This window comes from Bacillus sp. FSL K6-0972, assembly GCF_037976035.1.
GTDB lineage: Bacteria > Bacillota > Bacilli > Bacillales > Bacillaceae > Bacillus > Bacillus haynesii.
In genome coordinates, this window is the sequence record NZ_CP150260.1 from 3237111 (window position 1) to 3293053 (window position 55943).

Genomic DNA, 55943 nt, shown 5'->3' on the forward strand with positions numbered 1-55943 from the left:
CAGGTCATTCACTTTTAAAAAAACACGTATCCCAAATTTTCTTGAATTATAAAGCCCAGCTTCGCAAGTACAAACAAGAACGAACAGGCAATGATAAACGCCACGACCACCATTGGCGTTACTTTTTTATGTTTATCACTCATGAGTATTGCTCCTTTACATGTGTGTGTTAATTGTATTACTCGATATAGTACACCTAATACATTAAATACATCGTCTTTTTTTGTCAATCACTTTTTTCAAAAAAAATGAACCCTTTCAAAAAGGGTTCATCTTTCATACGATCTCTGCAGAATCATATTGTTTTGAAGGGTTTGCAGCTGAAGCCTTTTGCGGTGAATTTCCTCCCTTTGCTGCTCATTGGCAAACAGCGAAAGTTTGTTTAATTCATTGACCGCGTTTTCAAGCATCAGCTGCGCATCGCTGTACTCTGTCTCATTGTAATGCTCCTGCCTGCTTGCAGTTTCAAATTGAGATAAAGCATAATCATAAGCATCCTCGCTTCTTTGGATATGCTCTCCGACGGATTGTCTTGTAGCCAAAGAAAACCCCTCCTTAATGGAAAAATCCATCGTGATTAGTTTGACCATCACAGCCGTGATCATTGAAGAAAATAATTGGGAATCGGTTTGTTCTTATCGTGTTTATTTGCTACAATTTTAGGATGCGTGATACTAAAAGGAGGTCCTTTTGTTTGCATCAAAACAACCCTTTTCCATATACGAACAGTGAAAAACGATATCATACATGGAATTATCATTTGAGAAATCATTTCGGTCATAAAGTGTTTAAAGTCGCCCTTGACGGAGGCTTTGACTGCCCGAACCGCGACGGTACGGTCGCACACGGCGGCTGCACATTTTGCAGCGCCGCAGGGAGCGGAGACTTTGCGGGAAACCGGGCCGACGATCTTATTACCCAATTTAATGAAGTGCGCGACAGAATGCATGAAAAATGGAAAGACGGCAAATACATGGCGTACTTTCAAGCATTTACGAATACGCATGCTCCTGTCAGCGTTCTTCGCGAAAAATACGAAACGGTCCTCGGCCTTGACGGCGTAGTCGGCCTATCAATCGCAACCCGGCCGGACTGTCTTCCTGACGATGTTGTCGAATATCTTGCCGAGCTTAATGAACGCACATACCTCTGGGTGGAGCTCGGCCTTCAGACCGTTCATGAACGGACGGCTGATTTGATCAATCGCGCCCACGATTTCGACTGCTATGTGGAAGGCGTGAACAAGCTGAGGAAGCACGGCATCCGCGTCTGCTCCCACATCATTAACGGGCTGCCTCTCGAAGACCGCGGCATGATGATGGAAACCGCAAAAGCCGTCGCCGATTTGGACGTGCAGGGGATTAAAATCCATCTGCTGCACCTGTTAAAGGGAACGCCAATGGTGAAGCAGTATGAAAAAGGAAAATTAACGTTCCTTTCTCAAGATGAATATGTCCAGCTTGTTTGCGATCAGCTTGAAATTCTTCCGCCGGAAATGATCATTCACCGGATTACTGGTGATGGACCGATCGAATTGATGGTCGGACCGATGTGGAGCGTCAATAAATGGGAAGTCTTAAACGCCATCAACGGAGAACTGGAAAGGCGCGGCAGCTATCAGGGGAAATGGTTCAACAAGGCGAAAGAAGGCATGGCCACATGAAACTTAAAAAAATCCTCCCGTATGCGAAAGATCTGCTGAAAACAGCCGCAGGCGAAGGAGACATCGTCATTGATGCGACAATGGGAAACGGACATGATACGTATTTTTTAGCAGAACTTGTCGGTGAAAGCGGACATGTCTATGCCTTTGATATCCAGGAAGAGGCGCTGATCCATACCGCGGAAAGGCTTGGAGAAAAGCATCGCGGCAACGTCACCCTGATTCAAAAAAGCCACGATAAGGTGATTGAATCGCTTCCGTCTGAAGTGATTGGACGTGTGTCAGCAGCCGTCTTTAATCTCGGGTATCTGCCGGGCGGAGACAAAGCGGTAACAACAAGAAGCGAGTCGACCATTTCGAGCATCGAGCAGCTGCTGCACATCCTGAAAGACGAAGGGCTGATCGTGCTTGTCGTCTATCACGGCCATCCTGAAGGAAAAAGGGAGAAGGAAGACCTTCTTGAATTTTGCTCTAAGCTTGACCAGGATAAAGCCCGCGTCCTCTGCTATCAGTATTTAAACCAGCGGAATGATCCTCCGTTTATTATCGCCATTGAAAAAAAAGCTCAAATCAGCAAATGATTTGAGCTTTCTTTATGAACTTTTCATCCACGGCATTTTTTGAATTTTGCGGTATGCCCTTCCGTTAATATAGAAAAAGAAAGACGTTTTGCCGCTCGCTTTAATCAGCTTCTTCGCAAGCCGGCCGATTTCCTTCTGGCCCGCTACTTTGTCATCCGACAAATAAACGCCTAACAGACCTCTGTTGATCAAACGGTGAAAGTTTTCGTGCGGGATCCCGCGCAAATGTTCATCCGCCATTTCGATGAAATATTCGAGCCTTTCCATCATATCTGAATGTGACGGGTAATACGTGCAGAAATTCAAATCTCCGCCGATTAAGTCTTCCTCCTGGTCAATTAAATAATCGAGCAGAATGTGCAGTCCCTGTATGTACGGAAAATAGCTGTCGCGGATCTTTCCGGCCATCGATTCAGTAAAATCGGAACGGACGGAATACGATACGAGGCAGAAGATGCCGAGCGTTGAACCCGCACAGGCTGAGAACTCATACCATTCCATTTTCGGCAGAGCCGATTTATAATTCTCAAACCACGCTTCGAGCCGGGGAACGCGCTCATGCTCCACGACGTGTTTATGAACTTGCAGGTCGCAGTAGTAGCTGCAAAGCTCAAGCAGATGCTCCTTGATCAGATCATAGTTCTCAATTTCCGCAAGCACGCCTTGGCATGTTTTCACTAAGTCGTGCAGATAGCCTTGATCATCCTGGTCTTCCCTGAACCGGTAATAGTTTTTCAATTCAGCCCCGACTGTCAGCGCGTCTTTCATCGACTGGTGAAGCATGGTAAAATCATCCGGATCAAGCGAGGTGCTCCGGTCGCATAGATTGTCGAGATAGTCGCTTATCGTCTGATACGCCGTAATAAACCGGATCGACTGCTCGATTTTGTCGCCTGAAAGGAGGGCCATAATGCCGCCGCCTTCACAGTGAAAGGTTTTATCCCTGATGCTGGCTTTCGCCTGCGTTTTCAGCTCGGGATTTTGAATCGTTTCAGCTTTTCGTTTCCACTTGTCCAATTCCTGATGAACAAGGGGAAAGACTTCTCTGTATACTTTAGCCATTAATCCAAAAGGATGCTCCGGTACTGCCAAAGAATGCACCTCCATTATGTCATATACTGTTCTGCAAACGCTCTGGCCGCTTTAAAAACGTCTTCCCGCTCAGGCTCATTGAAAATTTCGTGGTATAAGCCCTCCCATTCCCTGTACGTCTTATTGTGGGAAGCAAGCTGGTTAAACCACTTGACGACCATTTTTTTGTCGACAAGCCAGTCTGTGCCCGCCTGCATGACAAAAAGCGGGATGTTGAGAAAGGCGTCCGTCGGCTCCATCGCGCTTTTCAACGCTTTTAACATTTCTTGATACCATCTGACAGAAACTTTTGTGATATATAATGAATCGTTGATGTCCATTTCGATGACTTCTTTGTTTCTCGTCGCTTTATCAGGCGTGATCCCGGATTCAAACCGCATGGTCGGGGCCAAAACGTTAAGTCCTTTGGAAATCCAGTCCAAAAATTTGTTCGGCTTTAATTGCAGCCCGAGACAAGGGGATGATAAAATGAGACCGGCAATGCCGCTTTGCTGCTGCTTAAACCATTCGATCGCGATCAGGCCGCCCATGCTGTGCCCGAGCATAAACACAGGCAGTTCATATGCTTTCGCCCTGGCGACCCATTTGTCCACTTCATCAATATATTCTTGAAATGAGCGTATATGTCCTCTTTCTCTTGTCGAAGTTCCCTGGCCGGGCAAATCCCCCATCACGACATTAAACCCGGATGAACGCCACATTTCGGACAGCCATTTATACCGCCCGTGATGCTCACATGCACCGTGAATGATGACGATTGAAGCAACAGGTCTTTCCGCTTCCATGCACCACATGCTGACCACCTCACACAATTTTATAAATGAAAGGATGAAACCTATGATCTACCCTTATAAAAAAACGCAACCCGTTATTCATGAAACGGCGTTTATCGCCGACAACGCGGTCATCACCGGAGATGTAACAATCGGAGAGCGATCAAGCATCTGGTTCTCTTCTGTTATCCGCGGCGATGTCGCCCCGGTCAGAATTGGAAAAGGCGTGAACATTCAAGACCTTTCCTGTCTGCACCAAAGTCCTGAACGCCCTCTCGTGATTGAAGACGGTGTGACGGTAGGCCATCAGGTTACATTGCACAGCTCCGTGATTCGAAAGCATGCCCTTATCGGAATGGGGGCGGTTATTCTTGACGAAGCGGAAATCGGGGAAGGCGCTTTTATCGGGGCAGGCAGCCTTGTCCCGCCTGGCAAAAAGATCCCGCCCGGGCACCTCGCATTCGGCAGGCCCGCTAAAGTCATCCGCCCGTTAACCGACAAAGATAAACAGGAAATGGAAAGAATTCGCAAAGAATATATTGAAAAAGGACAATACTACAAATCCTTGCAAAAAAAAGATTAGCTTTGCTACAACTTTACCATTTTTCCACCGATAATTTAAGCAATAACCTTTTCGGCCGCACGCGTCTGCGGCTTTTTTCTTTTCCGGAATCTTTACAAATACTTATCATTTGCTAAACATTCATTTTTTACAATAAAAATGAAGCAGCAAATTCATGTAAAGGGGGTTATGACATTTGAATAAACTGATGGTCGGCATCTACAACTTTGAATGCCGGATTTTCCTCGGTATGAACAGCTTATTTCACCAAAAAACACTAAACCGTTATTTTCGTTCCTCAACTCATTTGGGAGGAGCTTGCTGCACGATTTCCGCCTGCCTGTCTCTCTTGCTGTTCGGATCTGGAAATGTTCGTACAGCAGGGATCGCCAGCGCCCTTGCACTTTTGGTCAGCCACCTTCAAGTCATGCTGATCAAAAAGCTGTATCCGAGAAAGCGGCCGTATTTAACGCTAAAGGAAACACAGGTTTTGCAAAATCCGCTCAAAGATCATTCTTTTCCATCCGGCCATACGACCGCGGTATTTTCTGTCATTACACCGCTAATGATATTCTTTCCGATACTCGCGCTTTTATTAATTCCGGTAGGCATCAGTGTGGGGCTCTCCAGAATTTATCTCGGTCTTCATTATCCTTCGGATGTTCTGGCAGGCACGGCCCTCGGGATTTCAGTCGGAACTTTGTCGGCGATGATCTTCTAAGCCGGCCGTTTCTTCCAAAGCGTCATTGATTTTTACATCACCAACAGGAGGGGAAACGATGAAAATTGCGATATTTACGGACACGTTCACACCAGATGTGAACGGCTGCGCCAGAACGCTGAAAAGGTATACGGATTATCTTGAAAAAAACGGGATACCCTATAAAGTATTTGCGCCGGAAAGCACGCATGAAACACAATTTTCGAGCCGCATCCGCCGTTTTACGAGCATGCCGTTCTTCTTATACCCCGAGTGCAGAATCGCTCTTCCTAATCTCATCAAAATGAAATCAGAACTCCGCGAATTCCATCCCGATCTCATTCACATCGCGACTCCTTTTAATATCGGCCTGGCGGGGCTCAAGCTTGCGAAGAAATGGAACATCCCCGTCGTAGGCTCTTACCATACCGATTTTGACCAGTACCTTTCATATTATGATCTTCAAATGTTTTCCAAACTATTATGGAAATATATGCACTGGTTTCATAAAGATTTTCGAAAAGTTTTCGTACCTTCGCGCGAAACGTTCATGCAGCTCAAGGCCAAACAATTCAGGAACCTCTCCATCTGGAAGCGCGGCGTGGACTGCTCGCTGTTCAGTCCGGCATATCAAACCGAACACATCCGAAAGCGATACGGCATAAAGGAAACCTACATCCTCAGCTATGTCGGAAGGCTGGCACCTGAAAAAGACTTGGAGACGCTGCTCAAGATCGCAAGTCACCCCGCTTTGAAAGATGACGTCCACTGGCTGATCGCCGGAGACGGCCCATTAAAGAAAGAGCTTGAGAAGCGAGCTCCCCTCAACATGACTTTTGCCGGCTATGTCAAAGGAGAAGAGCTGGCAAGCATCTATGCGAGCTCAGATTTGTTCGTCTTTCCTTCTCCGACGGAAACCTTCGGAAATTCCGCCCTTGAAGCGCTCGCCTGCGGAACGCCTGTTATCGGGGCAGATTCCGGCGGCCTGAAAGACTTTATACAAAACGGAAGAAACGGTTTTCTTTCCGAACCTAGAAATCCGGAAGTATTCACCGCAAATATATTGCGCGTCCTCTCCAACCCGTCGTTAAAAAAACGGATGGCATACGATGCGAGAAGCTATGCCCTTACCCAGTCGTGGGATGTGATTTTTGACAATCTCCTCTCCGAATGTGAAAGTGTGGTTGCAGATTTATCAGCAGAAAAACCGGCATAAAAAAAGAAGGTTTTCGGTTAATCGAAAACCTTCTTTTTTTGCTTAAACAATAATGACCTCTTTTGGCTGATGGTTCAGTTCTTCCGGTACAAAGCGTTTTTCAACAAAAATGCTGTGCCAGATCATAAAGATGAGAACCGTCCAGATTTTGCGGCTGTTATCCGCTTTATTGGCGCAGTGATCTTCAAGAAGCTGAAGCACGTAATCTTTATGGATATATGCGTCTGTCTCGCTCTCTTTAATGATGTTCACGGCCCAGTCATGCATTTCGTTTTTCAGCCAGTGGCGGATCGGCACAGGGAACCCTAGCTTTTTGCGATTTAAGACATGATCTGGAACGATGCCTTCCGCCGCTCTTCTAAGCAGATATTTTGTCGTGCCGTTTTTCGTTTTCAGCTCTTCCGGAATTTTGGAAGCCGCTTCAAATACGACTTTGTCCAAAAACGGAACGCGGAGTTCCAGTGAGTTGGCCATCGTCATTTTGTCGGCCTTCAGCAAAATGTCGCCGCGCAGCCATGTGTGGATATCGACATACTGCATTTTGTTGATTTCGCTGTAGGACTTGCTTTCTTCAAAATACGGCTTTGTCACGTCACAGTAAGAGAGGTTGCTGTCATACTGGCGAAGAAGTTTTGATTTCATGCCTTCTTCAAAAATCTTTGCGTTACCGATATATCTCTCTTCAAGAGGTGTACAGCCCCTCATTAAAAAGCTTTTCCCTTTCATTCCTTCCGGCATTGCTGAAGCTACTCGAAGAAGCATCTTTTTCAGCGGGGACGGGATTCGCTCAAACGGCTTTAATGAAAGCGGCTCTCGGTAAATATTGTAACCGCCGAACAGCTCATCTGCCCCTTCTCCGGATAAAACAACCGTAACTTGCTTCTTCGCTTCCTTCGCGACAAAATACAAAGGAATCGCAGCAGGATCTGCCAGAGGATCATCCAGATGCCAGACGATCTTTGGAAGCTCGTTCATATATTCTTCAGGCGAAATGATCGCGCTGAAGTTTTCCACGCCGACCTTATCAGCGGTTTCTTTCGCAACGTCAACTTCGCTGAAGCCTTCATGTTCAAAGCCGACAGAGAACGTCTTTAAGTTCGGATGGAATTGCTTCGCCACAGACACGATAAAGGAAGAGTCAATGCCTCCGGAAAGGAAGGAACCTACAGGCACATCGCTCCGCATATGGACTTTTACGGAATCAAAGATCGCGTCTCTTACTTCCTGAACAAGCTTGTCTTCTTCGGTCTGAACCGGCTTGAATTGAACTTTCCAGTATGTTTTAAATTGAATATCCTCGCCCGGGCGGACGGTAAACTGATGGCCCGGTTCTACTTTTTGCACCTTTTTGTCAAGCGTCTTAGGCTCCGGTACAAATTGGAACGATGTATACTGCTGCAGCGCTTTTTCATTCAATTCCAAGTCAGCATCGACAGCCATCAGGCTTTTTCTTTCTGATGCAAAATAAACGTGGCCGTCCGTTTTCGTAAAATAGAGCGGCTTAATGCCGAACGGATCGCGCGCTCCGTATAGGAGCTGTTCTTTTTTGTCCCAGATTAAAAAAGCAAACATTCCGCGCAGCTTGGAAGCGGCTTCCTGTTTGTAGTGGCGGTAAGTCGCAAGCAAAACTTCCGTATCTGAATCGGTTTTGAACTCGTATCCTTTTGAAAGAAGTTCGTCTTTCAGTTCTATATAGTTATAGATTTCTCCATTAAAAATAATCCAGTAGGAATCATCTTCATAAGACAGAGGCTGTCCTCCGTTTTCCACATCGATGATGCTGAGCCTTCTAAATCCGAAGCCTACATGCTCATCATGATAGTACCCATCATCGTCCGGACCGCGGTGTACAATCATTTCATTCATTTGTTTAATCAGTTCTTCCTGGGCTGCTGTCTCGGATGATGGGCGATGATTGAATACCCCTACAAATCCACACATAGTATTGCCTCCGATTTTTTAAATTTCGTGCAGAAATCAAAGTCTGCTTCTTGATTAGACAAGTGTTTAAAGAAAAACGTTTCACATCCGCCCGCTTTTTGCCATCGAAAAACAAAGCCGCTTAATAAAGCGGCTATGCGGTTGTTATTGTTATTCTCCTAATGCATCTTTCTTCAGCTGCTCTGCTTTGTCTGTGCGCTCCCAAGGCAGATCAAGATCGAGGCGGCCGAAATGTCCGTAAGCTGCCGTTTGTTTGTAAATCGGACGGCGAAGATCGAGCATTTTAATAATGCCGGCAGGTCTTAGATCAAAGTTTTTGCGAACCACTTCGATCAATGTTTCTTCACTCGCTTTGCCTGTACCGAATGTATCGATTGAAATGGACACCGGTTGTGCGACACCGATCGCGTAGGCAAGCTGCACTTCACAGGAATCAGCAAGACCTGCGGCGACGATATTTTTCGCAACATATCTCGCAGCATAAGCTGCAGATCTATCAACCTTTGTCGCATCCTTACCGGAAAACGCTCCGCCGCCGTGACGGGCATATCCGCCATAGGTGTCAACGATGATTTTGCGTCCTGTTAAACCAGCATCCCCCTGCGGTCCTCCGATAACAAAACGGCCCGTAGGATTAATGAAGTACTTCGTGTTTTCATCGATCAGCTCTTTTGGCACTACCGGATTGATGACGTGCTCTTTCAGATTGCGCTGAATTTGTTCAAGCGAAATCTCAGGATGATGCTGAGTCGAAATGACAATTGTATCGATGCGAATCGGCTTGTTATTCTCATCATACTCAACAGTTACCTGTGTCTTTCCGTCCGGACGCAGGTAAGGCAGAATTTCCTCTTTACGCACTTCTGTCAAACGGCGAGACAATTTGTGAGCAAGCGAAATCGGCAGAGGCATAAGTTCCTTTGTTTCGTTGCAGGCAAAACCGAACATTAAACCTTGGTCTCCGGCTCCGATCGCTTCAATTTCAGCGTCGCTCATTGCTCCTTCACGCGCTTCAAGAGCCTGGTCGACTCCCATTGCAATGTCTGGAGACTGTTCATCTATAGACGTTAAGACCGCGCAAGTTTCGGCATCAAAACCGTATTTTGCACGTGTGTAGCCAATTTCTTTAATCGTTTCGCGGACTGTTTTTGGAATATCGACGTATGTGGACGTCGTGATTTCACCGCTTACCAGCACCAATCCGGTTGTCACAGATGTTTCACAGGCAACGCGGGCATTCGGATCTTTCTTTAAAATTTCGTCTAATATACTATCCGAAATCTGGTCGCAAATTTTGTCCGGATGTCCCTCCGTAACTGACTCTGATGTAAATAACCGACGGTTTTTGCTCATTTATGTTTCCTCCTGTATATGAAGATCAGCCGTGATCTTAAGTATGATACGGATCTCGTCCCTCTTGATTATATGACGATACTCGGGCTTCATACGCTCTCGTTTTGAAACAATTTCCATATGCTATTCTTGACGAGATTCTGAGTCGAAATTCCCCTTAGCAGAATTTTTCCTGACTGGTTGCCCGGCTAGACCTTTCACGTCCTGTGAAAAACGCCCAGTACCTTCCTCCTGCTTGATACTCGGCTAAAACCTTTCACATCCTGTGAAAAACGCCGAGTACCTTCCTCCTGAAGGCAGTTTTTTTAGCAATTTTTGTATATCGATTTATGCAATAAAAAAACCTTTTCCTATTCGCTGAGGAAAGGGTCTGGTATTGCGTGCCTTTCACTCTTATCGCTCAAGGTATTGAACACCTTGCATCAGGTTAGCACCGTAGTTGTCTCAGAAACTGTTTTTTTCCATTAATAAGAGAAACCGGTTGCTGGGTTTCATTGGGCCTGTCCCTCCACCAGCTCGGGATAAGAGTATCCGCTCAATGAAATATCTTATCTTAAAATGGCTTGTAATGTCAATATCGGCCGAAATAAATTTGAACTTGTCCTTCGAGAAAAAACCCGAACGAAAAATGAAGAAACGGTATAGACTATAAGAGTAAATGTGTTATACTAATTCTACATTAATGTTATACACATTAAAAAACATGCAAAGGAAGGTTTTTTATGAATTCTGTAGATTTAACAACTGACTTACAAACGTTATTAACGGGCAAAAACGTTCAGCTGAACTTATCCGTTCCCCTTTTGGTTGAAAAAGTTCTTGAGCGCAAAGAAGGAGTCTTGACATCTTCCGGAGCCGTGCGGGCAACAACCGGTACATACACCGGCCGCTCGCCAAAGGACAAATTCATTGTGGAAGAAGCGAGCACAAAGGACAAAATCGATTGGGGCGCGGTGAATCAGCCGATTTCAGAAGCCGCCTTTGACCGGCTGCACACAAAAGTGCTCAGCTATTTAAAGGAACGCGATGAATTGTATGTATTTGAAGGGTTTGCAGGAGCAGACGAAAAATACCGGCTTCCGATTACAGTTGTTAACGAGTTCGCCTGGCACAACCTGTTTGCAAGACAGTTGTTCATCAGACCTGAAGAACATGATAAAAAACCTGAAGAACAGCCGTTTACGATTCTTTCCGCTCCGCATTTCAAAGCCGATCCGCTCGTTGACGGGACTCGATCTGAAACGTTTATCATCGTGTCGTTTGAGAAGCGTACGATCTTAATCGGAGGCACCGAATATGCCGGAGAGATGAAAAAATCGATTTTTTCTATTATGAATTATCTTCTTCCTGAACAAAACATTTTACCGATGCACTGTTCGGCAAACATTGGCGAGGAAGGCGGAACAGCTCTCTTCTTCGGATTGTCAGGTACAGGCAAAACGACGCTTTCCGCCGATCCGAAGCGGAAGCTGATCGGTGACGACGAACACGGCTGGTCCAGCACAGGCGTTTTCAACATTGAAGGAGGCTGCTACGCCAAGTGCATTAACTTAAGCGAAGAAAAAGAACCGCAGATTTACAATGCGATCCGCTTCGGTTCCGTTCTCGAAAATGTCGTTGTCGACAGCAGAACCGGAGAGCCGGACTATTCCGACACATTCTATACGGAAAACACGAGAGCGGCTTACCCGATTGACGCGATTGACAACATCGTCAAGCCGAGCATCGCCGCACACCCGCAGACCATCGTATTTCTGACGGCAGATGCTTTCGGCGTGCTTCCTCCGATCAGCAAGTTAACGAAAGAACAAGCCATGTATCATTTCCTGAGCGGATATACAAGCAAGCTCGCCGGCACCGAACGCGGAATCACCACTCCTGAAGCTACATTCTCGACCTGCTTCGGTTCACCGTTCCTCCCGCTTCCGGCACACGTGTACGCTGAAATGCTCGGAAGAAAAATCGATGAACACGGCGTCAGCGTTTTTCTCGTCAATACAGGCTGGACCGGCGGCGGATACGGAACCGGGGAAAGAATGAGCCTTGCTTATACGAGAGCGATGGTTCAGGCCGCGATAGAAGGAGAACTGGATAACGCCGAAATGAGGACTGACCGCATTTTCGGACTTCATTCACCGGTCCACGTTCCGGGTGTGCCTGATCAAGTGCTTGACCCGGCCAAAACTTGGGCAGATGAAAACGAATACGAGGAAAAAGCGATTCACCTGGCAAATGCATTCAAAAAGAATTTCAAAAAGTTCTCCAATACCGAAAACATCGAAAAAGCCGGAGGACCGCTCGTATAATTCAGCCCGCTTGCAGCAGCGCAGGTCTTCTGCGCTGCTGCAGTTTATCAAAAATCCTCTTCTCCTATCAACGACCGATGCCATTTCCTGGGCAATGATCAAGATGACAGTCAAGCACAGCCTATGATAAAGCGCTCCCAATTCACAAACATTATTATTTGAAAATACAGACTTTTTTTATTTTTAACAAAAGAAATCTTTCATATGATAATATTATAAAAACATTTGTATATATCAGGAGGACACATCTATGAAATTTGGATTACTGCCGAGGATCATTACGGCAATTATTCTTGGTGTTATCGTCGGAAGCTTTGCTCCGCTTTGGTTCGTCAAAACGGCAGCTACTTTCAATGATATTTTTGGAAGCTTCATTAAATTCGTCATTCCTTTTATTATTATCGCTTTTATTATTCCCGGCATCGGACAAATCGGCCGCGGCGCCGGAAAAATCCTTGGCATTACAGCAGGTATCGCCTACACGTCAACCATTTTTGCCGGCCTCCTGGCGTACCTTGTCGGTTCAAATCTTCTTCCCGCGATCATTTCCGGCCATCAGCTGCAGGAGTTTAAAAATCCGGAAGAAGTTCTGCAAGCAGGATTTTTCACCATTGAAATGACGCCGTTTATGAGCGTGATGAGTGCACTGATTTTTGCTTTCATCATGGGGATCGGAATCGCTTATCTGCCCGGAAAAACATTGAAAAACGCGTTTGATGAATTTCAAACGATCGTTGAAAAGCTGATATCATATATTATTATTCCGTTACTGCCTGTTCATATTTTCGGTATTTTCACCAATATGACGTTCGGAGGTCAGGTGCAGACGATTTTATCCGTATTTGCAAAAGTTTTCGTGATGATCATCGTGCTTCACCTCGTCATACTCTTGATTCAGTACTCCGTTGCGGGTGCTGCAAACGGCAGAAACCCACTGTCGCTGTTGAAAATCGTGGCACCGGCATACTTCACCGCGCTCGGCACACAATCGTCAGCGGCAACGATTCCCGTCACGCTGAGGCAAGTCAGAAAAACGGGGGCAAGCCAAAAAGTGGCTGACTTCGCCGTTCCGCTCCTCGCCAATATTCATTTGTCAGGAAGCACGATTACACTGACAAGCTGTGCAATGGGCGTGATGATTCTAAACGGTCAAACGCCGACTTTTTCGATCATGATGCCGTTCATTTTAATGCTTGGCGTCACGATGGTCGCAGCGCCCGGTGCACCAGGTGGTGCCGTCATGGCCGCGGCCGGATTGTTGCAGTCGATGCTCGGTTTTAATGAAACTAGCGTATCACTGATGATCGCTCTTTACCTTGCCCAGGACAGCTTGGGTACAGCAACAAACGTTACAGGAGACGGAGCTCTCACCATGCTGATTCACAGGCTGACTTCCAAAAAAGGAATCGGAAAAGAGGAAGATGTGCCTGCATAATAAAGAAAAGCCAAGGACGCTATCCGCGCCTTGGCTTTTTTTAATTCGTCGAATTTAATGATACGAGCCTGTATGTTAAATGAGTCCGTCCGTCTGACCATTCAAGGCGCTCCGCCTGCGCGGTGCCGGTAATGTCGCCACGCTTAGTCTTTCTGACTTCAAGCGGCACATGAAGAGGGTAAACCCGATAACCTTCTTTCTCGAGTGTAAATACATTTTCCTCAACCCGCGTTTCTTTTCCTTTTGTCACAATCATCGTGTTAAATTCAACTGGCATTCCCACCTAAAGTCCCCCTCCTTTTCTCTTTTACTTTAGTTTACCATAACTTGTCCAAGGGCGGCTTTTCATCCATTGAGACAATTCTCTTACAATCCGCCTGTTTTCGCGCGGAGGAAAATAGTGGGTGTATTGACTGAAATACCACGTATCCACAGACTTGTTTCTTTGCAGGAGTTCGCGCTCAAGACGCCGCGCATGCTCGATGGAGACATTTTCATCGTTAGCTCCGTGGATCAAAAGCACGGGCGCTTCAATCTTCTCCAGTTCATCAAAAGGCGTCCTCCATTCGTACGCTTCAGGAACCTTTTCAGGCGTCCCGCCGATGACCCGCTTCATCATCCGCCGCAAATCTTTGCGTTCGCGATAGGTCATGACCATATCGCTGACACCGCCCCAAGACACAAACGAAGCGGCCGCATCTTTCATTTCGATTGCCGTTAAGATCCCCATGATCCCGCCGCGGGAAAAGCCAAAAATGTGAACGCGTCCGTCCTTTACAAGTTCGTGCTTCTGAAGAAGACGAAAAGCGGCAAAAGCATCTTCCCGGTCATCACCTGCAAAGTCTTCATCCCCTTCTCCTCCTTGATTGCCCCTGTAAAACGGAGCAAGAACGACAAAGCCCTGTGAAGCGAACTGGACGATTCGGCCCGGTCTGACCATCCCGACGTTTTTAATTCCGCCGCGCAAATACAAAAATCCGTCATAATATCCGGGAGCGGCCGGTTCGGCCAAGAGCCCCTTAACCTTGAGTCCTTGTGAAAGGTATGTGACGGAAAACAGACGCACATCTTTGTTCGGCGATGGAAATTTTCTTTTTTCTATCCACATTCGTCACGTCACCTCTTTTAATCCGCAGCTGCCCCTCACACCTGTTTAGTATATAACATAAACTATTTTATGCCGAAAATAACCGAAATCAAAGGAGGGAAATCGGTTTGAAGCGTTTCTTTTTTACCATATTATCCTTCATCATGATGCTGTTTATCCTCGCTTCATGCGGCGGACAAAAGACCGAAAAGATCCGTCTGGCGGAAGTGACCCGTTCCGTTTTCTATACGCCTTTATATATCGCCTTATCTGAAGGTTTTTTTAAAGAAGAAGGCCTTGATGTTGAACTGAAAACGACCTGGGGCGGAGATAAAACGATGACTGCCCTTCTGTCAAACGGCGCCGATATTGCGCTTGTCGGCTCGGAAACGTCGATATACGTGAATGCCCAGGGTGCAAGCGATCCGGTGATTAATTTTGCACAGCTTACCCAGACGGACGGAACATTCCTCGTCTCCAGGAACGATTCGGGGCATTTCAGCTGGGATGATTTGAAAGACAAAACATTCCTTGGCCAGCGCAAAGGCGGAATGCCGCAGATGGCAGGCGAATTTGTCCTGAAACAGAAAGGCATCGATCCTAAAAAGGATGTGAACCTGGTCCAAACAATTGATTTCGCGAATATCGCAAACAGCTTTGCATCTGGGACAGGTGATTATGTTCAATTATTTGAACCCCAGGCATCCATTTTTGAAAGAGAAGGCATCGGCCGCATTGTCGCCTCCTTCGGAAAAGAATCGGGCCGAATTCCATATACAACTTTTATGGCCAAACAAAGCTATTTAACGAAAAACGAAGAAGCGGTCGAAAAGTTCACCCGCGCGGTTTTTAAAGCGCAGCAGTGGGTGGAGACGCACTCTGCAAAAGAAGCAGCCGAAAGCGTTCAAGATTATTTTAAAGATACCGAGCTTTCAATCATTGAATCTTCAATCGAACGATATAAACAACAACGGTCTTTTGCCCTTGATCCTGTTTTGGATGAAAAAGAATGGAACCAGCTTCAAACCATCATGGATGAAGCCGGCGAGCTGCCGAAGCGCACCCCTCATCAAGAGCTGGTCAATACAAAGATCGCCGAAAAGGTCACAAAAAATCACTAGGAGGTGGCCGCAGTGTCTTTTTTGCAAGTTCAGGATGTCACACATACTTACTTTTCATTGAAGGAAAAAACAGCAGCGCTGGAAAACGTCAGCATTGAAGTCGAAAAAGGCGAATTTGTTTCGTTTCTCGGCCCAAGCGGATGCGGCAAAACAACACTTTTATCGATCATCGCCGGCATCGTTTCCCCCACGGAAGGACGCGTCTTGATTGAAGGGCGCACACCTGAAGAAAAGGATCGGCACATCGGTTATATGCTCCAGCAGGATTATTTATTTCCCTGGAAAACAATTGAGGAAAACGTCTTAATCGGTTTGCACATTTCCAAAAAATTCGGACCGGAAACGAAGGAAGCCGCTCTCGGCCTGCTGAAAAAATTCGGGCTTTACGAGGTTGAAAAAAAGTATCCAAAAGAGCTCTCAGGCGGTATGAGACAGAGGGCGTCGCTTGCCCGCACACTCGCTGTCGACCCCGATATCCTTCTGCTTGATGAGCCTTTTTCAGCCCTTGACTATCAGACAAAATTGAACCTCGAAGATTTAGTGTTCAACACGTTAAAGACGTATCAAAAAACAGCGGTGCTCGTGACCCATGATATCGGTGAAGCGATAGCGATGAGCGACCGGATTCTGCTATTTTCAAAGCAGCCGGGCACCATCCATAAAACATTTGCCGTTCCTGAACCGCTCAGGAAGCTGACACCGTTTGAAGCGAGGCAGGAACCGGAATTTCAGCCCCTCTTTCAGAACATATGGAAGGAGCTCAATGACCTTGAACAACAAACATCTGAAACCAAAAGTTGACTTCCTTCATGAGGCTTATTTAAAGGAGCAGCAGGCCGAAAAAAGGCGTGTCCGCTTTTTTCAAATCGCGATTTTCATCGTTTTCTTTTCGCTGTGGGAAACCGCAAGCCGTCTAGGATGGATCGATCCGCTGATCTTCAGCTCTCCTTCAGCCGTCTGGGCGCTTTTCCTCGAAAAGATTGGAGACGGATCATTGCCGGGCCATATCGGTGTAACCGTATTTGAAACCATCCTCGGCTTTCTGGCCGGAACATTGCTTGGAACTTTTCTGGCCGCCCTCTTATGGTGGTTCCCGAGGCTCTCTAAAATATTGGATCCGTATCTTGTCGTCTTAAATGCGATGCCGAAAGTGGCGCTGGGCCCTATTCTCATCGTGGCGATCGGCCCAAGCTTGACGAGTATTATTGCAATGGGCGCCATCATCAGCGTTATCATTACGACAATCGTCGTCTACACGTCCTTTCAAGAAATCGATGAAAACTATTTAAAAGTCATGAAGACATTCGGTGCAACGAAACGCGAAATTTTCAAAGAAGTCATACTGCCCGCTTCCATTCCGACGATCATATCTACACTGAAGGTCAACGTCGGCTTGAGCTGGGTCGGTGTCATCGTAGGAGAATTTTTAGTGTCAGCTCAAGGCCTCGGCTATATGATCATCTACGGCTTTCAAGTCTTTAATTTCAACCTTGTCATGCTGAGCCTCCTGATCATCGCCGTCTTCGCAACGATGATGTATCAGGGTGTCGAGCTGTTGGAAAGGAAGTGGATGAAAGGCAGAGTATAACATGAAAAAACCCTGCAAATGCAGGGCTTTTTATTTGATGATGCCGGCCTTTTTCAGCTTTTCAAGACTGATCGTCAGGACGGAATCTTTCATAATAAAACTGTAATTTCTGTTTTTAGCGATATCCTTCGGGAGGCTCTTCAGCAAAACAGGGCCATTCGTCTCATAGTACGTCGGCTGTTTTTCGATCTTTTCGATATCGGCAAAATAAATATTTTTGACGATCACTTTCTCTCTGCCAAGAACTTTATATTGTCCGAGATAGGTCAGCTTTCTTACGACAGCGCCTGTTTCTTCCTTCACTTCCCGCAAAGCCGCTTCCTCAGCATTTTCGCTTGGTTCGACTTTGCCGCCGGGGAATTCACGGCCCCTGTCCTTATGATTTGTCAACAGCCATTGATCCTCGTAACGGCAGATCACCCATACATGCTTTGGTTCTTTTGAAAAAGGTTCCTTCTCAAAAGAAAGCTGAACCGTATTACGGTAATAATCTTTAAATTCGTACATCATAATCCCTCTTATCCGTTTCCTTGCTTCTTCCACTCATCATATCATATATTGGTTCTTTCGGTAGAGTTTTTGTCCAGTTCAGCTTAGTAATTTTATTGTCTCTCAGAACTTCAGTGTCCATTTTGAGTGAGAAGGCGGCAAGGCTGGGTGACTCTGTGCTGCGGGCTTCGTTTAATCAGCTGAATTGAGTTCGGCAAGGCCGTTTTCACTGATAAACGACTTGGTTTCTTCATTGCCCAGACGGTAAAGCATCGAGTAAATGTCTTTGCGTAGTTCGTCCATTTTGTCATTTGCACTGTCATTGTGGTATTCGACTGCAGGCACGTGAGCTCTGAAAAAGTTGATCCAGTCTTCTGAATACAGCTGATCAAAATATTCTCTTAAAATGATGATGTCATCATCTGTCGCCGAAATTTGAAATTCCCACGGGGAGGCGTCTGAGCTCTGCGAAATCATTCCATCTTGCACCGAAACATAGTACGTCCTTTTTTCCAAAGCCAATCATCCTTTTTCGTGTTAGTATGACCAGTTGTATTAAAATGTTACGGCTTTCCCCGGAGTTTTTCCTTTATGGTATCTAAAATGTCCAATAACATCTGCGGCACGGGGATTCCTAACGAATGAGCCGTGCTCACGATTTGAAACGCTTCATATAAAATATAAAACATAATAGAAAAATCGCGGATCGAACTGCCTGTTTGCAGCATTTGATCAAAAAGGTGGGCAACGGATATCAGAAAGAGCGTAACCAATTTTCTTGCCAGCCTTGTAAACAGCCTCTTAATCGTAAAGCGATCTTCCACACATTCGTTCAAGCTTTTGCTGACAAATTCAATTCCCATCAGTGTAATTAAGATCATAAATAAATATTCGATTCGGCCAAACAAAAATCCGATGGCTGATAAACCAATTGTAAAGAGCGAAAAGATGCTTAAGTCCTTAAACATGTGCTTCAACATCCTTTCAAAAAAGACTTTTCATAGCTTATCCTATGAAAAAAGACTTTGAAAGGCTTGGATGAATTGTTTGACAATTTCTAAAAAAGGCTTTAAAAAGAACGAAAATACAAAAAAGCTCAGGCATTGCCCGAGCTTTTCCTTACCCTAAGTAGGCTTTCAGCATCCAGTTGTGTTTTTCGATCGATTGATGAATCGCGAGCAGCATGTCTCCCGTCGTTTCATCATTGACTTCATCGGCAAGCTCCATTCCGCTTTTCAGCTCCTCAGCCACCGTTAAAAAGTCATTATAAATGTTTTGCACCATTTGTTCAGAAGACTCGCTTCCGTCCGCTTCTTTAATCGCGGACATTTCCAGGCATTCCTTCATCGTTCCGACCGGGGAGCCCTGTATCGCCAATAGGCGTTCAGCCAAATCATCGATATGCTCTGCCGCTTCTGTGTAAAGCTCCTCAAATTTTGCATGCAGCGTAAAGAAATCTTTCCCTTTCACATACCAATGATAATTATGTAGCTTCACATATAGAACGGTCCAGTTCGCGACTTGTTTGTTGACGGTTGCTTTCAATTTTTCAGACATTAGATCGTCCTCCTTTTCGTTTACTTTTGATTTACCCGTTTAGCTTGTGCAGGAAACATTTCTTTTACTCTTTATCATGATTTTCTTTGCCTGATATGGTAAACTGTTGGAAAAAACTATTCGGAGGTAAGTGATGATCCTCTTTTGGATTATTGTTGGAATTCTGATTACCGGCGCCGTTCTGGCAATATCGCTCGTCACAACATCAAAAGCTTATGACTACAAGCATGAAGTCGATCCCCTTCCGTCGCGGGAAGAAGAACAGCCTCATCAATGATGATGGGCTTCTTCTTTTTCATCTTCATCGGTCACATCCGTTGCTTTCCCTACTTTAATGTCTGCAACCGGCATTGTATGCTGTTTTTTCGCCGTGACATGGACTTGGACTTTGTAATGGCCGTCTTCAGGAAACGCTTTTTCCATGCTGTATACGCCTTTACCCTCATTCTTCGCTTTGATTAGCTCGCTATCTTCCTTGCTCCCCGCCTTCCAGCATTCAAACTCCACCTCATCGGCATCTGCAACAGGCTCGTCCCCATAGAGCACGGTCGCTTTTATGACAGCCTTTTCATTTTTGGCCGCCGCTTCAGGCGCCGCCAGTTTGGCCGTCAGCACTTGGGGCTCCTCATCCGATGCCGCCTGCTTGTCCCCCTGGCTGCAGGCGGAAAGGCCGACCGCTAAACATAAGAGAATGAACCATTTTCCCAAACGCATCCTATCACCCTTCTTCTATGATATGTATTACAATATAAAGTGTAGCAAAGTTCAGGGATAAATGGCATTATTTTCTTTGTGAACAAAAAATGAAAACCGGCTCAGAAGAGAGCCGGTTTTTTCAAACATTTTATCCAAACACTTTGAGCAGGTCTTCTTTATTTTGCGAAAGCCAAAAACGCATCATGCGCTTTGCGCCTTCAAGATCGTGAAGCTTTGCCTGGCCGCACTGTTTTTCGTTAGCCGCCGGAATTTCAGTCACTTCCACAGCTTCTTTGAACGTATCCTCAAGCAAGTCAACGATTTCTTCCACTTTCGGTTCACCGCTTACCACCAGGTAATAGCCTGTTTGGCAGCCCATCGGCGAAATGTCGATAATATCAAAGTGGTCATATTTTTCCGCATACGTGCGGATCGTAAATGCAAGAAGATGCTCCAAAGTATGAATCGTATCAGGTTTCATCGCCTGTTTATTCGGCTGGCAAAAGCGGATGTCAAACTTGTTGACGACGCCGTCCGATCCTACTTTATGGACGCCGCAGTGTCTGACGTAAGGCGCTTTTACCGCATTATGGTCAAGTTCAAAACTTTCAACTGAAGGCATGGTTCCTCTCTCCCCTCTAATCGGTCTTTTTTTATTATATCATACTTTACCGATAAGTTTTCAGGTGAATGCTTTTCCTTTTTATGAGTTTTTTGCTTATATTATAATAAGGTCAAAACAAAAAAGGTGCGAAAAACATGAAAACCGTATTCCTGCTGCTCATCCGCTTTTATCAAAAATGGATATCACCGGCTCTTCCGCCGACATGCCGTTTTTATCCGACATGCTCCAATTACGGCCGTGAAGCGATCGAAAAGCACGGCGCATGTAAAGGCGGATGGCTCACCATCAAGCGGATTCTGAAATGCCATCCGTTTCATCCCGGCGGAATAGATCCCGTTCCGGAAAAAAAGCAAAAGGATTAACGCTCTTCCGGATATCCGTTGACAATGAGATCCAGTCTGCCTGTTTCCGGATCGATGACAAGTCCGTGAACAGGTACTTCCTCCGGCATCAACGGATGGTTCCGAATAACGCTTACACTGTCCCTGACGCTGTCCTCTACAGAATCAAAGCTTTTCAGCCATTGTTCAAAATCGACGCCGGAGTACTCAAGGGTCTCAATCCGTTCTTTTGGAATGCCGCGCTTGACGACTTTGTCCAAAAAGCTGTCGCAGCTCAGCTTGCTCATACCGCAGTCATGGTGGCCGATCACGCATACTTCATCAGCGTTCAGTTCGTATACCGCAACGAGAATGCTCCGCATTATACTTCCGAAAGGATGAGCCACGAGTGCACCCGCGCTCTTAACGATCTTCACGTCTCCGTTCCGCATATTCATGGCATGAGGAAGCAGCTCGACAAGCCTTGTGTCCATGCAAGACAGAATCACCATTCTCTTATCAGGAAACTTGCTTGTTTGGTATTTTTGATAGTCCTGCCGCTCAACAAACTGTTGATTGAACTGTAGAATATTGTCCAAAAGTTTCATGGCTCATTTCCTTTCTAAACGCTTTTTATATCTAAATATAACATATTTCTTGTATTTTTTTCATAAGTCAAGTAAGATTTCCCTTGTGTAAATCGAAACAATTACGTTTTAAGAAAGGTGAAGAACATGAAGCAAAATCTGATTCCGGTCACTGTTTTAAGCGGCTATCTCGGATCCGGGAAAACGACGCTGCTGCAGCATATCCTGCATGAAGCGCATGGCTTAAAAATCGCCGTGATCGTCAATGACATGAGTGAAATTAATATCGACGGCTCCCTGGTGAAAAAAGGGGACCTCATCCACACGGATGAAAAGCTTGTCGAAATGCAGAACGGCTGCATATGCTGTACGCTGAGAGACGATCTGCTCATCGAAGTCAAAAAGCTGGCGGAGAACGGCGGAATCGATTATATTCTCATCGAATCTTCCGGTATCAGCGAGCCGATTCCCGTTGCCCAAACCTTTACTTACAAAGATGAGGAGCTGGATATTGATTTAGGCAAATATTGCAGGCTTGATACAATGGTCACCGTCGTCGACGGCAGCCGTTTTTTTGAGGACTTCGCTTCGGGCGATAGCCTTTTGGAACGGAAACAGGCGGCAGACGAAACAGACAGCCGGGAAGTGGCCGACCTTTTAATTGAGCAAATCGAATTTGCCGATGTCCTCATTTTGAATAAAACTGATTTACTCAATAAAGAAGAGCAGGAAAAGCTTTTCTGGTCCCTGAGAAAACTGAATCCGGACTGCAGAATCATTTCCTCGACATTCGCAAAAGTGCCGCTTTCGGCCATCCTAAATACGAAATCGTTCGATTTTGAAAAAGCAAGTCAATCAGCAGGGTGGATCAAAGAGCTGAATGAAGAGCACACACCTGAAACAGAGGAATTCGGAATCTCTTCCTTCGTCTATCAAAAACAAAGGCCTTTCCATCCTGAAAGACTGAAGCGCTGGCTTGAAAACTGGCCGCCGCAAATTATTAGAGCAAAAGGCTTCTTCTGGCTTGCTTCTCGAAATGACACAGCTGGCCTTCTGTCCCAGGCAGGCTCTTCACTGATGATCCAAAGCGCAGGCCCCTGGATTGCAGCGTCTCCCGAGGAAGAACAAAAGCTCGCGTTTGAAGAGGATCCCAATTTAAAAGCGGACTGGGATGAAACATATGGAGACCGGAAAACGGAAATCGTTTTTATCGGCATCGACATGAATCAGGAAGACATGATCCGCTCCCTGGATCAGACCCTTCTTACAGATGAAGAAATGAATTCAGACTGGTCGGCCTTCCATGATTCACTGCCTGAGTATATTTAACTATCATTTCCTCTTTTCAAATCGTAATTATTACGATACAATGATACAGGACCATTAAATCGGAACCATTTCAGTTTTACATTGAGAGGAGAAATACCATGAAAAAAACATTCGGATTAGCATCGGCATTCATTCTTGCTGCCGGATTAACAGCGGGTTGTTCAAGCAATGGCACTTCCGGTGAACAAAAAGAAAATAAAGACACGCTGGATGTCTATACAACCATTTATCCGCTTGAAGACTTCACCAAAAAGATTGGCGGAGATTATGTGAACGTTAAAAGTGTTTACCCGCCAAACGTTGAAGCGCACACTTACGAGCCAAGCTCAAAAACGATGGCGGAGATTTCCGACTCGGACGCCTTTATATACTCTGGAGTCGGTGTGGAAGGATTCGCGGACAAAGCTGTAAGCACATTAAAAAACAGCGACGTCAAAATCGTCAAAGCCGGAGAGGGCATTGACCTTCTGTCACGTGAAGAAGAAGGCGAACATGATGAGCATGCACATGAAGAAGAACACGGTGAGCACGATGAGCATGCTCACGAAGAAGAACATGAACACGGAGAAGCCGAAGGCCATGATCATCATCACGACCATGGAGATCATGACCCGCACGTATGGCTTGACCCTGTCCTTGCTGAAAAAATGGCCGAAAACATTAAAGACCAACTCGTTAAATTAGAACCGGAACACGAAAAAACGTTTACGGAAAACTATGAGTCTCTAAAAAAAGATTTGGAGCAGCTTAACAAAGACTTTAAACAAACCGTCGACAAAGCTGATAAAAAAGAAATTCTCGTCTCACATGCCGCCTACGGCTACTGGGAAAAACGCTACGGTATTAAACAGATGAGCGTGCTCGGACTTTCGCCAACAGAGGAACCTTCACAAAAGCAGCTTGAAAACATTGTTAAGACGGCAAAAAAACATGATATAAAATATGTCATTTTTGAAAGCAATGTCAGCAGCAAAATCTCCGAGATCATCAAAAAAGAAATCGGAGCCGAAAGCCTGACGATGAAAAACCTTGAATCTGTATCAAAAGAAGACATTGAAAACGGCAAAGACTATACCACCATCATGAAAGAAAACCTGGCCGTCTTGAAAAAAGCTTTATCAAACAAATAACAGAGAACAAGCGCATGACACCTAATGCGCTTGTTTTTTTATATGGACGAAAAAAGACCGGAAACATCCGGCCTTTTTAATTTTAATCCATATTAAATCTTTTCTTGAACTGTTCCACCCTTCCGCCTCTTTCATTGAATTTCTGTCTTCCGGTATAAAACGGATGGGTATCAGAACTTACCTCAACTTTTATAACGGGATATGTCTTGCCGTCTTCCCACTCAGCCGTCTCATCAGAAGTTTTAGTTGAGCGGCTTAAAAAACGGTACCCGCTGTTTACATCCTGAAAGATCACTTGATAAGTTTTCGGATGAATATTTGGTTTCATATGCCATTCCTCCTAACAAAACGTAATAATTACGTTTTATTATATACCTTTCAAATCCTTGTGTCAAAAATGAATGTTCATTTGCCATGTTTTGATCACCTTATCCATTTTAACCGCTCACAGGAAGAATAATCTAAAAAAGGCGGTAAACAATAAAAAGCAAAATGGTGTAAATGAAAGGTGGTTTTCCGGATGAACGACTTGATTTTTGCAAGAAGCCTTTTCGGAACAACGATGGGGTTCCATATTATTTTTGCCTCGCTTGGTGTCGGAATTCCTTTAATGATTTTGCTGGCCGAGCTGATCTATCAAAGAACGAAAGATCCCCACTACGCCATTATGGCCAAAAGATGGACGAAGGCACAAGCCGTGTTGCTCGGGGTCGCCATACCGACCGGAACCATTGCCGGAACGCAGCTTGCCCTGCTTTGGCCGGGATTCATGGAAGTGATCGGAAAAGTCATGTCCCTCCCATTTCAAATTGAAATCTACGCCTTTTTTATTGAGGCTTTATTTATGTCCATTTATGTGTACGCAGCCGATCGGCTGACTCCTCTTATGAGAATTACAGCTGTCATTTTTATCGTTATCGGAGCAGCCGCATCAGCCATTTTAATTACAAATGTGCACGCTTTCCAGGGAACACCTGAAGGCTTCAAAATTGTGAACGGTGAAATTACCGATGTTCAGCCGTGGACGGCGTTCTTCAACAAAAGCTTTGTGGCCACAGCAGGACACGTTGTCGTCTCCGCTTTTATGACGGGCGCGTTTATTATTGCGACGGTAGCCGCCTACAAAATGCTCCGAAACCGCGGTGATGAAAGAGTCTACGCCCTCCATAGAAAAGCGCTGCTGCTCGGGCTGATTGTCGGAGGAGCGTTTTCTCTGGTCACGGCTCTGAGCGGGCACGAATCCGCACAGCTTCTTCACCGCTACCAGCCTGAAAAACTGGCCGGCGCAGAAGGCCTGTTTGAAACCCAGTCCCATGCCCCTCTTGCGATCGGCGGATTTACCGATGAAAAGACGCAATCGGTCAAATGGGCGATTGAGATTCCCTGGGCTTTAAGCTTTTTGGCCGACAACCGCTTTGACACCGTCGTGAAAGGGCTGAATGACTTTCCAAGGGATGAGTGGCCTCCTCTTTTCATTCATACTTTGTTTAACGGCATGGTTTTTATCGGCAGCCTTTTGATTGTTTATGCCGCTGTCGGTTTTATTTGGAGGAAAGTCATGAAAAAAGACCGCTTTCCCCGCTGGATGCTGGCCGTGTTTATAACCGGCGGCCCGCTCGCTTTGCTTGCAATCGAACTGGGCTGGGTGTTCGCTTGCACCGGAAGGCAGCCCTGGGTCATTTACCATATGCAGAAAACGTCAGAAGTGGTGACGACCTCCGGCTCGATTGGCATATTGTTTCTTTTGTTCTTTGTCGTCTATATTATTTTAGGAGCAGCGGTGGTGTTCGTATTGCAATATTACTTTAAACGCCACCCTGTCGAAGAGGATTTAAAAAGCAGCTGATTGCACAAAAAAACAGAAGGGAAGTCATATGATGCAACTGGATGGAACAACAGATGCCCTGCTGGCTATTTCGATCGTCTGGGGATTTATATTTATCTACGCCGTGATGGCGTCGATGGATTTTGGAGCGGGATTTTGGTCGATGATTTATATGAACAAAAAACAGCTGAAAGCAACCAATATAGCAAACCGCTATCTTTCTCCGACCTGGGAAGTGACCAATGTTTTCATCGTCGGAATCGTCGTAGCCCTTTTCAGCTTTTTCCCGGGCGGCACTTTTGTGCTGGGGACGGTGCTTTTGATTCCCGGCAGCATTATTTTGTTGCTTTTGGCGATTCGAAGCGGATTTTTGGTCTTTTCCCACGCTGCAAAAGATTATGAAAGGGCGCTGACTTACGTTTCAGGGATCAGCGGCTTTATCATTCCGGCTGTTTTAATCCTTGTCTTGCCCGTGACACACGGCAACTTCGTATATCAGGTAGACGGAAATCACCACTTGGACTTTGTCAATTTGTTTTTAAGCCCCCATGCCTATTCTTTTATGGGCTTTGCCATTTTCAGCACGCTGTTTCTGTCTTCATTACTGCTGGCTGATTTTTCAAATGTAGCCGGAGAAAAAGACGCGTATCAGGTCTACCGCCGAAACGCTTTAATCACCGGACCGCTCGCATTGCTTATGTCGTTCAGCATCATGATGACCATGAGGACGGAAGCCAGCTGGCTTTATACGAAAATGATGGACGGGCTTCCATGGCTGATTTTATCGTTTTTGCTGTTTCTCGTCGCATTTGCGGCACTGTTTCTGCCAAACAGATATAACAGCGACCGGCTGGGAAAGCCGCGCCTGGCTGTCATCGCCATTACGCTGCAGTATTTTACGGCGAGCTATGTGTACGGGAGAGCGCACCTCCCTTACATGGTCTATCCTGATGTTACGATTCAATCGGGCTTCACCGCACCGGAGACATTCAGGGCACTGTTCATCTCCTACATCGTCGGTTTTATTATTTTATTCCCCGGCTTTTATTATTTCTGGAAATTGTTCATGAAGGACAAGCGGTACATCAAACAGCATGAATAAGGTTAAGCTAAATGTGTACTACTTTTAAAGGGGGCCCAAATTACATGGAGCAAAAAATACTGTGTGAAGTCAGCAACTGCACCTATTGGGAACAGGGAAACAAGTGCACAGCCGACGCCATCTATGTCGTCAGCCATGCTGAAGGTGAAAAAGCTTCTAATAGTGAAGAAACGGATTGCAAAACATTTAAACCCGAACATCATTAAAGCGGATGAATGAAGGAGGGACAGTCATGAATAAAGAGTCGCTGTTACAGGCTTTTTATCAGGAAATCCACGGGGCGGACGAAACCGCATTTCAAAAAGCCGCCTGCTCCTTCATGAACTTATGGGATTATGAATACGGCTGTCTTGACGGGCTGCCGGATCAAGCGGACCGGCTGATCGGACAGATCGTACACGAAGATTTGCTTTTGGGCGATTAAAGGAAAGGGCTGTCATCAAGGCAGCTCTTTTCATATTTTTAAAAAAACCGGCTTGAAAGCCGGTCCAAACGAGAAGGGAATAATGTACAGCTTTAATATACATGAGAGGCTGCCCATTTAACAAAGCTTGAAAATCTGGAAATCAGCGTTTAAAACAGCCTTTACTGTTTGAAAACGTCTATTTTCGATGAATTCTTTCTTAAAATATGAGTATCGACTTCAAATCCCATTCCCGGCCGGCTTGGAACCTGAATATAGCCGCCTTCAATGCGGATTTCCGGTTTTACGATATCCTCTTCCCAATACCTTGAGGATGAAGAAAGATCCCCAGGAATCAAAAACTGCGGAAGAGAACTCAACGCAAGATTGTGGGCTCTTGAAATGCCGGTTTCAAACATGCCGCCGCACCATACAGGCATTTGGTGTTCTTTGCAGATGTCGTGGATTTTCAGAGCTTCTGTCAAACCGCCGACTCGGGACGGCTTAATATTGATAATTTTGCAGCTGCCGAGCTCGATTGCCTTTCGCGCATCATCAGCCGAACGAATGCTTTCATCAAGGCAAATTGATGTTTTAATATGTTTTTGCAGATGGCGGTGGTCAACGATATCATCATCCGCCAGCGGCTGTTCGATCATCATTAATTTAAATGCGTCAAGCTCTTTAATCCGGCTGATGTCTTTTAATTCGTAAGAAGAGTTGGCATCTGCCATCAGCGGCACCTTCGGAAAATGCCCGCGTATTTCTTTTAAAAGCTCTATATCCTGCCCCGGCTGAATTTTGATTTTTATTCTTTGATATCCTTCTTTTACATATTGCTCAATTTCCTGAAGCATATCATCCAATGGGGCAAGACCGACGACGACCCCGGCAGGAACTTCTGTTTTTACTCCGCCCAGCGCCTCTCTTAAAGAGATCCCTTTTTTCCTGGCGTAAATGTCCCAAAAGGCGGCTTCAAGGCCGGCCTTTGCCATTCTGTTGCCTTTGAATCCGCGAAGCGTCTCGGGCACTTCTGAAGGGTGTGTGAATGATTCGCGCAGCACAGCCGGAATCAAAAAATCTTTTAGCATGTGGTAGCATGTCTCCGTTGTTTCTTCGGTGTACCACGGAGATGAAAAAGCGGATACTTCCCCCCAGCCTGTCACACCTTCTTGGTCAGCAGCTTCAATGATGATAAACTTGCGATCCTGAAAGGTTTCCAAGCTTGATTTAAAAGGCTTTTTCAGCCGCATGCTGAGATGGTACAATGTCAGCTGTTTGATTTGAATCATGGCGCTCTCCTTCTACAATTGATGTCTCATCAGTTTATTTGAAGCGTTTCTCGGCAGCTTGCCGACAAAATGAAAGGCTTTAGGCACTTTATATGAAGCAAGCCGTTCTTTGCAAAATTCGCTCAGCTCCTCTTCATCAACGGGGCTGTCGGCGACGAGATAGGCGTGAGGAACCTTTCCCCAAGTTTTGTCATCGACCCCTTTCACCCCTGCTTCCGCGACATTGGGGTGTGACAGAAGAACGGCCTCGACTTCAGCCGGATAGATGTTTTCTCCTCCTGATATGATTAAGTCTGAACGCCTGTCCAGCACATATAAAAATCCGTCATCGTCAAGATACCCGATATCACCGGTTTTAAACCAGCCGTCATTGAATGAGGCTTTATTTGCCGCCTCATTTTTCAAGTAGCCCTTCATAACGGTCGGCCCTTTTACGGTTATTTCGCCATGTTCTCCGGGTTGGCATTCCGTTCCGTTCTTTTCGATTTTGATGCTTGATGCAAACAGCGGTTTGCCGGCTGAACCGAGCTTTTCAATCGAGTATTCTGGGGCAAGCGTTGCAATCTGTGAGCACGTTTCAGTCATCCCGTATGACTGTACGACCGGCAGCCTCTTTCTTTTGCATTCCTCAAGGAGAGAAAGCGGAGCTGGTCCTCCGCCCAGTAACAGGCACCTTAATGATTTGGGGCAGCTGTCGACTTGTGCCGCAAGCCTCGACAGCATCGTCTGAACGACCGAGACAATCGTTACTTGATTGTCTTTGATCGAACCGAGAACCTCTTCGGCGTCAAACCTTTGATGCAAAACGACAGTCATTCCGTAAATGACCGATTTAAAAAGAGCCGATAAACCGCTGATGTGGAAAAGCGGCAAGGCGATCAGCCAGCGGTCGTGTTCTTGGAGCCCTAAATTCAAGGCCGATGAAACCGCGCTGAAATAATGGTTGGCAAATGTCTGCATAACCCCTTTTGGCCGTCCGGTCGTTCCAGAGGTATACATGATTGTGGCCGCATCGTCCAAATGAATGCTCTCGATTTCCGTAACCGGAGGGCAAGCGGCGTTTTGAACGTCTTCAATGTCAACAGCGCGAGCCAGCTGTCCCCCTCTATGCTCTTCTATGAAAGGCTGCTCTGTAAGTAATAACTTTGCTTCCGAGTGTTCAATTTGATATGTTCGTTCGGCCATTGACAGCTTTGTATTCAGCAAAACGATGCGAACGCCGAGAAGAAAGCAGGCATGGACGACGATGACCATCTCCATCCGGTTTGTGAGGAGTACAGCTGCTGTATCCCCTTTTCTCAGACCAAAGCTCTTCAACTGTCCGGCCGTTTTTTTGGCTTCGTGAAATAATTGAATAAAAGTCAGCTTGTGATCTCCCTGAATCACAGCCATCCTGTCAGGTGTCAGTTCTGCTCGCTGTTTAAGCCAATTCGGATGGTCCATCAGCATATCATCATCTCCAAAAAGTATCTTGAATGATAAAAGAAACAGCTCAGTCGCACTAAGCTGTTTCTCTCTTCCGGTTTTTAAGGAAAACGCGGGAACTGTCCGAAGTCTGGACGGCGTTTTTCTTTAAACGCATCGCGGCCTTCTTTTGCTTCATCTGTTGTGTAATAAAGCAGTGTAGCATCTCCGGCAAACTGCTGGATGCCGGCAAGCCCGTCAGTGTCGGCATTAAAGGCCGCTTTAAGGAATCTGAGTGCTGTCGGGCTTTTCTCAAGCATTTCTTCACACCATTTAATCGTTTCTTCTTCAAGCTTTTCAAGCGGTACAACCGTATTGACAAGGCCCATTTCCTTTGCTTCCTGAGCGTTGTACTGACGGCACAGGTACCAGATTTCGCGCGCTTTTTTATGGCCGACGATACGCGCCAGATAGCCTGACCCGTAGCCTGCATCGAAGCTGCCGACTTTCGGTCCTGTTTGTCCGAAAATCGCGTTGTCCGCAGCAATCGTCAAATCGCATACGATGTGGAGCACATGACCGCCGCCGATCGCATAGCCTGAAACCATCGCAACTACAGGCTTCGGAATGACGCGGATCAGCCGCTGAAGATCAAGCACGTTCAGACGCGGAATCTCGTCCTCACCGACATAGCCTCCGTGTCCCCTTACTTTCTGGTCTCCTCCTGAACAGAACGCTTTATCGCCGGCACCTGCAAGGACAATAACGCCGATATTGGCATCATCCCGCGCATATGCAAACGCATCGATCAGTTCCGAAACCGTTTTTGGACGAAATGCGTTATGTACCTCAGGGCGATTGATCGTGATTTTGGCGATGCCGTTATATGTTTCATATAATACATCTTCGTATTGACGTTCGCTTTTCCATTCTACAGTCATAGATGTGTACCCTCCTACTTTAAAATAAATTCACTTACTATTTTACCAAAAAAATCGGGCTCTTCCACATGAACCGCATGACCGGTATGTTCAACAATCTCGAGGCGGGCGGCTGGAATGCGCTGTGCCATGCTTTCATTGATCTCGATAAATTTCTGATCCAGGCTTCCCGCAATGAGAAGCACCGGATAATCGATTCCGCTCAGTTTGTTCCACCAGGACGGCTGTGAGCCGGTCCCCATTCCGATTAAGCTGCCTCGAAGTCCGACCGGATTGTTGTTCAGACGTTCTTCGCGCACTTTTTTTCTTTTCGAAGGGTCCATTGAAAGCTGGGATGCAAACAGCGGAATGCCTTCCCAATAATCTACGAAAGACTCGATTCCTTCTTCCAGTATCCGCCTGCTGAGCCGGCTGTCCTGCTCCCTGCGGGCTTTTCTTTCTTCCGGCGAATCAAGCCCCGGGGAACTGCTTTCCAGCACAAGACCGGACACACGCTCCGGGTGAATCATCGCCAAGGATAACGCAAGTCGGCCGCCCATTGAATAACCGATGAGGTAAGCCTGTTTCACATTTAAACAATCAAAAATCTCGATCAGATCAGCTGTCTGCTTCTCTGTTGTGTAGCGCCGGCTGTCTGCCGGCGAGTCGGTTCCGCCGTGTCCAAGCAGATTCAGCTTGATCAGACGCATCCCCTGAAAATAGCCGTCTATCCCGTCCCACGTTGCCGCGCTTCCTGTAAAGCCATGCAAAAACACCGCCGTTTTTTCCGCAGACAGGCCATTGTCTTCTATTTTATAGGAAACGCCGTCTTTCAGTGTCAATTTCAAAACGGCCACTCTTTTCTTATTTCATGCATCGCGGAATCAAGCATCCGGCGATGCTGCTGCACACGATCATCGCGCTTCGTTTTCACCTCAATGATATCCAAGCCGCGGCGGTTGACGGAGGACAAATACGCATCGGCAAAATGGGCGGATGACTCAGGGCATATATAGCGTCCCCCATACAGCTTGGCGGCATGCTCGAATTCGAGCCCCGTCGGCGTTCCGAACAAGAGCTCGAAGTACCTTTCTTCAGCAGATTGGGGAAGAAATGAGAAAATGCCTCCGCCGTCATTGTTGACGAGAACGACAGTCAGCGGGATGTCGAGCGTTTTGCTGACGAGGAGGCCGTTTAAATCGTGATAAAATGACAGATCGCCGATCACAAGGGTTACCGGTTCTTTCGTTGCGGCATATACGCCCAGCGCAGTCGAGACAACGCCGTCAATCCCGTTTGCCCCTCTATTGGCAAAAATCCGGAAAGACCGTTCCTGATTTTCAAAAAATGTATCCGCATCGCGGATCGGCATGCTGTTTCCGACAAACAGGGAGCTGTTTTCCGGAATCAAATGCTGCAGATTCCGGTAGATATTTCCTTCAAAGGTAAGATCCTCAGCTTCAAGATTTCTTAAAAGAGCGCGGAAGCGGCTATTGGCAAATCGCCACTTCTCCGACCAGTTGCCTGATCTTTTTTTGACAGCGGAAGCCGCAGCAGCCGCGAACTCCTCTTCCGTGCAATGCAGCATATGTGCGCTGAGCTGAGTCGGATCGCGCCACCCTCCATCTGGATCAACGACGATTTGCCTGATGCTCGGATTTTGCTTTAGCAGCTGAAAAAGCGGCTTTGAAACCGGCATCGCGCCGAAGCGGATGACAAGCTCAGGCATGAGCTCGCGTTTCAGCTGTTCTTCTTTCAATAATGAATCGTATGCATCGATAATAGTTTCTTTTGAATGGCTGCCGTTTCTCAAGTTTGAGAGCGGGTCAGCCAAAATCGGATATCCCGCTGCCTGCGAAAGAGATACAATATGTGCTTTAGCGTCATCATCTTGCAGCTCTCCGCAGACGATCACGCCTTTTTCGGTCTCTTTGATCAGATTACTCAGCGCTTCAAGCTCGTGCCGGTCAGTACGGAAACGGCCGCTTTCAACCGTCACATGACTGCCGTTTCTCAGCCTTTGAAACGGTTCATCCTCAAGGTTCGGCATAAGCGGCTCTCTCAGCGGAAAGTTGATATGCACGGGCCCGCGCGGCGCTTTTTTGGCTTCTCCTGCTGCACGTGCTGCCAAAGACCGGATGTACGCAAGCATTTCAGGATGACTGTCAGGCAAAGCCGAGTCTGTGAAAAACTTAACAAAGTTTCCGAATAAGAATTGCTGATCAATCGCCTGAGGTGCTCCTACTTCTCTCAGTTCATGCGGCCGATCAGCCGTTAAGATCATAAGCGGTATTCTTGAATAATGAGCTTCGATCACAGCCGGGTAAAAATTCGCCGCAGCCGTTCCGGATGTACAGATCAATGCGACAGGCTTCCGCATTGCCTTTGCCATGCCCATTGCAAAAAACGCAGCGGATCTTTCATCCACATGGATATGAACATTGATGTCCGGATGACTCGCGGCCAAAATCGCAAGGGGCGTCGATCTTGATCCCGGGCAGATGACCGCTTCTGTCACGCCTGCAAGGGAAAGCTCATCAATAAAATTCCCTATATATTTTGTAATCGGATTTTCAGTCAACGGATATCGCCTCCAAGTGCAGACAGCATCGGCTTCATCTTAATTTGCGTTTCTTCGTATTCCATAAGAGGATCGGAATCAGCCACAACTCCGCAGCCGGCAAAAATTCTGGCTTCTTTCGAATCGATAAGTCCTGACCTGATCGCCACCGCGAATTCCCCATTGCCGGACATGTCGATCCAACCCGCCGGTGCCGCATACCAGCCCCTTGACATCGGTTCTAACTCCCTGATGACCTCAATCGCTTTTTGCTGAGGTGCTCCCCCGAGCGCAGGAGTTGGATGAAGCTTCTCGATTAAATCAAAAAGCGAGGACTCCGCATTTATTTTGCCGACAATCGGCGTATACAAATGCTGCACATTTTTTGTTTTGTACAGTCCAGGCTTGGCCGGCTTTTTGATATTGCTGCAATTTGACAAAAGCGCCTGATGAATCATATTGACGACAATGTCGTGTTCGATTAGATTTTTTTCATCGTTTAACAGCTCAAGACCGAGCATCCGGTCCTCCTGCTCATTTTCGCCTCTCTTGATTGAACCGGCAAGGCAGGTCGACAGAACGTTCTCTCCGTCTTTTTTGACCAGACGTTCAGGAGACGCACCCACAAAACTTTTGCCGTTTTCTTCAATGGCGAATATATAGCTCGTTTTCTGTTCAGACATCAGATTGAATAATACTCTGTGAAGTTCGACAGGCTGATCGAACGTTAAAAGGCTCTCTCTGGCGAGCACGACTTTATCATACTTCCCGTTTTTAATGTCGTCTGTGGCCCGTCGGACCGCTTCAAGCCATTCAGGAACATCAAGCTCCTCCTTGGCGGTATAACGCGTATGACCTTTTTCGGGATAACGGGAAGCGTCCGCATTGGTCAGCTGTGAAGCAGCGCCCTTTATTTCTTCAAGTACTTTGCGCACGTCTTCTTCAGGAGCCTTCCATCTATTGACCGTTATGAATGTTTCCTCTCCGTCCTGTGTCAGCATAGCGGAGGGAATAAAAAAAGCGCCTTCCTGGTAGCCGTTCCAATGCTGCTTGCGATCTTCCAGCGGATCAAATGAAAAACCGCCAAACAGCAATGGCCCCACCGCTGCCTGGCTCCTGCTTTGACCTTCATGGAAGTGATAGGTTTTCTCTTTTAAGCGCTCCCATTTTTCATGTACAGCCTGATAACGTCCGGCATCCTTCAGATCTGTGGAAACCGAAATTTCCTTTCCAAGTCCGACAAGCATCAGTCCGCCGTCCGGATCAGACCAGAAGAACCGTTCCCCGGCAAATTGTTCTTCCCCGTTTATGAAAAAGGAAAGAGCATCTATGCTCTCAATTTTTCTGGAATAACTTATTAAAACAGCATGGTTGACTTTTTTGACGATGTTTAATGCTTCAGGCGCTTCCCTGAGGAAAGTGCGCTGCACTGTTGTCACCATGATACATTCCTCCAAAATCCGTAAAATGCTTTTATAACCATACACCTGTGAACGGTATGTGTCAACAAAACGACACTTTATTAACAACCGCCCTTACCTATTATAAACGTAATCGGCCGATTGAAAAAGACAAGGTCATTTAATATTTTCGAAATGCGTGACGGCCGCTTTTTTTCTAACAATATCACCCATTATATTGACACCTTTTTTAACTTTTTCTAAACTTAGTATGGACGTGTACGTATTAAAACTAAAGGAGTCATACTTTATGCAGCATCAATCACTTTCAGGGAGTGTTTCTGAAATAAAGCCGGAAAAATGGCGCGTATGGTGGATGTTAACAAGACCCCATACACTGACAGCCGCCTTTGTCCCTGTAACGCTCGGGACCGTAATGTCCCTTGAATCGGGAAAAATTGATATCTGGCTGTTTTTAGCTATGCTGGCCGCATCAATTTTAATTCAAATCGGAACAAACTTATTCAATGAGTATTTTGATTTTGTAAGAGGACTTGATAATGAAAACTCGGTCGGCATCGGAGGTGCTATCGTCCGCTATGGAATGAAGCCAAAGACGGTATTATACCTGGCATACGGACTGTTTGGAGTCGCCGTTTTACTCGGCGTGTACATCTGCGCGTCTTCAAGCTGGTGGCTTGCACTGATCGGATTGGTATGCATGGCCGTCGGCTATCTTTATACAGGCGGGCCGTTTCCGATCTCCTATACGCCGTTCGGTGAAATTATGTCGGGCGTTTTTATGGGAATGGTCATCATTCTGATTTCATACTATATTCAGACAGGCGGGCTGACTTGGAACGTCTTTCTGATCTCCCTTCCGATTACGATTTTAGTCGGAGGTATCAATCTTTCCAATAATATCCGCGATTTGGTCGGAGATAAAGAAAACGGAAGGAAGACGCTTCCGATTTTGGCCGGAAGAAAAAACGCCGTACAGATTTTGAGCTGGGTTTTTGCTGTTTCCTATATATTGATCGGTATTTACATCGGCTTTGAGATCGTTTCTCTGTGGAGCTGCCTCGTTCTTTTAAGCCTGCCGAAACCGATTAAAGCCATCCAGGAGTTCAAGGCAAAAGAGAAGCCGGCGGAACTGATGGTCGCCATGAAATCAACGGCGCAGACGAACACCTTTTTCGGCCTTCTGCTCGCCATTGCCCTGCTCATTCAGTACATTTTTTAAAAAAGAGCCTTTACGGCTCTTTTTTTTGCTTTTATTTACAATGAAAGTTCTGTTTGAATTCGTTCATACTAAAAACGCGAGCACTTTAAAGAAACGAGGCGATGCATGTGCTAACAAAAGAACAGTTGACAAAACTCGAAAATGAACTGAAAGCCGGAAAAGAAGAGATCGTCAGCCGCTTTAAAGAAAACGGACATTTTGGCATCGATGTGACGCACCCGTTCAACTCGACGGGCGATCTTTCGGCTTATGACAATCATCCAGGAGATGAAGGTACAGAACTGTACGAACGCGAAAAAGACCTTGCTCTTTTTGAACATGAAAGAGAGCATTTACACGATATCGAACACGCTTTAGCCAAGATCGAAAAAGGAACATACGGCCGCTGTGAAGTATGCGGGAAAGACATCCCGTATGAAAGGCTGTCCGTACTGCCGACCGCAACGACATGCAGTGAACATTCGTCAACCGTCTCCGTTTCAAAAGATCGTCCGATTGAGGAAGAAGTGCTGAACCCGCCGTTCGGACATTTTGAACAAGACGAAGACGATGAAAACGTCGCATACGATTCAGAAGACGCTTACCAGGATGTCGAACGCTACGGCAATTCGGAAACACCTCAGGATCTGGCCGTTCCGCCGCTGTCATACAGCCAGATGTACATGGAATATGAAGAGCCGCTCGGGTATGTCGAAGATTACGAAAACTATGCCGCAACAGACATTACCGGAAAAGAAGTAACTGTCTACCCGACGAAAGAACACGAAAAATATGAAGACCTTCTTGATGAAGAAGGCATCATGACCTCTTTCGGCGATCTCCCGGCTTATGAAAAGGACCCTTATACTGAAGACGACGACTAAGCCCCTGACCAGCGGGGCTTAGCGTTTTTAAATTCAAAGGTGGTATGGCTCGATTTTCCAAATGTCTTCCGCATATTCCCGGATGGTGCGGTCGCTTGAAAAATATCCGGCATGCGCGATGTTTGTGACGGCTTTTTCTGCCCAAAGACGCTTATTCAAGTAGTCTTTTTGAATCCGCTCCTGCGCTTCAACATACGAAGCAAAATCTTTTAAAACGAAGTATTCATCATTATAAGCGATCAGCGAGTCATAAATTGGCTCAAATTCGCCGGCTTCCCCTTCGAAAAAACCATTGATCAGCTGATCGGCCGTCTGTCTGATCCTTGCATCATGCTGATAGTATTCCCTAGACAGATAGCCGCCTTTTTCAGCGTAGTTCAGCACTTCATCTGCCTTTAAACCGAACGTGTAGATACACTCAGGCCCCACCCTCTCAATCATTTCAATATTGGCGCCGTCATGCGTGCCGATCGTCAAAGCCCCATTAATCATGAACTTCATGTTCCCTGTTCCGGAGGCTTCTTTGCTGGCTGCAGATATTTGCTCGCTGACATCTGACGCCGGAAAAATACGCTCGGCGGTTGATACCCGGTAATTTTCCAGAAAGATGACATTGATCGATTGTCTGACATCCGGATCATGATTGATTTTGTCTGCGACTGAATGGATCAGCTTGATCACCTTTTTGGCATAATGATAAGTCGGCGATGCTTTCGCTCCGAAAATAAAGGTTTGCGGATAAATGGCAAATCCTTTGTCTTCCTTCAGCCTGTTGTACAAATACATGATATGGAGCACATTTAAAAGCTGGCGTTTATAAGCGTGGAGACGCTTGACTTGAACATCGAAGATGCTGTCAGGATTAACGGCGAAGCCGATGCTGCCTTTCATCATGTCTGCCAAAAGCTGCTTTCGTTCCCTTTTAATGCGCTGAAACGATTCAAGAAACGCGGTATCGCGCGCAAACGGACGAAGATCCAGGAGGCTTTCCGGATCTTTCAGCCACCTGTCTCCTATCGCTTCAGTTATCAGGTTCGCAAGCGGCGGATTTGCCTTTAACAGCCACCTTCTATGTGAGATTCCATTCGTTTTATTGTTGAATTTAAAAGGGAAAACGGAATAAAAATCGTTCATTTCCCGCTCTTTTAATATGGTTGAATGAATGTTGGCGACGCCGTTAACACTGTAGCTTCCGACAATCGCCAGGTGAGCCATTTTCACTTCGCCGTGGGCGATGACGGCAAGCTTTTCGATCCTTCCCCATTCACCCGGGTATTTTTCCCACAGCCAGCCGCAAAACCGCTCATTGATCTCCTCAATGATCATAAAAATTCTCGGCAGAAGCGGTTTAATTAAATCGATCCTCCATTTTTCCAGCGCTTCGGCAAGCGTCGTATGGTTCGTATATGAAATCGTATGTACGGTAACATGCCACGCTTCATCCCACGTCATTTTTTCTTCATCAAGCAAAATTCTCATCAATTCCGGCACAGCCAAAGCGGGGTGGGTGTCATTGATATGGATCGCGACTTTTTGATGAAAATCATGGAGTGACGGGTGGTTTTTCTTATAGCGTTTCACAATGCTTTGCAGGCTTGCCGATACTAAAAAATACTGCTGTTTCAAACGGAGAATCTTGCCTTCGTCATGCGTGTCATCCGGATACAGGCATTCAGATACAGCTTCTGTCTCGCGCTTATACTTCAAAATATTCGGTTCATGATGGAGCGAGCAAGGCTCCGCATTCCACAGCCGGAGGGTGTTGACCGTCTTGGTCTCATAGCCGATGATCGGGATGTCGTGAGGCACGGCTGTCATCACTTCCGCATCTTCCTGCCAAAAGCGGAGGCGCCCTCCTTCCTGCGCCATCTTGACCCGGCCGCCGAAACGAACACAAACAGCCTGATCGGCGTTGCGGATCTCCCACACGTAACCATGTTTGAGCCATTGTTCAGGCAGTTCGACTTGATGACCGTCGACGATTTTTTGTTCGAAAAACCCATGCTTGTAGCGAATCCCCATTCCATGCCCGGGAAGGTCGAGCGAAGCCAGTGAATCCAAAAAGCACGCCGCGAGCCTGCCCAATCCGCCGTTGCCAAGCCCTGCATCCATTTCGGCCTCTTCGATGTCTTCAAGGCAAATGCCAAGCTCGGAAAGACCTTCTTTGACAATCTCACGGACGCCGAGGTTGAGCAGGTTTTGGCCGAGCAGTCTGCCCAGTAGAAATTCAATCGATAAATAATAGGTCTGTTTATTTTGGTTGGAGCGGCTTCTTTCATTGGTTCCGATCCAGTTTGCGCTGATATGTTCCCTGACCATGATGCCGAGCGTCTGATACTGGTCAAGGGTTGAAGAGTCCCGAAAGCTTTTTCCGTACAACCGTTCAAGCCGCTTCAAAAAGCATTGTTTAAAGCTTTCTTTACACGAGAACATGGCGCTTCCCCCTTTATCTCCCGGCTGTATAACCGCTGATACTGACGGGCTGACAAAGCCCAGCTGACATCATGTGTCATCGCTTTTTGAACGATGCTGCCCCACTCTTCTTTCCGGTGATAAAAAGACAGCGCTCTTTTGATCGTATGCTTCATATCATGGGCGTTAAAATGGGCGAACGTAAAACCGTTGCCTTCACCGGTTGTTTCCTGGTAAGCGGTCACCGTATCGTGAAGCCCGCCTGTTTCCCTGACAACCGGAACCGCGCCGTACCTAAGGGCAATCAGCTGTCCTAGACCGCACGGCTCGAATTTTGAAGGCATCAGGAAAAGATCGCTGCCGGCATAAATCTTGCGGCTGAGCGGTTCATGAAAACCGATATAAGCCTTGCATCGGTCTGGAAAAGCATGCTCCTTATAGCGGAAGTAATTTTCAAATTCCGCTTCTCCGGTTCCTAAAACGATCAGCTGCATGTCTTCTTCTTCAAACAGTTCATGCAATACCCGCTTGATCAAATCGATGCCTTTTTGCTTCGTCAGCCTTGTCACCATGCTGATGAGCGGAATGTCTTCATTCACCGGCAGACCGAATGTCTTCTGGATCACGGCTTTATTTTTCCGTTTTCCGTCCCGGTTGACGGCATCGTAATGATAATCGATGTGAGGGTCGTTTAAAGGGTCGTATAGCACATCGTCAATCCCGTTTAAAATGCCGGTCAGCACATCCTTCTTGTCTGACAGAACCCCTTCAAGCCGCTCGCCGTAGTATGGAGTCAAGATTTCATCGCTGTACGTCGGACTGACCGTTGTCACCTGATCAGCGGCAATAATGCCGCCTTTCATATAATTGATGTGTCCATAAAACTCGAGCTTTTCCGTTGTGAAGTGGGAAATGTCAAGGCCAAGCAGGTCATGGACCGCTTCCTTCGGAAAAATCCCCTGAAATTGAAGGTTATGAATGGTGAATACGCTTTTCATGCGCTGATAGAACGGCTTTTTTCGATATTCCTCTTTTAATAAATAATTGATCATCCCTGCGTGCCAATCATGGGTATGGATGAGATCAGCTTCAAAATTCAGCGCGTATAGTGCTTCCAAAACAGCCCGCGAGAAAAAAGCAAACCGTTCTCCATCATCATAATGGCCGTAGAGGGAATCCCGATTAAAATAATACTCATGATCAAGAAAATAATAAGAAACTCCGTCATGTTCAAGGTGTTCAATCCTGCAAAACTGCCTGCGCCACCCGACGCGAACCTCGCATTCAGCCTTTTTAACCATCCTTCTTCGGAAATCTTCCTCAATCAAGCTGTATTTCGGCATCATGACAGCCGTTTCTATTCCTAAAAGGGCGAGCTCCTTCGGGAGCGCCCCTGCGACATCGGCAAGCCCGCCTGATTTAACAAACGGCACACATTCAGAGACAGCAAATAGGACTTTCAAGAGTTCATCAGCGCTCCTTGTACGGCTCCTTTTTTTAATATGAAAGGGAGACTCATTGTGCCGGACATTTCGATATGATTGCCGATTTTAACATCTTTGTCGCAAATGACATGCTCCAGCCGGCAGTTTTCCCCGATCTTTGTTTTTTGCATGACAACGCTGTTTTTGATGATCGTTCCTTTTCCTACGTGAACTCCTCTGAACAAGACCGAATTCTCAACTTCACCTTCGATGACGCAGCCGTTAGCGATAATCGATTGCTTTACCCTGCTGTTTTTAGCGTATTTTACAGGAGGATCGTTTTTTATTTTTGTGTAGACAGGCTGGCCCATATGAAAGATTTGCTCCCGAAACACGGGATGAATGAGGTTCAAACTATGAAGGAGATAGCTTTCGGGGGAATCGATCACGGCGGTATACCCCGAATGCTCATAACTGTTGACGGATAGCGAATCACGCTCTTTCCGGCAGACTTCTTCAAAAGATTGCGCTCCTTCGGCGCCATGCCCTTCAATCATCTCCCTCAACAGACTCTTCTTAGTGACATACATGCCTAAAGGCTTTCCGTCTTGACAAATTTCAGTCAGATCACACCCGGATTCAATGTGTTGTTTGAGCACTTCCTGAAAAGGAATGTGACCAACCGTATAGCTGTTCGCCACAGCAGCATATTGCTGAGTGCTTCTTTGAAAATAATCGAGATGCTCGGCAAATTGCCGAAACGATCCAAGCCCAACGTGCTCTTCATGGGGAAGTGAAGATGGAAGAAAGAAAAGACCGTCCCTTTTCCTGTTTAAATCCCACTCTTTTCCCGCCCCTAAATGGTCCATCAAGGAACGGTACGGGGACTTGGAAAATACAGCGACACTCCGAATGCCTGCATGAACCATGCATGACAACGCAAAATCGATCAGCCGGTACCTTCCTGCAAACGGAACGGCTCCGATCGAACGGCCTGCGGTTAAATCCTGAAGAGAGTGCTGGTTTACAGCTGCATCAATAATTCCCAACATTTGATTATTCATTGGCACCATCCGCCTCTCCATGTTGTTTAAACAACCTTATGTTTTTTGACATATTCCTCTGTGATCAGCAGGACTTCGCCATCTTCCGCCTTTGCGCGAAAACCGTCCGGAATTCGAATTCCTGCCGATACAATGGCATTTTCGATCTCAACATGCTCTCCAATTGAAACGTCATGCATCACGACTGAACGATTGATGGAGGAATGTCTGCCGATTGCAACGCGCTGAAATATAACCGAACGGGTGACCGACCCATATACGGTGCACCCTTCGCTAATGAGCGATTCTTTGATTTCCGCCTGATCGGCAACAAACTGCGGCGGGAGGTTCGGAGCGACGGAATAAATCCGCCAGTTCCGTTCGAACAGGTCAAGCGGAGGATGATCTCCAAGCAGATCCATATTGGCCTCCCATAAGCTTCTGACCGTACCGACATCCTTCCAGTATCCTTTAAACGGATAAGCGTTCAGCTGCTTTTTTTCTTCGAGAAGAGCCGGTATGATATCTTTACCGAAATCGTGGCTTGAGCCGGGTTTTTTTTCATCGCGTTCCAACGCCTCTTCAAGCACGCTCCATTTAAAAACGTAGACACCCATCGATGCCAAGTTGCTCTTCGGGTATTTCGGTTTTTCCTCGAAGCTTGTAATCTCCATCTTTTCATTGGTATGAAGGATGCCGAAACGGCCCGCTTCTGCCCAGCTGACTTCGATGACGGCAATGGTGGCGTCAGCCTGTTTCTCCGCGTGGTATTCGAGCATTTTTCCGTAATCCATTTTGTAGATATGATCTCCTGATAGGATGAGTACATGTTCAGGCTGAAGCTCTTTTAAAAAATGGCGGTTTTCATAAATCGCGCTTGCCGTCCCTTTGTACCACTTCACTTCCGACGCTTCAGCATAAGGGGACAAAATGGAGACCCCGCCGTCATTGCGGTCAAGATCCCATGGTTCGCCGATGCCGATATATGAGTTTAATAAAAGCGGCTGGTATTGAGTCAGCACACCGACATGATGAATTCCCGAATTGGCACAGTTGCTGAGGGCAAAATCGATGATTCTGTACTTGCCGCCAAATGGAACGGCAGGTTTTGCTAGGTTTTTGGTTAAGGCATTCAGCCTGCTTCCCTTGCCGCCTGCCAAAAGCATGGCCACACATTGTTCTTTCATCCCTTTTTCGCTCCTCTCTTTTTGACTGCTCTGAAAACCGCAGCTCCCAGCGGAGGGACTGTCATGCTGATGCTGTATGGTTTGCCGTGCAGAACGCCTTCTTTTGCTTGAAGGCGTTTTGGGTTGATTTGGTGTGAACCTCCGTATTTTTCATCATCGCTGTTAAGCACTTCGATATATTCGGTTTGAAAAGGGACGCCAACCCGATATTCGTGATAAACGGAAGGCGTAAAATTGCAGACGATGATCAGCGCTTCACCAGGCTGCTTTCCATAGCGGATAAACGATACAATCGACTGTTCCGCATTGTTGACGTCAATCCACTCGAATCCTTGCTGCCGATGATCATTTTCATACAGGATACGGCTTTTTTTGTAGAGGTGAAGAGCCTCCTTTGTAAACATACGGGCTTTGCGGTGCATGTCGAAATCGTCCAAAAACCAATCGAGCTCTTCTTCGTCTTTCCATTCATCAAATTGAGCAAACTCACCGCCCATAAAGAGAAGTTTTTTTCCAGGGTGCAGCGTAAAATAACTGATCAGCAGGCGGTACTGGGCGAATTTTTGCCAATAATCGCCGGGCATCTTATGAAGCAGAGACTTTTTGCCGTACACCACTTCATCGTGGGAGAACGGCAGGATGTAATTTTCTGAGTAGGCATACATTAAGGAGAATGAAACAAGATGATGCAGGTGTTTTCTTTGTTCCGGGGAAGCTTCCATATAGGTTAATACATCGTTCATCCAACCCATATTCCACTTATAATTAAACCCGAGACCGCCTTCATAGGTCGGATGCGTCACAAGCGGCCAGTCTGTGGAGTCCTCTGCAATCATCAAAAAGTGGGGATCTTTTGCAAAAACCTGTTCATTTAAAGTTTGAATAAATTCGATCGCAAAGCCGTTCGCTTCAGGCTGAGGACGGTTTGGCCAATACAGGAGGTTTGCAACTGCATCGACTCGAAATCCATCTATATGATACATCTCGATCCAATACAACGCATTCGAGATTAAAAAACTGTGAACTTCTCGTTTTCCGAGGTCAAAATTGGCGGTCCCCCATTCCCAATTTTCCCTGTCATGCTCGTACGTATATTCATACAGAGGCATACCGTCAAACAAATACAACCCGTGGTCATCTTTGCAGAAATGGCCGGGAACCCAATCCATGATGACGCCGATCTCATGCTGATGGCACTGGTCAATGAAATACATCAAGTCATGCGGTTCGCCATATCTGCTCGTCGGACTGTAGTACCCCGTTGTCTGATAGCCCCATGAACGGTCAAACGGGTGCTCTGTCAACGGCATCAGCTCGATATGTGTGAATCCGTGTTCTTTGACGTAAGGAATGATCGTTTCGCTCAGTTCCCGGTATGTGAAGAAACGCCCATCCGCTTTCTTTTTCCACGATCCGACATGAAGCTCATAGATGGAAACAGGTTTTTCATACACGGCTTTTTGTTTCTTTTTCTTTTGCCACTTCCGGTCGCCCCATGGGTATCCGGCCAATTGATATGTGATCGATGCGGTTTTCGGCCTGACTTCAGAAAAAAAAGCATAAGGATCGGCCTTCAATTTGGTTTCATTTGCGGCTGTAATAATCTCATATTTATACAGCTCCCCTTCTCCGATACCGGGGATAAACAGTTCCCATATGCCTTCCTGATGACGCTTTTCCATTTGATGCAGGACACCGGACCAGCCGTTAAACGTTCCGGCGATTCGAACTTCCTTCGCATGCGGGGCCCAAACACAGAACCGGAAACCTTGGCGGCCGTCCTGTTCCGTCTGATGAGCGCCGAAAAATCTGTAGCTTTCATAAAGCCGACCTTCATGAAAGAGATGCGCTTTAATATCCGAGGCACTCACACCAGCCATTGATTTCATCCTTTCTGCCACTATATTTAAAGATTACTCTTTTATTCGCATAATATGGCTTGATCCCTTTAATGAAAGCGCTTCTATTTATTGACAAAGTTCAACAATTTCCTTTCGAACATTGACTGAAGTCATAAATGGCATGCAAAAAAACTCTGCATCTTAATGATGCAGAGTTTAACATGATGACCCGTACGGGATTCGAACCCGTGTTACCGCCGTGAAAGGGCGGTGTCTTAACCACTTGACCAACGGGCCTTATTGAAAAAATGGCGGAGAAGGAGGGATTTGAACCCTCGCGCCGCTTACGCGACCTACACCCTTAGCAGGGGCGCCTCTTCAGCCACTTGAGTACTTCTCCATGGCTCCGCAGGCAGGATTCGAACCTGCGACCGATCGGTTAACAGCCGATAGCTCTACCACTGAGCTACTGCGGAATATCATGGTGGGCCTGAATGGACTCGAACCATCGACCTCACGCTTATCAGGCGTGCGCTCTAACCAGCTGAGCTACAGGCCCATGATATGCAAATGGAGCGGGTGATGGGAATCGAACCCACGACATCAGCTTGGAAGGCTGAGGTTTTACCACTAAACTACACCCGCATTTCGCATGGGGCGGTTGATGGGAATCGAACCCACGAATGCCAGAGCCACAATCTGGTGCGTTAACCACTTCGCCACAACCGCCGCAATATATAGAATTGTAAAATGGTGGCTCGGGACGGAATCGAACCGCCGACACACGGATTTTCAGTCCGTTGCTCTACCAACTGAGCTACCGAGCCTTTATTTAAATGGCGGTCCGGACGGGACTCGAACCCGCGACCTCCTGCGTGACAGGCAGGCATTCTAACCAACTGAACTACCGGACCATTATGGCTGCACCCTTCGGGCACTCCTCATTTAATAAGTAAATTGGTTGCGGGGGCAGGATTTGAACCTGCGACCTTCGGGTTATGAGCCCGACGAGCTACCGAACTGCTCCACCCCGCGATGATCAAAATAATAAAAGATATATGGCGGAGGAAGAGGGATTCGAACCCCCGCGGGCTTTGACACCCCTGTCGGTTTTCAAGACCGATCCCTTCAGCCAGACTTGGGTATTCCTCCGTAACAATGGTGGACCTTGTAGGACTCGAACCTACGACCGGACGGTTATGAGCCGTCTGCTCTAACCAACTGAGCTAAAGGTCCATTAATAGCGGCGGAGGGAATCGAACCCCCGACCTCACGGGTATGAACCGTACGCTCTAGCCAGCTGAGCTACACCGCCATGGTGAATATTAAAGATAACAAAGTGGAGCCTAGCGGGATCGAACCGCTGACCTCCTGCGTGCAAAGCAGGCGCTCTCCCAGCTGAGCTAAGGCCCCGAATAATGGTCGGGAAGACAGGATTCGAACCTGCGACCCCATGGTCCCAAACCATGTGCTCTACCAAGCTGAGCTACTTCCCGTTATATAATGGCGCGCCCGAGAGGAGTCGAACCCCTAACCTTTTGATCCGTAGTCAAACGCTCTATCCAATTGAGCTACGGGCGCTTAGATGATTAAGCGGAAGACGGGATTCGAACCCGCGACCCCCACCTTGGCAAGGTGGTGTTCTACCACTGAACTACTTCCGCAAAATAGATTGGCAATGCGGATGAAGGGACTTGAACCCCCACGTCTTAAAAGACACTAGAGCCTGATTCTAGCGCGTCTGCCAATTCCGCCACATCCGCATGAAATGGTGAGCCATGAAGGACTCGAACCTTCGACCCTCTGATTAAAAGTCAGATGCTCTACCAACTGAGCTAATGGCTCCAATACTGTAATGAAATCTGAAGACTTTTCGAAAGCTATCTGTCTTTTTTCAGCAACTTTTATATTATATCATAAAATCATGGTGCCGGCAAGAGGACTTGAACCCCCAACCTACTGATTACGATTCAGTTGCTCTACCAATTGAGCTACACCGGCCCATTCCAATGTGAATGGTGGAGGATGACGGGATCGAACCGCCGACCCTCTGCTTGTAAGGCAGATGCTCTCCCAGCTGAGCTAATCCTCCTCGTCAGTTGTTGGAGTAACTCTCGATCTGACAAGGACTATTATATACGGGAATACGCCCATTTGTAAAGGCTATATTAAAAAAATTTTATTTTCAGTTTATTCTCTTATAACAGATGAATGTGCACACATCGTTCCGCTCAATCCGCATGATGGCATCAAAAGCTTCAGTGCAACATTTATCCCTATTTACAGCTTATAATAGGTTCTCCAGACGCTCCTTGAATTCCTGTCTTTTCCCCGTGGCAAATTTGTATTCGAATTGATTTTTCAAAACATTTTTAAGTCCGTTTCGAACGATAAGCAATATATTTCGCTTCTCGGCTCTCTCTATCCCGCCCCTTAATATTAAATTAAGCGGCATGTTGTGAAAATAACGTTGTGCAGCTCAAAATATGTGCATTTATTTGTCTGCCTCCAACTGCCTCAATCCCTTGAATTCCATTTGCCGGAACATCCATAATTCGCTCCTCTATTTGCATTAGTTTACTCCCTAACCTCACTGATTTTACAGCTTATTGGCTCCATATTTCCCTTTAGAATTCGCACCTGAACCACCAGATCGAAGCCTGACGCTTGCCTATTCGTATTACCGTTTTGCGGGGCCAGAAGAGTTGAAATCGTCTATACACTGCCCTTCCGTTATAAACAATTGAACAGCAACAAAAAAGACCAGCTGATATAAGCTGGTCTTTCTAAGCGCTTGGCGGCGTCCTACTCTCACAGGGGGAAGCCCCCAACTACCATCGGCGCTGAAGAGCTTAACTTCCGTGTTCGGCATGGGAACGGGTGTGACCTCTTCGCTATCGCCACCAAACTGATGCCTTCAGGACGAAGGTACTGGGCGTTCCTCACAGGATGTGAGGGCTTTTAGCCGAGTTTCCTTACCTTTGGCTTTCTGAGAGGTGTTCTCTCAAAACTAGATAACGGGTAGACAAGGGCCCACAGGATGTGGGTCATGCAGGCGTTGCCACACGATGTGGCGTATTTAGCCAGCGTTCACTTATTTTATTAGGTTAAGTCCTCGATCGATTAGTATCTGTCAGCTCCATGTGTCGCCACACTTCCACCTCAGACCTATCAACCTGATCATCTTTCAGGGATCTTACTTCCTTGCGGAATGGGAAATCTCATCTTGAGGGGGGCTTCATGCTTAGATGCTTTCAGCACTTATCCCGTCCGCACATAGCTACCCAGCGATGCCCTTGGCAGAACAACTGGTACACCAGCGGTGCGTCCATCCCGGTCCTCTCGTACTAAGGACAGCTCCTCTCAAATTTCCTGCGCCCGCGACGGATAGGGACCGAACTGTCTCACGACGTTCTGAACCCAGCTCGCGTACCGCTTTAATGGGCGAACAGCCCAACCCTTGGGACCGACTACAGCCCCAGGATGCGATGAGCCGACATCGAGGTGCCAAACCTCCCCGTCGATGTGGACTCTTGGGGGAGATAAGCCTGTTATCCCCGGGGTAGCTTTTATCCGTTGAGCGATGGCCCTTCCATGCGGAACCACCGGATCACTAAGCCCGACTTTCGTCCCTGCTCGACTTGTAGGTCTCGCAGTCAAGCTCCCTTGTGCCTTTACACTCTGCGAATGATTTCCAACCATTCTGAGGGAACCTTTGGGCGCCTCCGTTACCTTTTAGGAGGCGACCGCCCCAGTCAAACTGCCCACCTGACACTGTCTCCCTGCCCGATAAGGGCAGCGGGTTAGAAGGTCAATACAGCCAGGGTAGTATCCCACCGATGCCTCCACCGAAGCTGGCGCTCCGGTTTCCAAGGCTCCTACCTATCCTGTACAAGCTGTACCAACATTCAATATCAGGCTGCAGTAAAGCTCCACGGGGTCTTTCCGTCCTGTCGCGGGTAACCTGCATCTTCACAGGTACTATAATTTCACCGAGTCTCTCGTTGAGACAGTGCCCAGATCGTTGCGCCTTTCGTGCGGGTCGGAACTTACCCGACAAGGAATTTCGCTACCTTAGGACCGTTATAGTTACGGCCGCCGTTTACTGGGGCTTCAATTCGCACCTTCGCATACGCTAAGCGCTCCTCTTAACCTTCCAGCACCGGGCAGGCGTCAGCCCCTATACTTCGCCTTACGGCTTCGCAGAGACCTGTGTTTTTGCTAAACAGTCGCCTGGGCCTATTCACTGCGGCTCTCTCGGGCTTGCACCCTAACAGAGCACCCCTTCTCCCGAAGTTACGGGGTCATTTTGCCGAGTTCCTTAACGAGAGTTCTCTCGATCACCTTAGGATTCTCTCCTCGCCTACCTGTGTCGGTTTGCGGTACGGGCACCTCTCACCTCGCTAGAGGCTTTTCTTGGCAGTGTGGAATCAGGAACTTCGCTACTATATTTCGCTCGCCATCACAGCTCAGCCTTACGGGAAACGGATTTGCCTATTTCCCAGCCTAACTGCTTGGACGCGGATATCCAATACCGCGCTTACCCTATCCTCCTGCGTCCCCCCATTGCTCAAATGGTGAGGAGGTGGTACAGGAATATCAACCTGTTGTCCATCGCCTACGCCTTTCGGCCTCGGCTTAGGTCCCGACTAACCCTGAGCGGACGAGCCTTCCTCAGGAAACCTTAGGCATTCGGTGGAGGGGATTCTCACCCCTCTTTCGCTACTCATACCGGCATTCTCACTTCTAAGCGCTCCACGAGTCCTTCCGGTCTCGCTTCACAGCCCTTAGAACGCTCTCCTACCACTGTTCGTAAGAACAGTCCGCAGCTTCGGTGATACGTTTAGCCCCGGTACATTTTCGGCGCAGAGTCACTCGACCAGTGAGCTATTACGCACTCTTTAAATGGTGGCTGCTTCTAAGCCAACATCCTGGTTGTCTAAGCAACTCCACATCCTTTTCCACTTAACGTATACTTTGGGACCTTAGCTGGCGGTCTGGGCTGTTTCCCTTTCGACTACGGATCTTATCACTCGCAGTCTGACTCCCAAGGATAAGTCTTTGGCATTCGGAGTTTGACTGAATTCGGTAACCCGGTAGGGGCCCCTAGTCCAATCAGTGCTCTACCTCCAAGACTCTTACCTTGAGGCTAGCCCTAAAGCTATTTCGGAGAGAACCAGCTATCTCCAGGTTCGATTGGCATTTCACCCCTACCCACACCTCATCCCCGCACTTTTCAACGTGCGTGGGTTCGGGCCTCCATTCAGTGTTACCTGAACTTCACCCTGGACATGGGTAGATCACCTGGTTTCGGGTCTACGACCACGTACTCATGCGCCCTATTCAGACTCGCTTTCGCTGCGGCTCCGTCTTTTCAAACTTAACCTTGCACGGGATCGTAACTCGCCGGTTCATTCTACAAAAGGCACGCCATCACCCGTTAACGGGCTCTGACTACTTGTAGGCACACGGTTTCAGGATCTCTTTCACTCCCCTTCCGGGGTGCTTTTCACCTTTCCCTCACGGTACTGGTTCACTATCGGTCACTAGGGAGTATTTAGCCTTGGGAGATGGTCCTCCCGGATTCCGACGGAATTTCACGTGTTCCGCCGTACTCAGGATCCACTCAGGAGAGAACGAAGTTTTGACTACAGGGCTGTTACCTCCTATGGCGGGCCTTTCCAGACCTCTTCATCTACCTCGTTCTTTTGTAACTCCGTACAGAGTGTCCTACAACCCCAAGAGGCAAGCCTCTTGGTTTGGGCTAATCCCGTTTCGCTCGCCGCTACTCAGGGAATCGCATTTGCTTTCTCTTCCTCCGGGTACTTAGATGTTTCAGTTCCCCGGGTCTGCCTTCTCATATCCTATGAATTCAGATATGGATACTGCTCCATTACGAGCAGTGGGTTTCCCCATTCGGAAATCTCCGGATCAAAGCTTGCTTACAGCTCCCCGAAGCATATCGGTGTTCGTCCCGTCCTTCATCGGCTCCTAGTGCCAAGGCATCCACCGTGCGCCCTTTCTAACTTAACCGTTAAAAAGAATCACTACGTGATATCTTGCATTACAATTGAATGTGAATGTCTACTTTCGTTATCTAGTTTTCAAAGAACAACGCATAGGACATGCTAACACATGCGTTGCCACAGGATGTGGCGCATTTAGCAGGTGCTCCTATGTCTGAAGGAATGATCCTTCAAAACTAAACAAGATCTAAACGCACCTGTCTATAAGACCGCAAGGTCTTATATTCCGTATAATATCCTTAGAAAGGAGGTGATCCAGCCGCACCTTCCGATACGGCTACCTTGTTACGACTTCACCCCAATCATCTGTCCCACCTTCGGCGGCTGGCTCCAAAAGGTTACCTCACCGACTTCGGGTGTTACAAACTCTCGTGGTGTGACGGGCGGTGTGTACAAGGCCCGGGAACGTATTCACCGCGGCATGCTGATCCGCGATTACTAGCGATTCCAGCTTCACGCAGTCGAGTTGCAGACTGCGATCCGAACTGAGAACAGATTTGTGGGATTGGCTTAGCCTCGCGGCTTCGCTGCCCTTTGTTCTGCCCATTGTAGCACGTGTGTAGCCCAGGTCATAAGGGGCATGATGATTTGACGTCATCCCCACCTTCCTCCGGTTTGTCACCGGCAGTCACCTTAGAGTGCCCAACTGAATGCTGGCAACTAAGATCAAGGGTTGCGCTCGTTGCGGGACTTAACCCAACATCTCACGACACGAGCTGACGACAACCATGCACCACCTGTCACTCTGCCCCCGAAGGGGAAGCCCTATCTCTAGGGTTGTCAGAGGATGTCAAGACCTGGTAAGGTTCTTCGCGTTGCTTCGAATTAAACCACATGCTCCACCGCTTGTGCGGGCCCCCGTCAATTCCTTTGAGTTTCAGTCTTGCGACCGTACTCCCCAGGCGGAGTGCTTAATGCGTTTGCTGCAGCACTAAAGGGCGGAAACCCTCTAACACTTAGCACTCATCGTTTACGGCGTGGACTACCAGGGTATCTAATCCTGTTCGCTCCCCACGCTTTCGCGCCTCAGCGTCAGTTACAGACCAGAGAGTCGCCTTCGCCACTGGTGTTCCTCCACATCTCTACGCATTTCACCGCTACACGTGGAATTCCACTCTCCTCTTCTGCACTCAAGTTCCCCAGTTTCCAATGACCCTCCCCGGTTGAGCCGGGGGCTTTCACATCAGACTTAAGAAACCGCCTGCGCGCGCTTTACGCCCAATAATTCCGGACAACGCTTGCCACCTACGTATTACCGCGGCTGCTGGCACGTAGTTAGCCGTGGCTTTCTGGTTAGGTACCGTCAAGGTACCGCCCTATTCGAACGGTACTTGTTCTTCCCTAACAACAGAGTTTTACGATCCGAAAACCTTCATCACTCACGCGGCGTTGCTCCGTCAGACTTTCGTCCATTGCGGAAGATTCCCTACTGCTGCCTCCCGTAGGAGTCTGGGCCGTGTCTCAGTCCCAGTGTGGCCGATCACCCTCTCAGGTCGGCTACGCATCGTTGCCTTGGTGAGCCGTTACCTCACCAACTAGCTAATGCGCCGCGGGTCCATCTGTAAGTGGTAGCTAAAAGCCACCTTTTATAATTGAACCATGCGGTTCAATCAAGCATCCGGTATTAGCCCCGGTTTCCCGGAGTTATCCCAGTCTTACAGGCAGGTTACCCACGTGTTACTCACCCGTCCGCCGCTGACCTAAGGGAGCAAGCTCCCGTCGGTCCGCTCGACTTGCATGTATTAGGCACGCCGCCAGCGTTCGTCCTGAGCCAGGATCAAACTCTCCATGAAATGGAATGCAGATTAACATCTGCATGACCTGCATCGTGCAGGCCCGTTTGATAATGACTACGCACATTCGCATGTGCGATTTATTTAATGAATTAACAGGTACGTTTTGTCTTGTTTAGTTTTCAAAGATCATTTTCGCCTCTCAAAGAAGCGACTTTACTAATATAACATTCTATCAATGTGAATGTCAACAACTTTTTTCAAGATTTTTTTGAAGTTGTTTTTATAAAGCCCTCTTTTTAGGGGCGGATACTAATATAACATCTATTTTCGTTTTGCACAATAGCTTTTTTAAAAAAATAATAATCAAATGAATTGGACTCAGGTAATTCATGAGCAGCTGGAGCAGCCGGCAATTTACGCAATTTATTCCTTCTTACTGTTTTCTTCTATATAAAAGATATACAGCGGTCTTTAACAGCTGAACATGATCCGAAGCTGCGAAGATGACATTAAACTCTCCGCTATCAGCCTTCACTTGAATCACTTGTGTGGAAAAAGCTGTTCAGCCTACCTTTTCAGCTTAGCGGTCGAATGTCTGACAACCAGTTCAGGTTTGTAGACGGTAGAATGCTCAAGCTGATCCGTGTTGCGTCCCTCAACTTTGGCAATCATCCATTTTGCCGCCTCAATCCCCATCTTCATTTTCGGATGGGTGACTGATGTCAGCTTTACTTCAGATGCCTCGCTCAAGTGTGAGTCGTCATATCCGACAATCGATATATCTTCCGGTACTTTTAAACCGAATTCCCTCACGACATCCAACACCATAAGCGCTATCTCGTCATTATAGCAGAATATGGCAGTTGGGCGGTCTGTCGAAGAAAGCCGCTTCCTTGCTTCAGCTATCGTTTTTTCTTTTTTATTCTCTGTCGTGTAAGTCACGACCATTTCCGGATAAAACGACAAGCCGTTTTCTCTGAAAGCCCGGATAAATCCTTTCATCCTGTTGACGCCCTGCATATCGTCCTGTTTAAAAAAACCGAACAATTTTTCATGGCCGAGCTTAATCAAATGCTCTGTGGCGATAAAACCGCCGTGTTCATCATCCAAAATGAAATGGGGCGGATTTAACTCCTGATAAAATTGGTTGATCATCAAATACGGTATATGGTGCTGTTCAAGCGTCAGATAGTAATTTAAATTCGGATTAAAGCTTCCGGTTTTCGTCGGCTCCACAATCAACCCATCAATTTTTTTGTCAAGCATATTCACAAGGCACTGTTTTTCTTTTTCAATGTCATTATTGGTGCTCGCGACGACCAATGTATATCCTGCACTCGACAGCGAAGATTCGATTCCTCTTATAATAGAAGGAAAAATGTAATCCGAAAGGTAAGTCGCGATGACCCCGATCATCTTATTTCTTTCCCTTCCTTTTTCAGAAAGTTGAAGGCGGTGAGAGCAATACGTCCCTGAGCCCTGCTCTCTGTATAAAAGCCCTTCATGAACAAGGTCGCCGATCGCTTGCCGGATCGTATGCCTGCTCACATTAAATATTTTCATCAATTCGTTTTCCGAATGGATTTTTTCGCCCGGCTTCACTTTGCCTTCATATATCCACGATTTAATTTTATTTTTCACCATGCTGTATTTCGGGAGTTCACTCATCAGATCAACCCTTTACTGCATCTTGTACGTATGAATAAGTTCTATTATAAAGGAAAAGATGTTTGCATTGCTACATATTGGAGGGTTTTAGCAAAAATTTTCGAACAATTAGCTTGTCGTCCGTTTCTTTTTTTAGTATAGTAGAATATAACTAAATAACTTGATGACCACAAGGGGAGCCTCCAGGCTGAGAGTGAACGACCGTTCTGACCCTTTGAACCTGTTAGTTAACGCTGGCGTAGGGATGTGGCAAAGTCATTTCTAATTGCATCCAAAGCAGTGCGTGGAAAACTTTCCTACTCCTTCCCCGCATTGCTTTTTTTATTGGGAAAGAAGTCCGGTATCCCTTTGTTCATCAAAAAGTGAGGGTTATGATGAATCAATCTAAACAACTTGTACAGCTGATTGAAATTGCGATTATGACAGCAATAGCACTTATACTTGATATGGTGTCCGGAATGTTTTTAAAAATGCCTCAAGGCGGTTCAATCGCCGTCATGATGATTCCGATCTTCCTGATCTCCTTTAGATGGGGGCTGAAGGCAGGGCTGGCAACCGGGTTTTTAGCCGGATTGCTTCAGTTTGTCACTGGAGGATATTACGTTTATCATCCTCTGCAGCTTCTTCTTGATTACTTTATCGCGCCTACGGCGGCGGGAATCGGCGGCTTTTTTGCCGGATCGATCAGAAATGCTTCAATCGAGAAACAAAAAGGAAAGATCATTTCCTATGTTACGCTGGCCGTCTTTCTTGGAAGCGGACTGAAATTTCTCGCACATGTCATCAGCGGCGCTGTCTTTTTTGGAAACTATGCGCCTGAAGGCACTCCGGTATGGATTTATTCATTAGTATATAATGGAACATATATGCTTCCGTCTTTCATTGTCTGCACAATCGTCCTTTGCTTACTGCTGCTAACCGCGCCAAGACTCCTGGAAAACAGATCAAACATGAGATAACATAAAAAAACAGCGGACTCGCCTGAGATTCCGCTGTTTTTTTATGTTTTCATCAAATCTGCGACCAATATATACCGCTCCGGCGCTGAACCGATAAAGTCAAAAGGATAGCAGGTGGAAACCGTCAATGTCGCTCTCGGCTTCGGTACAATCACCGTCCGGTCATCCGCATCCACGATTCGGACCTTTTTCACTTTGTATGTAAAAGTTCCGTAGGAAGCTTCAACGATTAACTGATCGCCTTTCCCCACTCGGCCGAGTTTTCGGAAAACCGTATCCCGGTGGCCTGATAAAACCGAGTTGTCATCTTCTCCAGGCAGAACCGATCCTGCGAAATGGCCTACACCTTTTTGCAGCTCGTCTTCATCTGTCCCATGATATATCGGAAGCCTTGCATTGATTTTCGGAATAACAAGATCACCGATTTTCTCCCCGGTTTCAAATGTTTGATCAATGACCGTCTTTTCTTTTTTCGTCGTCTGAA

General features: G+C 46.9%; 49 protein-coding genes, 20 tRNA genes, 3 rRNA genes, 1 pseudogene and 2 riboswitches (1 of these 75 only partly in view). Of the genes and pseudogenes, 21 read left to right on the forward strand and 52 right to left on the reverse strand.

Annotated elements, in window-relative coordinates; all coding sequences use genetic code 11:
• Window positions 1–14 precede the first annotated feature (14 nt).
• Window positions 15–143 carry a hypothetical protein gene (locus MKX80_RS16370; RefSeq protein ID WP_256164402.1) on the reverse strand — a complete coding sequence of 43 codons (129 nt, stop codon included), beginning with the start codon at window positions 141–143 and terminating at the stop codon, window positions 15–17.
• A 126-nt stretch (window positions 144–269) separates the two neighbouring features.
• Window positions 270–542 carry a YtzC family protein gene (locus MKX80_RS16375; protein ID WP_003184568.1) on the reverse strand — a complete coding sequence of 91 codons (273 nt, stop codon included), beginning with the start codon at window positions 540–542 and terminating at the stop codon, window positions 270–272.
• Between the two features lie 152 nt (window positions 543–694).
• Here MKX80_RS16375 and MKX80_RS16380 point away from each other — a divergent pair, with 152 nt between their 5' ends.
• Complete coding sequence (locus MKX80_RS16380) at window positions 695–1663, forward strand: TIGR01212 family radical SAM protein (protein ID WP_043926277.1); 969 nt, start codon at window positions 695–697, stop codon at window positions 1661–1663.
• Window positions 1660–2244, forward strand: a complete 585-nt coding sequence (locus MKX80_RS16385; RefSeq protein WP_154997164.1) for a class I SAM-dependent methyltransferase — start codon at window positions 1660–1662, stop codon at window positions 2242–2244. The genes MKX80_RS16380 and MKX80_RS16385 overlap by 4 nt, the downstream gene beginning before the upstream one ends.
• On the opposite strand, the pseudogene MKX80_RS16390 reads toward MKX80_RS16385, so the two are convergent.
• Both MKX80_RS16390 and MKX80_RS16395 read right to left on the reverse strand, forming a co-directional pair.
• Window positions 2234–3336 (reverse strand): annotated as a pseudogene (locus MKX80_RS16390) (tetraprenyl-beta-curcumene synthase family protein). The gene MKX80_RS16385 and the pseudogene MKX80_RS16390 overlap by 11 nt on opposite strands.
• Window positions 3337–3350: 14 nt before the next feature.
• Entirely contained in the window at window positions 3351–4130 is a 780-nt protein-coding gene (locus MKX80_RS16395; RefSeq protein ID WP_176275314.1) for an alpha/beta hydrolase, read from the reverse strand.
• Between the two features lie 43 nt (window positions 4131–4173).
• On the opposite strand from MKX80_RS16395, the gene MKX80_RS16400 reads away from it, so the two are divergent.
• The 3 genes from MKX80_RS16400 (at window position 4174) to MKX80_RS16410 (ending at window position 6587) form a co-directional block, all read left to right on the forward strand.
• Complete coding sequence (locus tag MKX80_RS16400) at window positions 4174–4692, forward strand: gamma carbonic anhydrase family protein (protein WP_268342810.1); 519 nt, start codon at window positions 4174–4176, stop codon at window positions 4690–4692.
• A gap of 175 nt (window positions 4693–4867) precedes the next feature.
• Window positions 4868–5392, forward strand: a complete 525-nt coding sequence (locus MKX80_RS16405) for a phosphatase PAP2 family protein (protein WP_154997160.1) — start codon at window positions 4868–4870, stop codon at window positions 5390–5392.
• A gap of 58 nt (window positions 5393–5450) precedes the next feature.
• On the forward strand, window positions 5451–6587 hold the full coding sequence (locus MKX80_RS16410; RefSeq protein ID WP_154997158.1) for a glycosyltransferase family 1 protein: 1137 nt from the start codon (window positions 5451–5453) through the stop codon (window positions 6585–6587).
• Window positions 6588–6629: 42 nt separating this feature from the next.
• Here MKX80_RS16410 and asnB read toward each other — a convergent pair whose 3' ends face one another.
• Window positions 6630–8528 (reverse strand): asparagine synthase (glutamine-hydrolyzing), encoded by a 1899-nt coding sequence (gene asnB, locus MKX80_RS16415; protein WP_268333107.1) that lies wholly within the window; start codon window positions 8526–8528, stop codon window positions 6630–6632.
• A gap of 150 nt (window positions 8529–8678) precedes the next feature.
• On the reverse strand, window positions 8679–9881 hold the full coding sequence (gene metK, locus MKX80_RS16420; protein WP_105980004.1) for a methionine adenosyltransferase: 1203 nt from the start codon (window positions 9879–9881) through the stop codon (window positions 8679–8681).
• A 390-nt stretch (window positions 9882–10271) separates the two neighbouring features.
• Window positions 10272–10409: riboswitch (SAM riboswitch) on the reverse strand.
• A 194-nt stretch (window positions 10410–10603) separates the two neighbouring features.
• Between metK and pckA the strand changes: the two genes are divergently transcribed.
• On the forward strand, window positions 10604–12187 hold the full coding sequence (gene pckA / locus MKX80_RS16425) for a phosphoenolpyruvate carboxykinase (ATP) (protein WP_154997153.1): 1584 nt from the start codon (window positions 10604–10606) through the stop codon (window positions 12185–12187).
• Between the two features lie 250 nt (window positions 12188–12437).
• A complete protein-coding gene (locus MKX80_RS16430; RefSeq protein WP_182070181.1) occupies window positions 12438–13622 on the forward strand; it encodes a dicarboxylate/amino acid:cation symporter in 1185 nt (394 codons plus the stop codon).
• Window positions 13623–13662: 40 nt separating this feature from the next.
• Here MKX80_RS16430 and MKX80_RS16435 read toward each other — a convergent pair whose 3' ends face one another.
• Window positions 13663–13905, reverse strand: a complete 243-nt coding sequence (locus MKX80_RS16435; RefSeq protein ID WP_009329422.1) for a DUF2584 domain-containing protein — start codon at window positions 13903–13905, stop codon at window positions 13663–13665.
• Between the two features lie 24 nt (window positions 13906–13929).
• Window positions 13930–14730, reverse strand: a complete 801-nt coding sequence (locus tag MKX80_RS16440) for a prolyl oligopeptidase family serine peptidase (protein WP_154995412.1) — start codon at window positions 14728–14730, stop codon at window positions 13930–13932.
• Window positions 14731–14873: 143 nt separating this feature from the next.
• Here MKX80_RS16440 and MKX80_RS16445 point away from each other — a divergent pair, with 143 nt between their 5' ends.
• Genes MKX80_RS16445 through MKX80_RS16455 form a run of 3 tightly spaced genes read left to right on the forward strand, consistent with a single transcriptional unit; the run spans window position 14874 to window position 17418 of the window.
• Window positions 14874–15830 (forward strand): ABC transporter substrate-binding protein, encoded by a 957-nt coding sequence (locus tag MKX80_RS16445; protein ID WP_234113261.1) that lies wholly within the window; start codon window positions 14874–14876, stop codon window positions 15828–15830.
• A gap of 12 nt (window positions 15831–15842) precedes the next feature.
• On the forward strand, window positions 15843–16631 hold the full coding sequence (locus tag MKX80_RS16450) for an ABC transporter ATP-binding protein (RefSeq protein ID WP_154995408.1): 789 nt from the start codon (window positions 15843–15845) through the stop codon (window positions 16629–16631).
• Window positions 16594–17418: an ABC transporter permease gene (locus MKX80_RS16455; protein ID WP_154995406.1), complete on the forward strand. Its 825-nt coding sequence runs from the start codon at window positions 16594–16596 to the stop codon at window positions 17416–17418. The genes MKX80_RS16450 and MKX80_RS16455 overlap by 38 nt, the downstream gene beginning before the upstream one ends.
• 30 nt (window positions 17419–17448) lie before the next feature.
• Here the strand turns inward: MKX80_RS16455 and ytkD are convergent, their stop codons facing one another.
• The 4 genes from ytkD to MKX80_RS16475 form a co-directional block, all read right to left on the reverse strand.
• Entirely contained in the window at window positions 17449–17925 is a 477-nt protein-coding gene (gene ytkD, locus MKX80_RS16460; RefSeq protein WP_154995418.1) for an RNA deprotection pyrophosphohydrolase, read from the reverse strand.
• A 174-nt stretch (window positions 17926–18099) separates the two neighbouring features.
• Window positions 18100–18423 (reverse strand): hydrolase, encoded by a 324-nt coding sequence (locus MKX80_RS16465; RefSeq protein WP_154995404.1) that lies wholly within the window; start codon window positions 18421–18423, stop codon window positions 18100–18102.
• Between the two features lie 47 nt (window positions 18424–18470).
• Window positions 18471–18875, reverse strand: a complete 405-nt coding sequence (locus MKX80_RS16470) for a phage holin family protein (RefSeq protein ID WP_154995402.1) — start codon at window positions 18873–18875, stop codon at window positions 18471–18473.
• A 151-nt stretch (window positions 18876–19026) separates the two neighbouring features.
• A complete protein-coding gene (locus tag MKX80_RS16475; protein ID WP_154995400.1) occupies window positions 19027–19464 on the reverse strand; it encodes a Dps family protein in 438 nt (145 codons plus the stop codon).
• 133 nt (window positions 19465–19597) lie between these two features.
• Here MKX80_RS16475 and ytzI point away from each other — a divergent pair, with 133 nt between their 5' ends.
• Window positions 19598–19741 (forward strand): YtzI protein, encoded by a 144-nt coding sequence (ytzI, locus tag MKX80_RS16480; protein ID WP_076791033.1) that lies wholly within the window; start codon window positions 19598–19600, stop codon window positions 19739–19741.
• Here the strand turns inward: ytzI and MKX80_RS16485 are convergent.
• Window positions 19735–20178 (reverse strand): FixH family protein, encoded by a 444-nt coding sequence (locus tag MKX80_RS16485; RefSeq protein ID WP_043926294.1) that lies wholly within the window; start codon window positions 20176–20178, stop codon window positions 19735–19737. The genes ytzI and MKX80_RS16485 overlap by 7 nt on opposite strands.
• 130 nt (window positions 20179–20308) lie before the next feature.
• Window positions 20309–20782 (reverse strand): S-ribosylhomocysteine lyase, encoded by a 474-nt coding sequence (locus MKX80_RS16490; RefSeq protein WP_020452682.1) that lies wholly within the window; start codon window positions 20780–20782, stop codon window positions 20309–20311.
• Window positions 20783–20919: 137 nt separating this feature from the next.
• Here MKX80_RS16490 and yidD point away from each other — a divergent pair, with 137 nt between their 5' ends.
• Entirely contained in the window at window positions 20920–21147 is a 228-nt protein-coding gene (gene yidD / locus MKX80_RS16495) for a membrane protein insertion efficiency factor YidD (RefSeq protein WP_043926296.1), read from the forward strand.
• On the opposite strand, the gene MKX80_RS16500 is transcribed toward yidD, so the two are convergent.
• Complete coding sequence (locus tag MKX80_RS16500; protein WP_154995396.1) at window positions 21144–21713, reverse strand: carbonic anhydrase; 570 nt, start codon at window positions 21711–21713, stop codon at window positions 21144–21146. The genes yidD and MKX80_RS16500 overlap by 4 nt on opposite strands.
• 126 nt (window positions 21714–21839) lie before the next feature.
• On the opposite strand from MKX80_RS16500, the gene MKX80_RS16505 reads away from it, so the two are divergent.
• Window positions 21840–23021, forward strand: a complete 1182-nt coding sequence (locus tag MKX80_RS16505; protein ID WP_268299355.1) for a GTP-binding protein — start codon at window positions 21840–21842, stop codon at window positions 23019–23021.
• Between the two features lie 98 nt (window positions 23022–23119).
• A complete protein-coding gene (locus MKX80_RS16510; RefSeq protein WP_154995393.1) occupies window positions 23120–24151 on the forward strand; it encodes a zinc ABC transporter substrate-binding protein in 1032 nt (343 codons plus the stop codon).
• 82 nt (window positions 24152–24233) lie between these two features.
• Here the strand turns inward: MKX80_RS16510 and MKX80_RS16515 are convergent, their stop codons facing one another.
• Complete coding sequence (locus tag MKX80_RS16515) at window positions 24234–24479, reverse strand: type B 50S ribosomal protein L31 (RefSeq protein WP_003184624.1); 246 nt, start codon at window positions 24477–24479, stop codon at window positions 24234–24236.
• 192 nt (window positions 24480–24671) lie between these two features.
• Here MKX80_RS16515 and MKX80_RS16520 point away from each other — a divergent pair, with 192 nt between their 5' ends.
• Genes MKX80_RS16520 through MKX80_RS16535 form a run of 4 tightly spaced genes read left to right on the forward strand, consistent with a single transcriptional unit; the run spans window position 24672 to window position 27502 of the window.
• A complete protein-coding gene (locus MKX80_RS16520; RefSeq protein WP_182070178.1) occupies window positions 24672–25997 on the forward strand; it encodes a cytochrome ubiquinol oxidase subunit I in 1326 nt (441 codons plus the stop codon).
• 31 nt (window positions 25998–26028) lie between these two features.
• Window positions 26029–27078 carry a cytochrome d ubiquinol oxidase subunit II gene (locus MKX80_RS16525; RefSeq protein WP_154995416.1) on the forward strand — a complete coding sequence of 350 codons (1050 nt, stop codon included), beginning with the start codon at window positions 26029–26031 and terminating at the stop codon, window positions 27076–27078.
• Window positions 27079–27122: 44 nt separating this feature from the next.
• Window positions 27123–27284 (forward strand): DUF1540 domain-containing protein, encoded by a 162-nt coding sequence (locus MKX80_RS16530; RefSeq protein ID WP_076791022.1) that lies wholly within the window; start codon window positions 27123–27125, stop codon window positions 27282–27284.
• Between the two features lie 26 nt (window positions 27285–27310).
• Window positions 27311–27502: a hypothetical protein gene (locus MKX80_RS16535; RefSeq protein WP_020452690.1), complete on the forward strand. Its 192-nt coding sequence runs from the start codon at window positions 27311–27313 to the stop codon at window positions 27500–27502.
• Between the two features lie 161 nt (window positions 27503–27663).
• Here MKX80_RS16535 and menC read toward each other — a convergent pair whose 3' ends face one another.
• The 6 genes from menC to MKX80_RS16565 all read right to left on the reverse strand — a co-directional run bounded on the left by menC (window position 27664) and on the right by MKX80_RS16565 (window position 35099).
• Window positions 27664–28773, reverse strand: coding sequence for an o-succinylbenzoate synthase (menC, locus tag MKX80_RS16540; protein WP_154995389.1), 1110 nt, complete (start codon window positions 28771–28773; stop codon window positions 27664–27666).
• A gap of 12 nt (window positions 28774–28785) precedes the next feature.
• A complete protein-coding gene (locus tag MKX80_RS16545; RefSeq protein WP_268299361.1) occupies window positions 28786–30222 on the reverse strand; it encodes an o-succinylbenzoate--CoA ligase in 1437 nt (478 codons plus the stop codon).
• A 77-nt stretch (window positions 30223–30299) separates the two neighbouring features.
• On the reverse strand, window positions 30300–31118 hold the full coding sequence (gene menB / locus MKX80_RS16550; protein ID WP_043925816.1) for a 1,4-dihydroxy-2-naphthoyl-CoA synthase: 819 nt from the start codon (window positions 31116–31118) through the stop codon (window positions 30300–30302).
• Window positions 31119–31132: 14 nt separating this feature from the next.
• On the reverse strand, window positions 31133–31954 hold the full coding sequence (menH, locus tag MKX80_RS16555; RefSeq protein WP_154995386.1) for a 2-succinyl-6-hydroxy-2,4-cyclohexadiene-1-carboxylate synthase: 822 nt from the start codon (window positions 31952–31954) through the stop codon (window positions 31133–31135).
• Complete coding sequence (gene menD, locus MKX80_RS16560; RefSeq protein WP_182070175.1) at window positions 31942–33678, reverse strand: 2-succinyl-5-enolpyruvyl-6-hydroxy-3-cyclohexene-1-carboxylic-acid synthase; 1737 nt, start codon at window positions 33676–33678, stop codon at window positions 31942–31944. Before menD ends, menH begins: the two co-directional genes overlap by 13 nt.
• Window positions 33675–35099 carry an isochorismate synthase MenF gene (locus MKX80_RS16565; RefSeq protein ID WP_154995381.1) on the reverse strand — a complete coding sequence of 475 codons (1425 nt, stop codon included), beginning with the start codon at window positions 35097–35099 and terminating at the stop codon, window positions 33675–33677. The genes menD and MKX80_RS16565 overlap by 4 nt, the downstream gene beginning before the upstream one ends.
• A gap of 268 nt (window positions 35100–35367) precedes the next feature.
• Here MKX80_RS16565 and MKX80_RS16570 point away from each other — a divergent pair, with 268 nt between their 5' ends.
• Both MKX80_RS16570 and MKX80_RS16575 read left to right on the forward strand, forming a co-directional pair.
• On the forward strand, window positions 35368–36300 hold the full coding sequence (locus MKX80_RS16570) for a 1,4-dihydroxy-2-naphthoate polyprenyltransferase (RefSeq protein ID WP_154995379.1): 933 nt from the start codon (window positions 35368–35370) through the stop codon (window positions 36298–36300).
• A 107-nt stretch (window positions 36301–36407) separates the two neighbouring features.
• Window positions 36408–37163, forward strand: a complete 756-nt coding sequence (locus MKX80_RS16575) for a TraR/DksA C4-type zinc finger protein (protein WP_076791172.1) — start codon at window positions 36408–36410, stop codon at window positions 37161–37163.
• Between the two features lie 33 nt (window positions 37164–37196).
• Here MKX80_RS16575 and MKX80_RS16580 read toward each other — a convergent pair whose 3' ends face one another.
• The 29 genes from MKX80_RS16580 to MKX80_RS16720 form a co-directional block, all read right to left on the reverse strand.
• Entirely contained in the window at window positions 37197–39596 is a 2400-nt protein-coding gene (locus tag MKX80_RS16580) for a glycogen/starch/alpha-glucan phosphorylase (protein ID WP_234112193.1), read from the reverse strand.
• Window positions 39557–41038 carry a glycogen synthase GlgA gene (gene glgA / locus MKX80_RS16585; RefSeq protein ID WP_268342989.1) on the reverse strand — a complete coding sequence of 494 codons (1482 nt, stop codon included), beginning with the start codon at window positions 41036–41038 and terminating at the stop codon, window positions 39557–39559. The genes MKX80_RS16580 and glgA overlap by 40 nt, the downstream gene beginning before the upstream one ends.
• Entirely contained in the window at window positions 41035–42063 is a 1029-nt protein-coding gene (locus MKX80_RS16590) for a sugar phosphate nucleotidyltransferase (RefSeq protein WP_339227196.1), read from the reverse strand. Before MKX80_RS16590 ends, glgA begins: the two co-directional genes overlap by 4 nt.
• 26 nt (window positions 42064–42089) lie before the next feature.
• A complete protein-coding gene (locus tag MKX80_RS16595; RefSeq protein WP_216930564.1) occupies window positions 42090–43229 on the reverse strand; it encodes a glucose-1-phosphate adenylyltransferase in 1140 nt (379 codons plus the stop codon).
• Window positions 43226–45109 carry a 1,4-alpha-glucan branching enzyme gene (gene glgB / locus MKX80_RS16600; RefSeq protein WP_234112194.1) on the reverse strand — a complete coding sequence of 628 codons (1884 nt, stop codon included), beginning with the start codon at window positions 45107–45109 and terminating at the stop codon, window positions 43226–43228. The genes MKX80_RS16595 and glgB overlap by 4 nt, the downstream gene beginning before the upstream one ends.
• A 186-nt stretch (window positions 45110–45295) precedes the next feature.
• Window positions 45296–45367 (reverse strand) — tRNA-Glu (locus MKX80_RS16605).
• A gap of 12 nt (window positions 45368–45379) precedes the next feature.
• Window positions 45380–45470: transfer RNA gene (locus MKX80_RS16610), tRNA-Ser, on the reverse strand.
• Between the two features lies 1 nt (window position 45471).
• A tRNA-Asn gene (locus MKX80_RS16615) sits at window positions 45472–45546 on the reverse strand.
• Between the two features lie 6 nt (window positions 45547–45552).
• Window positions 45553–45629: transfer RNA gene (locus tag MKX80_RS16620), tRNA-Ile, on the reverse strand.
• 12 nt (window positions 45630–45641) lie between these two features.
• A tRNA-Gly gene (locus MKX80_RS16625) sits at window positions 45642–45715 on the reverse strand.
• An 8-nt stretch (window positions 45716–45723) separates the two neighbouring features.
• Window positions 45724–45799 (reverse strand) — tRNA-His (locus tag MKX80_RS16630).
• Window positions 45800–45821: 22 nt separating this feature from the next.
• A tRNA-Phe gene (locus MKX80_RS16635) sits at window positions 45822–45897 on the reverse strand.
• Between the two features lie 10 nt (window positions 45898–45907).
• Window positions 45908–45984: transfer RNA gene (locus tag MKX80_RS16640), tRNA-Asp, on the reverse strand.
• 44 nt (window positions 45985–46028) lie between these two features.
• A tRNA-Met gene (locus MKX80_RS16645) sits at window positions 46029–46105 on the reverse strand.
• A 24-nt stretch (window positions 46106–46129) separates the two neighbouring features.
• Window positions 46130–46222 (reverse strand) — tRNA-Ser (locus tag MKX80_RS16650).
• 7 nt (window positions 46223–46229) lie between these two features.
• A tRNA-Ile gene (locus MKX80_RS16655) sits at window positions 46230–46306 on the reverse strand.
• A 5-nt stretch (window positions 46307–46311) separates the two neighbouring features.
• A tRNA-Met gene (locus tag MKX80_RS16660) sits at window positions 46312–46385 on the reverse strand.
• Between the two features lie 25 nt (window positions 46386–46410).
• Window positions 46411–46483, reverse strand: a tRNA-Ala gene (locus MKX80_RS16665).
• A gap of 6 nt (window positions 46484–46489) precedes the next feature.
• A tRNA-Pro gene (locus MKX80_RS16670) sits at window positions 46490–46566 on the reverse strand.
• Between the two features lie 8 nt (window positions 46567–46574).
• Window positions 46575–46651, reverse strand: a tRNA-Arg gene (locus MKX80_RS16675).
• A gap of 11 nt (window positions 46652–46662) precedes the next feature.
• Window positions 46663–46734 (reverse strand) — tRNA-Gly (locus MKX80_RS16680).
• Between the two features lie 15 nt (window positions 46735–46749).
• Window positions 46750–46833: transfer RNA gene (locus MKX80_RS16685), tRNA-Leu, on the reverse strand.
• 6 nt (window positions 46834–46839) lie between these two features.
• Window positions 46840–46915 (reverse strand) — tRNA-Lys (locus MKX80_RS16690).
• Between the two features lie 80 nt (window positions 46916–46995).
• Window positions 46996–47071 (reverse strand) — tRNA-Thr (locus tag MKX80_RS16695).
• Window positions 47072–47086: 15 nt separating this feature from the next.
• Window positions 47087–47162: transfer RNA gene (locus MKX80_RS16700), tRNA-Val, on the reverse strand.
• 700 nt (window positions 47163–47862) lie between these two features.
• Window positions 47863–47978: ribosomal RNA gene (gene rrf / locus MKX80_RS16705) — 5S ribosomal RNA — on the reverse strand.
• Between the two features lie 195 nt (window positions 47979–48173).
• Window positions 48174–51103: ribosomal RNA gene (locus tag MKX80_RS16710) — 23S ribosomal RNA — on the reverse strand.
• A 236-nt stretch (window positions 51104–51339) separates the two neighbouring features.
• Window positions 51340–52889: ribosomal RNA gene (locus tag MKX80_RS16715) — 16S ribosomal RNA — on the reverse strand.
• Together the 16S, 23S and 5S rRNA genes form the textbook arrangement of a ribosomal RNA operon.
• 510 nt (window positions 52890–53399) lie before the next feature.
• Entirely contained in the window at window positions 53400–54500 is a 1101-nt protein-coding gene (locus tag MKX80_RS16720; RefSeq protein WP_182070169.1) for a GntR family transcriptional regulator, read from the reverse strand.
• Between the two features lie 162 nt (window positions 54501–54662).
• Window positions 54663–54762: riboswitch (TPP riboswitch) on the forward strand.
• Window positions 54763–54874: 112 nt separating this feature from the next.
• Between MKX80_RS16720 and thiT the strand changes: the two genes are divergently transcribed.
• Window positions 54875–55459 (forward strand): energy-coupled thiamine transporter ThiT, encoded by a 585-nt coding sequence (thiT, locus tag MKX80_RS16725; RefSeq protein WP_154999686.1) that lies wholly within the window; start codon window positions 54875–54877, stop codon window positions 55457–55459.
• A gap of 41 nt (window positions 55460–55500) precedes the next feature.
• On the opposite strand, the gene MKX80_RS16730 is transcribed toward thiT, so the two are convergent.
• On the reverse strand, window positions 55501–55943 hold the 3' portion of the coding sequence (locus MKX80_RS16730; protein ID WP_154999682.1) for a class D sortase. It continues 115 nt past the right edge of the window; the window shows 443 of its 558 coding nt (coding positions 116–558); its start codon lies off the right edge, out of view — the gene reads right to left on this strand; its stop codon occupies window positions 55501–55503.

What these genes read in the sequence shown, in the direction of transcription:
- MKX80_RS16370 (WP_256164402.1), bottom strand. Translation starts at nt 143, where the DNA reads ATGAGTGATAAACATAAAAAAGTAACGCCAATGGTGGTCGTGGCGTTT.
- MKX80_RS16385 (WP_154997164.1), top strand. Translation starts at nt 1,660, where the DNA reads ATGAAACTTAAAAAAATCCTCCCGTATGCGAAAGATCTGCTGAAAACA.
- MKX80_RS16395 (WP_176275314.1), bottom strand. Translation starts at nt 4,130, where the DNA reads ATGTGGTGCATGGAAGCGGAAAGACCTGTTGCTTCAATCGTCATCATT.
- MKX80_RS16400 (WP_268342810.1), top strand. Translation starts at nt 4,174, where the DNA reads ATGATCTACCCTTATAAAAAAACGCAACCCGTTATTCATGAAACGGCG.
- MKX80_RS16410 (WP_154997158.1), top strand. Translation starts at nt 5,451, where the DNA reads ATGAAAATTGCGATATTTACGGACACGTTCACACCAGATGTGAACGGC.
- asnB (WP_268333107.1), bottom strand. Translation starts at nt 8,528, where the DNA reads ATGTGTGGATTTGTAGGGGTATTCAATCATCGCCCATCATCCGAGACA.
- metK (WP_105980004.1), bottom strand. Translation starts at nt 9,881, where the DNA reads ATGAGCAAAAACCGTCGGTTATTTACATCAGAGTCAGTTACGGAGGGA.
- pckA (WP_154997153.1), top strand. Translation starts at nt 10,604, where the DNA reads ATGAATTCTGTAGATTTAACAACTGACTTACAAACGTTATTAACGGGC.
- MKX80_RS16430 (WP_182070181.1), top strand. Translation starts at nt 12,438, where the DNA reads ATGAAATTTGGATTACTGCCGAGGATCATTACGGCAATTATTCTTGGT.
- MKX80_RS16440 (WP_154995412.1), bottom strand. Translation starts at nt 14,730, where the DNA reads ATGTGGATAGAAAAAAGAAAATTTCCATCGCCGAACAAAGATGTGCGT.
- MKX80_RS16445 (WP_234113261.1), top strand. Translation starts at nt 14,874, where the DNA reads ATGATGCTGTTTATCCTCGCTTCATGCGGCGGACAAAAGACCGAAAAG.
- MKX80_RS16455 (WP_154995406.1), top strand. Translation starts at nt 16,594, where the DNA reads ATGACCTTGAACAACAAACATCTGAAACCAAAAGTTGACTTCCTTCAT.
- ytkD (WP_154995418.1), bottom strand. Translation starts at nt 17,925, where the DNA reads ATGTACGAATTTAAAGATTATTACCGTAATACGGTTCAGCTTTCTTTT.
- MKX80_RS16470 (WP_154995402.1), bottom strand. Translation starts at nt 18,875, where the DNA reads ATGTTTAAGGACTTAAGCATCTTTTCGCTCTTTACAATTGGTTTATCA.
- MKX80_RS16475 (WP_154995400.1), bottom strand. Translation starts at nt 19,464, where the DNA reads ATGTCTGAAAAATTGAAAGCAACCGTCAACAAACAAGTCGCGAACTGG.
- ytzI (WP_076791033.1), top strand. Translation starts at nt 19,598, where the DNA reads ATGATCCTCTTTTGGATTATTGTTGGAATTCTGATTACCGGCGCCGTT.
- MKX80_RS16485 (WP_043926294.1), bottom strand. Translation starts at nt 20,178, where the DNA reads ATGCGTTTGGGAAAATGGTTCATTCTCTTATGTTTAGCGGTCGGCCTT.
- MKX80_RS16490 (WP_020452682.1), bottom strand. Translation starts at nt 20,782, where the DNA reads ATGCCTTCAGTTGAAAGTTTTGAACTTGACCATAATGCGGTAAAAGCG.
- yidD (WP_043926296.1), top strand. Translation starts at nt 20,920, where the DNA reads ATGAAAACCGTATTCCTGCTGCTCATCCGCTTTTATCAAAAATGGATA.
- MKX80_RS16500 (WP_154995396.1), bottom strand. Translation starts at nt 21,713, where the DNA reads ATGAAACTTTTGGACAATATTCTACAGTTCAATCAACAGTTTGTTGAG.
- MKX80_RS16505 (WP_268299355.1), top strand. Translation starts at nt 21,840, where the DNA reads ATGAAGCAAAATCTGATTCCGGTCACTGTTTTAAGCGGCTATCTCGGA.
- MKX80_RS16510 (WP_154995393.1), top strand. Translation starts at nt 23,120, where the DNA reads ATGAAAAAAACATTCGGATTAGCATCGGCATTCATTCTTGCTGCCGGA.
- MKX80_RS16515 (WP_003184624.1), bottom strand. Translation starts at nt 24,479, where the DNA reads ATGAAACCAAATATTCATCCGAAAACTTATCAAGTGATCTTTCAGGAT.
- MKX80_RS16520 (WP_182070178.1), top strand. Translation starts at nt 24,672, where the DNA reads ATGAACGACTTGATTTTTGCAAGAAGCCTTTTCGGAACAACGATGGGG.
- MKX80_RS16525 (WP_154995416.1), top strand. Translation starts at nt 26,029, where the DNA reads ATGCAACTGGATGGAACAACAGATGCCCTGCTGGCTATTTCGATCGTC.
- MKX80_RS16530 (WP_076791022.1), top strand. Translation starts at nt 27,123, where the DNA reads ATGGAGCAAAAAATACTGTGTGAAGTCAGCAACTGCACCTATTGGGAA.
- MKX80_RS16535 (WP_020452690.1), top strand. Translation starts at nt 27,311, where the DNA reads ATGAATAAAGAGTCGCTGTTACAGGCTTTTTATCAGGAAATCCACGGG.
- menC (WP_154995389.1), bottom strand. Translation starts at nt 28,773, where the DNA reads ATGATTCAAATCAAACAGCTGACATTGTACCATCTCAGCATGCGGCTG.
- MKX80_RS16545 (WP_268299361.1), bottom strand. Translation starts at nt 30,222, where the DNA reads ATGCTGATGGACCATCCGAATTGGCTTAAACAGCGAGCAGAACTGACA.
- menB (WP_043925816.1), bottom strand. Translation starts at nt 31,118, where the DNA reads ATGACTGTAGAATGGAAAAGCGAACGTCAATACGAAGATGTATTATAT.
- MKX80_RS16565 (WP_154995381.1), bottom strand. Translation starts at nt 35,099, where the DNA reads ATGGTGACAACAGTGCAGCGCACTTTCCTCAGGGAAGCGCCTGAAGCA.
- MKX80_RS16570 (WP_154995379.1), top strand. Translation starts at nt 35,368, where the DNA reads ATGCAGCATCAATCACTTTCAGGGAGTGTTTCTGAAATAAAGCCGGAA.
- MKX80_RS16580 (WP_234112193.1), bottom strand. Translation starts at nt 39,596, where the DNA reads ATGTTCTCGTGTAAAGAAAGCTTTAAACAATGCTTTTTGAAGCGGCTT.
- MKX80_RS16590 (WP_339227196.1), bottom strand. Translation starts at nt 42,063, where the DNA reads ATGAATAATCAAATGTTGGGAATTATTGATGCAGCTGTAAACCAGCAC.
- MKX80_RS16595 (WP_216930564.1), bottom strand. Translation starts at nt 43,229, where the DNA reads ATGAAAGAACAATGTGTGGCCATGCTTTTGGCAGGCGGCAAGGGAAGC.
- glgB (WP_234112194.1), bottom strand. Translation starts at nt 45,109, where the DNA reads ATGGCTGGTGTGAGTGCCTCGGATATTAAAGCGCATCTCTTTCATGAA.
- MKX80_RS16720 (WP_182070169.1), bottom strand. Translation starts at nt 54,500, where the DNA reads ATGAGTGAACTCCCGAAATACAGCATGGTGAAAAATAAAATTAAATCG.
- thiT (WP_154999686.1), top strand. Translation starts at nt 54,875, where the DNA reads ATGAATCAATCTAAACAACTTGTACAGCTGATTGAAATTGCGATTATG.